General features: G+C 62.7%; 51 protein-coding genes and 1 riboswitch (1 of these 52 cut by a window edge). Of the genes, 19 read left to right on the top strand and 32 right to left on the bottom strand.

Annotation, left to right across the window (positions count from 1 at the left end; genetic code table 11):
• Positions 1-116: 116 nt before the first annotated feature.
• Genes MOD31_RS16605 through nudC form a run of 3 tightly spaced genes read right to left on the bottom strand, consistent with a single transcriptional unit; the run spans position 117 to position 3,861 of the window.
• On the bottom strand, positions 117-743 hold the full coding sequence (locus MOD31_RS16605) for a M48 family metallopeptidase (RefSeq protein ID WP_142938521.1): 627 nt from the start codon (positions 741-743) through the stop codon (positions 117-119).
• Entirely contained in the window at positions 743-2,875 is a 2,133-nt protein-coding gene (locus MOD31_RS16600; protein ID WP_166840092.1) for an ATP-dependent DNA helicase UvrD2, read from the bottom strand. Before MOD31_RS16600 ends, MOD31_RS16605 begins: the two co-directional genes overlap by 1 nt.
• The gene (nudC, locus tag MOD31_RS16595; protein ID WP_250821147.1) at positions 2,872-3,861 is read right to left on the bottom strand and encodes an NAD(+) diphosphatase; all 990 of its coding nucleotides are present in this window, start codon (positions 3,859-3,861) and stop codon (positions 2,872-2,874) included. Before nudC ends, MOD31_RS16600 begins: the two co-directional genes overlap by 4 nt.
• A gap of 193 nt (positions 3,862-4,054) precedes the next feature.
• On the opposite strand from nudC, the gene MOD31_RS16590 reads away from it, so the two are divergent.
• A complete protein-coding gene (locus MOD31_RS16590; RefSeq protein ID WP_250821146.1) occupies positions 4,055-5,200 on the top strand; it encodes a macrolide 2'-phosphotransferase in 1,146 nt (381 codons plus the stop codon).
• Between the two features lie 18 nt (positions 5,201-5,218).
• Here MOD31_RS16590 and MOD31_RS16585 read toward each other — a convergent pair whose 3' ends face one another.
• Genes MOD31_RS16585 through MOD31_RS16575 form a run of 3 tightly spaced genes read right to left on the bottom strand, consistent with a single transcriptional unit; the run spans position 5,219 to position 12,473 of the window.
• Positions 5,219-8,722: an ATP-dependent DNA helicase gene (locus MOD31_RS16585; protein ID WP_250821145.1), complete on the bottom strand. Its 3,504-nt coding sequence runs from the start codon at positions 8,720-8,722 to the stop codon at positions 5,219-5,221.
• On the bottom strand, positions 8,719-12,060 hold the full coding sequence (locus MOD31_RS16580) for an ATP-dependent DNA helicase (protein WP_142938516.1): 3,342 nt from the start codon (positions 12,058-12,060) through the stop codon (positions 8,719-8,721). Before MOD31_RS16580 ends, MOD31_RS16585 begins: the two co-directional genes overlap by 4 nt.
• Positions 12,057-12,473, bottom strand: coding sequence for an MGMT family protein (locus tag MOD31_RS16575; RefSeq protein ID WP_142938515.1), 417 nt, complete (start codon positions 12,471-12,473; stop codon positions 12,057-12,059). The genes MOD31_RS16580 and MOD31_RS16575 overlap by 4 nt, the downstream gene beginning before the upstream one ends.
• A gap of 66 nt (positions 12,474-12,539) precedes the next feature.
• Here MOD31_RS16575 and MOD31_RS16570 point away from each other — a divergent pair, with 66 nt between their 5' ends.
• The 4 genes from MOD31_RS16570 to MOD31_RS16555 all read left to right on the top strand — a co-directional run bounded on the left by MOD31_RS16570 (position 12,540) and on the right by MOD31_RS16555 (position 16,046).
• Complete coding sequence (locus tag MOD31_RS16570) at positions 12,540-13,250, top strand: 3'-5' exonuclease (protein WP_166840086.1); 711 nt, start codon at positions 12,540-12,542, stop codon at positions 13,248-13,250.
• 334 nt (positions 13,251-13,584) lie between these two features.
• Positions 13,585-14,535 carry an ABC transporter substrate-binding protein gene (locus MOD31_RS16565; protein WP_202979310.1) on the top strand — a complete coding sequence of 317 codons (951 nt, stop codon included), beginning with the start codon at positions 13,585-13,587 and terminating at the stop codon, positions 14,533-14,535.
• Between the two features lie 12 nt (positions 14,536-14,547).
• Entirely contained in the window at positions 14,548-15,312 is a 765-nt protein-coding gene (locus MOD31_RS16560; RefSeq protein ID WP_202979309.1) for an amino acid ABC transporter permease, read from the top strand.
• Positions 15,309-16,046, top strand: a complete 738-nt coding sequence (locus tag MOD31_RS16555) for an amino acid ABC transporter ATP-binding protein (RefSeq protein WP_024817418.1) — start codon at positions 15,309-15,311, stop codon at positions 16,044-16,046. The genes MOD31_RS16560 and MOD31_RS16555 overlap by 4 nt, the downstream gene beginning before the upstream one ends.
• 95 nt (positions 16,047-16,141) lie before the next feature.
• Here MOD31_RS16555 and MOD31_RS16550 read toward each other — a convergent pair whose 3' ends face one another.
• From MOD31_RS16550 to hemE, 10 genes are all read right to left on the bottom strand, one after another.
• On the bottom strand, positions 16,142-17,416 hold the full coding sequence (locus MOD31_RS16550) for a glycoside hydrolase family 3 N-terminal domain-containing protein (RefSeq protein ID WP_250821144.1): 1,275 nt from the start codon (positions 17,414-17,416) through the stop codon (positions 16,142-16,144).
• Positions 17,417-17,528: 112 nt separating this feature from the next.
• Entirely contained in the window at positions 17,529-18,848 is a 1,320-nt protein-coding gene (hemL, locus tag MOD31_RS16545) for a glutamate-1-semialdehyde 2,1-aminomutase (RefSeq protein ID WP_250821143.1), read from the bottom strand.
• A gap of 43 nt (positions 18,849-18,891) precedes the next feature.
• Positions 18,892-20,025, bottom strand: coding sequence for an LLM class flavin-dependent oxidoreductase (locus tag MOD31_RS16540; RefSeq protein WP_187697139.1), 1,134 nt, complete (start codon positions 20,023-20,025; stop codon positions 18,892-18,894).
• The gene (gene hemB / locus MOD31_RS16535) at positions 20,025-21,005 is read right to left on the bottom strand and encodes a porphobilinogen synthase (protein WP_250821142.1); all 981 of its coding nucleotides are present in this window, start codon (positions 21,003-21,005) and stop codon (positions 20,025-20,027) included. Before hemB ends, MOD31_RS16540 begins: the two co-directional genes overlap by 1 nt.
• On the bottom strand, positions 21,002-21,880 hold the full coding sequence (locus MOD31_RS16530) for a uroporphyrinogen-III synthase (protein ID WP_142938510.1): 879 nt from the start codon (positions 21,878-21,880) through the stop codon (positions 21,002-21,004). Before MOD31_RS16530 ends, hemB begins: the two co-directional genes overlap by 4 nt.
• On the bottom strand, positions 21,867-22,865 hold the full coding sequence (hemC, locus tag MOD31_RS16525) for a hydroxymethylbilane synthase (protein ID WP_142938509.1): 999 nt from the start codon (positions 22,863-22,865) through the stop codon (positions 21,867-21,869). Before hemC ends, MOD31_RS16530 begins: the two co-directional genes overlap by 14 nt.
• Positions 22,862-24,085, bottom strand: a complete 1,224-nt coding sequence (locus tag MOD31_RS16520) for a ferrochelatase (RefSeq protein WP_142938508.1) — start codon at positions 24,083-24,085, stop codon at positions 22,862-22,864. The genes hemC and MOD31_RS16520 overlap by 4 nt, the downstream gene beginning before the upstream one ends.
• Complete coding sequence (gene hemQ, locus MOD31_RS16515) at positions 24,082-24,783, bottom strand: hydrogen peroxide-dependent heme synthase (RefSeq protein WP_142938507.1); 702 nt, start codon at positions 24,781-24,783, stop codon at positions 24,082-24,084. The genes MOD31_RS16520 and hemQ overlap by 4 nt, the downstream gene beginning before the upstream one ends.
• 87 nt (positions 24,784-24,870) lie before the next feature.
• Entirely contained in the window at positions 24,871-26,358 is a 1,488-nt protein-coding gene (gene hemG / locus MOD31_RS16510; protein ID WP_166840074.1) for a protoporphyrinogen oxidase, read from the bottom strand.
• Positions 26,359-26,363: 5 nt separating this feature from the next.
• Positions 26,364-27,479, bottom strand: coding sequence for a uroporphyrinogen decarboxylase (gene hemE, locus MOD31_RS16505; protein WP_142938505.1), 1,116 nt, complete (start codon positions 27,477-27,479; stop codon positions 26,364-26,366).
• Between the two features lie 158 nt (positions 27,480-27,637).
• Here hemE and MOD31_RS16500 point away from each other — a divergent pair, with 158 nt between their 5' ends.
• On the top strand, positions 27,638-28,957 hold the full coding sequence (locus MOD31_RS16500; RefSeq protein ID WP_142938504.1) for a glutamyl-tRNA reductase: 1,320 nt from the start codon (positions 27,638-27,640) through the stop codon (positions 28,955-28,957).
• Positions 28,958-28,971: 14 nt separating this feature from the next.
• On the opposite strand, the gene MOD31_RS16495 is transcribed toward MOD31_RS16500, so the two are convergent.
• Entirely contained in the window at positions 28,972-29,961 is a 990-nt protein-coding gene (locus MOD31_RS16495) for an SDR family NAD(P)-dependent oxidoreductase (protein WP_250821141.1), read from the bottom strand.
• 38 nt (positions 29,962-29,999) lie between these two features.
• Positions 30,000-31,202, bottom strand: coding sequence for a molybdopterin-synthase adenylyltransferase MoeB (moeB, locus tag MOD31_RS16490; protein WP_142938502.1), 1,203 nt, complete (start codon positions 31,200-31,202; stop codon positions 30,000-30,002).
• 6 nt (positions 31,203-31,208) lie between these two features.
• On the opposite strand from moeB, the gene MOD31_RS16485 reads away from it, so the two are divergent.
• The 3 genes from MOD31_RS16485 to MOD31_RS16475 are packed head-to-tail and all read left to right on the top strand — an operon-like array spanning position 31,209 to position 32,558.
• Positions 31,209-31,943, top strand: a complete 735-nt coding sequence (locus MOD31_RS16485) for a TetR/AcrR family transcriptional regulator (RefSeq protein ID WP_142938501.1) — start codon at positions 31,209-31,211, stop codon at positions 31,941-31,943.
• A 50-nt stretch (positions 31,944-31,993) separates the two neighbouring features.
• Positions 31,994-32,218, top strand: a complete 225-nt coding sequence (locus tag MOD31_RS16480) for a DUF3107 domain-containing protein (RefSeq protein WP_142938500.1) — start codon at positions 31,994-31,996, stop codon at positions 32,216-32,218.
• A gap of 37 nt (positions 32,219-32,255) precedes the next feature.
• Positions 32,256-32,558, top strand: a complete 303-nt coding sequence (locus MOD31_RS16475; protein WP_011775413.1) for a hypothetical protein — start codon at positions 32,256-32,258, stop codon at positions 32,556-32,558.
• Positions 32,559-32,711: 153 nt separating this feature from the next.
• Here MOD31_RS16475 and MOD31_RS16470 read toward each other — a convergent pair whose 3' ends face one another.
• The 3 genes from MOD31_RS16470 to thiO all read right to left on the bottom strand — a co-directional run bounded on the left by MOD31_RS16470 (position 32,712) and on the right by thiO (position 35,017).
• A complete protein-coding gene (locus MOD31_RS16470) occupies positions 32,712-33,512 on the bottom strand; it encodes a thiazole synthase (protein ID WP_250821140.1) in 801 nt (266 codons plus the stop codon).
• A 3-nt stretch (positions 33,513-33,515) separates the two neighbouring features.
• Positions 33,516-33,752, bottom strand: coding sequence for a sulfur carrier protein ThiS (thiS, locus tag MOD31_RS16465; RefSeq protein WP_011775416.1), 237 nt, complete (start codon positions 33,750-33,752; stop codon positions 33,516-33,518).
• On the bottom strand, positions 33,749-35,017 hold the full coding sequence (gene thiO / locus MOD31_RS16460) for a glycine oxidase ThiO (RefSeq protein ID WP_250821139.1): 1,269 nt from the start codon (positions 35,015-35,017) through the stop codon (positions 33,749-33,751). The genes thiS and thiO overlap by 4 nt, the downstream gene beginning before the upstream one ends.
• Positions 35,010-35,128: riboswitch (TPP riboswitch) on the bottom strand. Its footprint overlaps the gene before it by 8 nt.
• A gap of 27 nt (positions 35,129-35,155) precedes the next feature.
• Here thiO and thiE point away from each other — a divergent pair.
• Positions 35,156-35,833 (top strand): thiamine phosphate synthase, encoded by a 678-nt coding sequence (gene thiE, locus MOD31_RS16455; RefSeq protein WP_223940573.1) that lies wholly within the window; start codon positions 35,156-35,158, stop codon positions 35,831-35,833.
• 22 nt (positions 35,834-35,855) lie between these two features.
• Here thiE and MOD31_RS16450 read toward each other — a convergent pair whose 3' ends face one another.
• Entirely contained in the window at positions 35,856-36,524 is a 669-nt protein-coding gene (locus tag MOD31_RS16450) for a ferritin-like fold-containing protein (protein WP_166840064.1), read from the bottom strand.
• Positions 36,525-36,680: 156 nt separating this feature from the next.
• Between MOD31_RS16450 and MOD31_RS16445 the strand changes: the two genes are divergently transcribed.
• The 4 genes from MOD31_RS16445 (at position 36,681) to MOD31_RS16430 (ending at position 42,153) form a co-directional block, all read left to right on the top strand.
• Positions 36,681-37,640 carry a TM2 domain-containing protein gene (locus tag MOD31_RS16445; protein ID WP_250821138.1) on the top strand — a complete coding sequence of 320 codons (960 nt, stop codon included), beginning with the start codon at positions 36,681-36,683 and terminating at the stop codon, positions 37,638-37,640.
• A gap of 115 nt (positions 37,641-37,755) precedes the next feature.
• Entirely contained in the window at positions 37,756-39,240 is a 1,485-nt protein-coding gene (locus MOD31_RS16440) for an RNB domain-containing ribonuclease (protein WP_142938494.1), read from the top strand.
• Positions 39,241-39,517: 277 nt separating this feature from the next.
• On the top strand, positions 39,518-41,230 hold the full coding sequence (locus MOD31_RS16435; RefSeq protein WP_142938493.1) for a DEAD/DEAH box helicase: 1,713 nt from the start codon (positions 39,518-39,520) through the stop codon (positions 41,228-41,230).
• An 8-nt stretch (positions 41,231-41,238) separates the two neighbouring features.
• The gene (locus MOD31_RS16430; RefSeq protein ID WP_250821137.1) at positions 41,239-42,153 is read left to right on the top strand and encodes a site-specific DNA-methyltransferase; all 915 of its coding nucleotides are present in this window, start codon (positions 41,239-41,241) and stop codon (positions 42,151-42,153) included.
• Here MOD31_RS16430 and MOD31_RS16425 read toward each other — a convergent pair.
• Positions 42,126-42,734 carry a MarC family protein gene (locus MOD31_RS16425; protein ID WP_142938491.1) on the bottom strand — a complete coding sequence of 203 codons (609 nt, stop codon included), beginning with the start codon at positions 42,732-42,734 and terminating at the stop codon, positions 42,126-42,128. The two genes, MOD31_RS16430 and MOD31_RS16425, sit on opposite strands and share 28 nt — an antisense overlap.
• Positions 42,735-42,765: 31 nt before the next feature.
• Entirely contained in the window at positions 42,766-43,611 is an 846-nt protein-coding gene (locus MOD31_RS16420; protein WP_250821136.1) for a PHP domain-containing protein, read from the bottom strand.
• 80 nt (positions 43,612-43,691) lie between these two features.
• On the opposite strand from MOD31_RS16420, the gene MOD31_RS16415 reads away from it, so the two are divergent.
• Positions 43,692-45,266 carry an aminopeptidase P family protein gene (locus MOD31_RS16415; RefSeq protein ID WP_250821135.1) on the top strand — a complete coding sequence of 525 codons (1,575 nt, stop codon included), beginning with the start codon at positions 43,692-43,694 and terminating at the stop codon, positions 45,264-45,266.
• Between the two features lie 124 nt (positions 45,267-45,390).
• Here MOD31_RS16415 and MOD31_RS16410 read toward each other — a convergent pair whose 3' ends face one another.
• Positions 45,391-46,227: a general stress protein gene (locus tag MOD31_RS16410; RefSeq protein WP_250821134.1), complete on the bottom strand. Its 837-nt coding sequence runs from the start codon at positions 46,225-46,227 to the stop codon at positions 45,391-45,393.
• A gap of 76 nt (positions 46,228-46,303) precedes the next feature.
• Between MOD31_RS16410 and MOD31_RS16405 the strand changes: the two genes are divergently transcribed.
• The 3 genes from MOD31_RS16405 to MOD31_RS16395 are packed head-to-tail and all read left to right on the top strand — an operon-like array spanning position 46,304 to position 49,431.
• Positions 46,304-47,587 carry a magnesium transporter MgtE N-terminal domain-containing protein gene (locus MOD31_RS16405; RefSeq protein WP_142938488.1) on the top strand — a complete coding sequence of 428 codons (1,284 nt, stop codon included), beginning with the start codon at positions 46,304-46,306 and terminating at the stop codon, positions 47,585-47,587.
• Positions 47,568-48,299: a DUF1003 domain-containing protein gene (locus MOD31_RS16400; RefSeq protein WP_142938487.1), complete on the top strand. Its 732-nt coding sequence runs from the start codon at positions 47,568-47,570 to the stop codon at positions 48,297-48,299. The genes MOD31_RS16405 and MOD31_RS16400 overlap by 20 nt, the downstream gene beginning before the upstream one ends.
• Before the next feature lie 4 nt (positions 48,300-48,303).
• Positions 48,304-49,431, top strand: a complete 1,128-nt coding sequence (locus MOD31_RS16395; RefSeq protein ID WP_223940578.1) for an Mrp/NBP35 family ATP-binding protein — start codon at positions 48,304-48,306, stop codon at positions 49,429-49,431.
• Between the two features lie 51 nt (positions 49,432-49,482).
• Here the strand turns inward: MOD31_RS16395 and MOD31_RS16390 are convergent, their stop codons facing one another.
• Genes MOD31_RS16390 through sigE form a run of 3 tightly spaced genes read right to left on the bottom strand, consistent with a single transcriptional unit; the run spans position 49,483 to position 51,446 of the window.
• Positions 49,483-49,863 (bottom strand): Sec-independent protein translocase TatB, encoded by a 381-nt coding sequence (locus tag MOD31_RS16390; protein WP_250821133.1) that lies wholly within the window; start codon positions 49,861-49,863, stop codon positions 49,483-49,485.
• A 10-nt stretch (positions 49,864-49,873) separates the two neighbouring features.
• Positions 49,874-50,815, bottom strand: a complete 942-nt coding sequence (locus MOD31_RS16385) for a hypothetical protein (RefSeq protein ID WP_250821132.1) — start codon at positions 50,813-50,815, stop codon at positions 49,874-49,876.
• Between the two features lie 7 nt (positions 50,816-50,822).
• Entirely contained in the window at positions 50,823-51,446 is a 624-nt protein-coding gene (gene sigE / locus MOD31_RS16380; RefSeq protein WP_142938484.1) for an RNA polymerase sigma factor SigE, read from the bottom strand.
• Positions 51,447-51,682: 236 nt separating this feature from the next.
• On the opposite strand from sigE, the gene MOD31_RS16375 reads away from it, so the two are divergent.
• Complete coding sequence (locus MOD31_RS16375; protein ID WP_142938483.1) at positions 51,683-52,315, top strand: O-methyltransferase; 633 nt, start codon at positions 51,683-51,685, stop codon at positions 52,313-52,315.
• Positions 52,316-52,401: 86 nt separating this feature from the next.
• Here MOD31_RS16375 and MOD31_RS16370 read toward each other — a convergent pair whose 3' ends face one another.
• The 4 genes from MOD31_RS16370 to MOD31_RS16355 all read right to left on the bottom strand — a co-directional run.
• Positions 52,402-52,569 carry a DUF3117 domain-containing protein gene (locus MOD31_RS16370; RefSeq protein ID WP_009357720.1) on the bottom strand — a complete coding sequence of 56 codons (168 nt, stop codon included), beginning with the start codon at positions 52,567-52,569 and terminating at the stop codon, positions 52,402-52,404.
• A gap of 226 nt (positions 52,570-52,795) precedes the next feature.
• Entirely contained in the window at positions 52,796-53,995 is a 1,200-nt protein-coding gene (locus MOD31_RS16365) for a hypothetical protein (RefSeq protein WP_250821131.1), read from the bottom strand.
• A 116-nt stretch (positions 53,996-54,111) separates the two neighbouring features.
• Entirely contained in the window at positions 54,112-54,444 is a 333-nt protein-coding gene (locus tag MOD31_RS16360; protein WP_166840055.1) for a DivIVA domain-containing protein, read from the bottom strand.
• Between the two features lie 26 nt (positions 54,445-54,470).
• Positions 54,471-54,947 carry the 3' portion of a TIGR00730 family Rossman fold protein gene (locus tag MOD31_RS16355; RefSeq protein ID WP_187697133.1) on the bottom strand. The gene runs 363 nt beyond the window's last position, so 477 of the gene's 840 nt are visible here — the last part of the coding sequence; its start codon lies beyond the right edge, outside the window; it ends in the stop codon at positions 54,471-54,473.

Here is a 54,947-nt window from a genome sequence, read left to right as displayed (position 1 = left end):
AGACACCCACCAAGTAGGCTCCACTCTTGGAAACAAAAAGTGCAACGGCCGCCATATCCATGGCGCCCGTTGCTCGGTTAAGGCACCGTCATCGGGTAAATTCAGTCACACGGCGCTTAGTCAGTCACGTCCCCAGCTGGTTCGTCGGAGTTTCCAGAGCCTGGCTCTTCCGGGAGTCCCCGGGATGTAGCAAAGGCAACGCCTTCCAGGAAGGCCTTTGCCCGATGAGTCTCAGGGTATGCCTCGACTAGTCTCCAAAACTCGGCGTTGTGGCCCGCCACCAGCAAGTGCGCGAGCTCATGGACCAGGACGTAGTCGATGACCCATTGCGGCATTCGCTGGAGCTTGTTCGACAACCTGATAGTGCCGTCCGCAGGAGTAGCCGAACCCCAACGGGAGTTCTGATTGGAGACCCAGCGAACCGACGTAGGAACCGCACGCCCGCCGAGGTACGTCCGAGAAAGGTGCCCCGCATGATTGGCGAGGGCTTGATCCGTGGCGGGACGGCGCCTGCCAGCACCTGTTTGCCGTTCTCCCTGCTTCTTTAGCTTGGCCAGCATACGCTGGACCCACTCATGTTCCTGGGACTTGGTGAAGCTGGCTGGGATTGCGATCACGGCGTTGCCGTCTTCCCAAAAGGCAGCAACAGTTCGACGGCGTCTGGCTGATCGACGCACGACCACCGGAGCGCCGTCGTCCGTGGTGCGCGAAACACCGGCACCGGGGGCGGGTGGACGCGTCATCAGAGTTCCGAACTCTCAGCAAGTACGGCCAGAACAGCTTCGCCGTAGCGTTCAAGCTTGGATGGGCCAATTCCAGCCAGGCCAGCCAGTTCCTCCAACGATGAAGGCTTGGCCTCCGCGATGGCCGTGAGTGTGGCGTCCGTGAAAACAACATATGCCGGAACGTCGGCCGTCTGGGCTTCGTCCCTGCGCCACTGCCTCAGCGCATCGAACGTTTGTTCCTCATATGTGGGCGGGCACTGGTTACATCGACCCACCTTGCGTTCGGCTCCACTTGCCAGCATGCTTCCGCATACCTTGCATGACGCCGGTGCGGCAGCTTTCCGTCGGGTGGGACCTGTTTTGCTGCGCGCGTTTGCGGAAGCCACGGAATTGGGGCGAAGTCCGTCGAGGAAACGGGACGGCTTGCGGTTGGCCCGACCGCCCGGTGTTCGGGCCGTGGACCATGAGAGATTCAGGTGCTCTCGCGCCCGGGTTATGCCGACATAGAGCAACCTTCGCTCTTCGTCCACATCCTCGGGGGCGTCGGCAAAGGAAATAGGCATGAGGCCTTCGCTGAGGCCCACCAGGAACACTGCATCCCATTCCAGGCCCTTGGCGGCGTGAAGGGAAGCCAGAGTTACACCTTGAACGGTCGGGGCGTGTTGCGCGACCGATCGCTCCTGGAGTTCGTTCACGAACTCACCCAGGGTGAAGGACTCTCCGCGGCTAACAGCTAGCTCATCAGCCAATGCGACCAAAGCTGCCAGGGATTCCCACCTTTCGCGCAGTGCTCCCCCGTTGTGTGGAGCGGCCTCTGTATACCCGAGTGACGCGACGATGTCACGAACGATTTGGCCTAGTGCTTCCTGGGGCCCTTCTGCCACGGCACGGGTTGCCGCCCGCAACTGGAGGATCGCATCACGGACTTCCTTCCGCGCAAAGAACCGTTCCCCTCCCCGGAGCTGGTAGCCGATACCAGCCGAGGCAAGTGCTTGCTCGTACGCTTCGGACTGGCCGTTGGTGCGGAACAGAATGGCAATCTCGCTGGCCTTGACCCCGGTGCTGAGCAGTTCCTGGATTCTGCCTGCGACTACCGCGGCCTCTGCCTCGTCATCCGGGCACTCCATGAAGCGTGGCTCCGGACCGGACGGCCGTTGGGCGACGAGCTTGAGGGGCGAGGCCCACGCGGCATCGGCAACGGGTCCGCCGCTACGGCGGGATCCCAGGAGATCGTTGGCCAACTTCACCACTTGCGGGGTCGAGCGATAATCGCGAATGAGCTTCACGACCGTTGCCTCGGGGAACTGCGATTTGAAACCCAGAAGGTGCTTGGGGGAAGCTCCGGTAAAGGAATAGATGGTCTGGCTGGCATCGCCCACCACACACAACTCGTTCCGACCACCGAGCCACAAATCCAGGAGCCGCTGTTGCAGCGGCGAAACGTCCTGGTACTCGTCCACTACGAAGTGGCGGTATTGTTCCCGGACTGTTGCCGCCACTTTGGGGTCCTCCTGAAGGATCCCCACGGTGATGAGCAGGACGTCTTCGAAGTCGATGACGTTTCGATCGGTTTTGATGTCCTCATAAGCTTGGAAAACCCTGGAGACCGCGGTGAGATCGAAGCCTCCCGGAGTTCCACGTCCTTGGGCATTCTCCAGATAGTTGGCCGGGGTAAGCATGGACACTTTGGCCCACTCGATCTCGGCCGCCAGATCCCTGATGGATGCCCGATCAGTGCTCAGGCGCAGCCTGCGGGAAGCTTCGGCAATCATGTTGGCTTTGTGGTCCAGCAGGCTGGGCAAAGTGCCACCGATTGCCTGCGGCCAAAAGAACTGCAACTGCCTCAGCGCGGCGGCGTGGAAGGTGCGGGCTTGCACGTTTGCAACGCCGAGATCGCGGAGCCTGCTGCGCATCTCGGCCGCGGCCCTGGCAGTAAATGTGACGGCCAAAAGCCTCTGCGGACTGTACACACCGGAGTGAACCCCGTAGGCAATTCGATGGGTAATGGCGCGAGTTTTACCCGTGCCTGCTCCTGCCAGGACGCACATGGGTCCCGTCAGCGTACTGGCTACTTCGCGCTGCTCGTCGTCCAAGCCGCCGAGGATGCGATCCTCAAGTGAGACACCGCCGTCAAAGATTCCTTCAGTCACGGCTGGAGGTCTTCGATGACGCCGCCATACCAATGCTCAATCAGTGAACGTGCTATGGACAAGCGCGTTGAGATGGTGATTTCACCGCTCAGCACGGCCTCCTGCATTTCCTCGCGGCTGAACCACCGGGCACGGGTGACCTCGACGCCATCGGGCCGCGCCACGGTGTCGTCCGTCGTGGCCGTGAACCCCAACATAAGGGAGGCAGGGAAAGGCCAGGACTGAGAACCGAGGTACTGGCAGGCGGTCACACGGACGCCGACTTCTTCCCCTATCTCTCTCACGACGGCTTGCTCAAGCGACTCGCCGGGCTCAACGAATCCAGCGAGCGTTGAGTAATTCCTGGCGTCAAGGGGCCCGCCTCCACCGAGAAGGAGCCGGCCATCGGGGCCCACCACCGTGACAATGATGGCCGGATCAGTCCGCGGATAGTGTTCTGAGTTGTCCTTGGGACACCGCCGAACCCAGCCGCCTGCCTCGATTTCCGTGGGCGTCCCGCACTGCGGGCAATGCGTGTGGGTTGCATGCCAGTTGGAGATTGCACTGGCCTCAATGAACAGAGCGGTGTCGTTCGCGTCCAGACGCGCCGCGACATCCCGGAAGCCTGCCCATTCCGTACCCAGCGGGACCGTAACGGTTCCCGGCGCTGGCGGTTCCGCAACAGTGAACAGCACAACCGACGTGCCTTCGGGCAATGAGGACGACGTCAAGGTGGTGCCCAGGTAGATGGCAGAAACAGCACCGCCGCCCGAGGCGGTGAGAGCGTTCCAGAGCGGCGCGGCGTCCCCGAACCAGAGACCGTCACCAGACACCAAAGCTTTGCGCTGCGAAATGACCATGGCCTTCGCCGAGCCGGAGGCAACAAGCTCCTCAACCATTCCCGGTTTCATACGGATGCCCGAGCCGCGATCCACCATGGCGGGGCGGATGGGAAGGACAGTCTCCATCAGGTGATTGGCAAGCGCCGGCGACTCCGTATAACTCATGTATCTACCGTACTGACTCACACCGACAAAAAACATTTGGAAGGCCCCCCGCTGTGGACACCTGTCTGTGATGTTGCCCGATGGGGTGTCAATACCGGGATTTGCTTCGTATTTGCTGCGCATTTCCTGCGGATCTGAAGACTCGCCGCACCACATCATGGCCACAGGCCGCACTCAATCTACCGTGGAGAACGTGAGAAGAACACCGCTCGAACTGGCCGCCATAGCAACCGCGGCGGTGCCCGGCCTGGCGCCGACGGCCGCAGCATACTCCCCCGACGATGACGCTGACTTCGACTCAGCGTTGCTGCTCGATGCGGAGGGTAAACGCTGGCGGGTTCGTTCACCGCGCCATCCGGAGGCAAGCACGCGGCTTGAAACCGAGTTCATGGTGCTGCGCGCCTTCGCGCCGGCAATCCGTGCCGAACTTCCCTTTCACGTGCCCACCATCGCCGGCACAGTCCGGCAAGGTGCCCTGACGACGTTCGTTTACACGCACTTGCAAGGCTCAATGCTCTCGATCGAAGAACTTTCAGCCGGCAGCCCCGCCCTGGCACGGGAAGTGGGCACAGCTCTGGCGGCTATTCACGACCTTCCATTGACTTTGGTCATCAACGCGGATCTTCCCAGCTACTCGGCAAATGAGTTCCGGCAACGAAAACTCAATGAGCTGGACCAGGCAGCAACCACCGGCAAGATACCGGCCACACTGTTGCGTCGGTGGGAGCATGCCCTTGAAGACGTCGCCCTTTGGCGATTCAATCCCTCAGTAGTCCATGGGGACCTTCACGAGGACAACCTCATGGTGCAGGACGACACCGTGACAGCGCTGACGGGGTGGACAGACCTGCGGATCGGTGATCCCGCGGATGATTTCGCCTGGCTGGTGGCGTCCAACGAAGCATCATTTGTTGAGGCGGTCCTGAAGGACTACACCCAGGCCCGACGGGACGTCCCTGACGCCCACCTTCTCCGCCGGGCGGCGCTGCTGGCCGAGTTTGCCCTCGCCCAGTATTTGGTCAAGGCCATGGCGGCTGGGCACCAGAGCATGACGGCCGAGGCAGAATCCATGCTGCAGACACTCGCCGACGACATTGATGAGCAGATGCGCCGCGATGAAGAAGCTGCGCTAGCCGCTGAGAATGAAGCCGCCATGCTGAGGGCTTCAGATTCCCCGGCGGGCGTTCCCGCTGTCAGTGTCGCGGCGATTCCGGATGCAGGCGAGTCCGAAAGCTCCCAGGACGGCGACGGCGGCACTACCCCAAGGTATGACGAGACCTCGACTGCCGCGATCAGCGTGGTCAGCGTAACGCCGCTTCGCGCGGCCGAACGTTCCTGAGTTCCGGGCTTCGGTCATTCAGCTGCCGCTCTTCAACGCCCTCGCGACAATCAGCTCCAACTCCTCGGCACTGCCAAGATCGTGTGGGCGTACGACGGCGTCATCCGCAACGTAGTAGAAGGCAGCGCTGACGTCCTCCAGGGGAACGTCCTTGAGTCGAGCCCATGCGAGCCGGTAAACAGCCAGCTGCACCGCGCGGGTTGCCAGTTGTATACCTGCCGGGCGTCGTCCGGTCTTCCAGTCAATGAGCTGCCAACGGCCATCGGCATCACGGAACACGGCATCGATGCGCCCGCGTACTACGACGTCGCCAATCCGGGTTTCCACAGGTACTTCGACGAAAGCGGGAGCCCTTTGGGCCCACTCGGACTTCTTGAACGCCGCCACCATGTCATCCAGCCCGTAGGCCTGATCAATATGGGAGTCCGAACCCGGCGCTTCATCAAGGTCCAACATGCCCGTTGTCCCGAAGTACTCCTCCACCCAGGCATGAAAGGCCGTACCTTTGCGGGCCGAAATGCCCGGTTCACGGGGCACCGGCCTGCGAAGCTGGTGCAAGACGGCCGCCGGGTCAGCCCCCAAATCTACGAAAAGTGAAGCGGAGATATGGCTGGGCAAGTGGACATCCTGAACGGTTTTCAGCTGGCGCTGGCGATCCAGCAGGAGTTCTGCCTCCTGTGCCCACCTCCCGGCCGCACCGGTTAGGTCGCCTGAAGGATCCTTGCCGGGTTCCTCCATGTATCGACGAACCATGGCCGCAGCCTGATCCATGGCCAGCCTTCTGCCTGGGGTAAGCCTCAGGCGGGCACCGGTCCGTGGGTCCGAAGGCCCCTCCAAGGGGTCATAGGGAAATTGGGCTACCTCGAGCACTGCGGTCAAGGGGCTTTCCTCGGGCAAGGCCTCCTCGGCTACCGATTGGGGATGGACCACAGCACTGCCCTGCGAATGAGTGACACTGGCGCCCTCTGCCGTTGCAGCCATTCCGGCAAGCGGTGCGAGTTCGGAAAGGAAGGAGGACATTCCGGCCATTCCCGATCGAGAGCCGTTCCAAGCAGCACTGGAGGCCCACAAGACAAATTTGGCACGGGTGTAGGCAACATACGCGAGCCTCCTCTCCTCTGCCTCGCCGTGATGCTGGACCTCGGATTTGAAGTCCTTCTCGGCGTCCAACCATCCTTTTTGGTCAGGCTGCTCCAGGTCCCATTGGGGAAGGTCAGCACGATCGCCCCGCAATGGCCACGGCAAGGCCGCGGCGCCGGTGCTCCACCTCGAATCCCTGCTGCTGGGAAAAGAACCAGCATTGAGTCCAGGGACAAAAACCACGTCCCATTCCAGGCCCTTGGAGGCATGGACAGTCAACAATTGCACCGCCTCCCGGTTGGTCTCAGCGGGGGCCACATCCAAGCCGCCTTCCTCTGAGGCCGCGGCTTCAAGCCACGACAAGAACGCCAGCAGATCAATACGCTGTGAAGTCTGCAGGAACCCTGCTGCTGCATCCTGGAATGCATCCAGGTTGCGGCGTGCTTGGTGAATACTGATTCCTGGTTTGGCGGCAACCTCAATGTCCAGCAGCATGGCACGTTCCACCTCTCCAAGGAGTGTGGTGAGGTCGTCTCCGATGTAGCTCCTGAGCGAGCGGAGCTCCGAGGCAAGGCTGGTCAGTCGATCCAGGGCGGCAGGGCTCAGGCTCCGCCCATGCCCTGAAGTCCAGTCCGGCCGGGGGAGGAAATCAAGGGCCTCCACGAGGCTTGCGGCATCGGTGATATCGCTTTCAACCACGACTGCTGCGGGTTCTTCGTTGTCTTCGAAAGTGTCATGGCGGGCTTCCGGGGTCGACCGGCGACGGGCCAGGAAGCGGGACCAGTCGCTGAACGCCATCAAATCTGCCGGACCAATCCGCCATCGTGCCCCGGCCAACAACCTCATCAGAGCATCGGAACGTCCCGGATCGGCGAGGACCCGCAACGTCGCCACCAGGTCCACGATCTCCGGTGTGTCCAGCAAGCCGCCAAGTCCAACGATCTCGTAGGGAATGCCCTGGAGTTCGAACTCCCGGCGGAGGCACTCCATCTGCGCCCGCCGGCGACACAGGACCGCCATGGTGGGCTTGACGGGGGTGCCGTCCTTCTCCTCCTCGAAAACAGTTCTTTGATAGCGACGGACATCGCGGGCTATGACGGCGGCCTCGTCCTCATCCGTGCCGAAGCGACCGATCACTACACTCCCATCCACCGCTGCAGGGCTGGGTACCAAAGCGGGGACTGAGACATTACCGGCTTTCTTCCTGTCCCCTGCCGGACCCTCCGATGCTGCCGCCCTGTTCAAGGGCGCTGCGATGGTGTTGGCGGCTTCGAGGATGTTTCTGCCGTTCCGCCAGGCAGTGGTCAGATAAGAGGTGGGTGCAATGGAGAAGGAACCATCGCTTCCGGAGGGGTCCAAGCGCTGCACGGGAAACTCCTGCACAAAGTGGAAGAGCTGCCCTGCAGAAGCGCCGCGGAACCCATAGATCGACTGGTTGGGGTCTCCCACCGCGGTAACTGCGTGACCCTGGCCGAAAAGGCGTGAAAAGAGGACAAGCTGTGCGTGGGAGGTGTCCTGGAACTCGTCCAGGAGCACCACCTTGTAGCGGGCACGTTCAGTGGTTGCAGCGAGCGGAATGTCACTGGCGATACGCGCTGCCAGCGCCACGAGGTCGCCGAAATCGAGGACCCCGCGTTGACGTTTGGCCTCCTGATAGCGAACCACCATGTCGGCAACGCTGGCTCGGGTCCGGAGCATAGCCGCGAGGTCTCCCGCGGCCTGGCTGGGATTCTTCTTGGCCCCGGCCACATAAGGAAGCTGCTCAAAGGTCTCAACGCGTTCCAGAACCCACTCGCGCACCTCCCCGGGGTCCTGAAGGTGCTCCGCGCACTCTCCGGCCAGCTGGATGACTGCATTTACGAGGGTGGACTTTGCGGCGGTGAAGTGTTCGTAGTCGCCGTCGTACGCCTCCACCACTTCGCTGGCCAATTGCCAGGACTGTGCACCGCCAAGCAAGACGACGTCCCGTTCGATGCCCAACCGCAGGCCGTAGTCCGACACAATGCCGCTTGCGTAGGAATGGTAAGTGGACACTTTGGGTTCGAGCTCGTCAGCACCGACGAGCCCCTCCGGGAAGCCAATGCTGCCGTCGTCCTCCGCCGCGATCCGCTGGAGTGTGGCCAGCTTGGACCGAATCCGGCTCGCCAGCTCGCCAGCAGCTTTCCGGGTGAACGTTACCCCCAGAACCTCTTCCGGACGCACCCAGCCGTTGGCCACCAGCCACACCACACGGTCGGCCATGGTGGCCGTCTTGCCGGAACCTGCTCCAGCGATCACCAGGCGGGGTGAGAGGGGCGAGGCAATAATCGCCGCTTGCTCGGGTGTCGGGTGGTTCTTCTCGCCAAGGATACCGGCCAGTTCGGAAGGCGAAAATCTGGGCGCGGGGACTGCCTCTACACCCAGGGGGCTGGAGGCGAAGCCGTCCAGGAGCTCGGTTGTCATTCGGTGACCTGCTTTCCTCGGGCGCACAACGGGCAAATGTCGGGCAGACGGCATCCATGGCCGCCATGCCCTGACTTGCCGGGGTCGTGCCGTGCATCGAACGTTGACCCTGCCATGAGCGTGGCCGCCTCGTTGACCAGGCTCTCTGCCCAGTTCTCTGCCGGATCCAATGGATCCTGCTGCTGCACTCCGGGGCTCTTTGTTTTGGTCCCAAGCTGGGCCAACACGGCGCCACCGGGAGCGAAGCCTGTTCCTGCCCCGGTATCAGTGAGCCCCTGTCCCGTTGCAGCGTCCTGGAAAGCACCTTTGAGGACCGCAGCCTGGTAGGCACCCAGCTGCGGGTGCCGGGCAACCTCGGCCTTGCCGGGTTGCCGTTTGCCGGTCTTGAGGTCCACAATCACAAGCCTGCCCTCCGAATCTATTTCGAGGCGATCCACCTGGCCGCGTAATACCGCATGACGTACGGCCACCTCTTCAAGAGCTTCAGGACCACTGACGCCAACGGCATCAACCGTGACATCAGGAAGCTGAACTTCAAAGTCGTGCTCTACTGCCAGCAAGCTTCGTCCGTCGTTGCGCATGATGAGCACATACTGGGCCAACTTCCGGACCATGAGTTCCGCCCGCTGGAAATCAAGTTTCCCCTCCCAGTTATCCTTCATGCCCAAGCTTGGCCAACGGCGGACGAGTTCGGCGACGTACTCGGCTCCCGAGGCCTCGGGAAGCTCCTGCGCAATGGCGTGGACCAACGTGCCCAGACTGCGTGCGAAGTCGGTGGCCGCTTCCCCGCCGGCTGCTTGGACAAACCAGTCCAACGGGGATTTGTGGACAGCTTCCACTTTGGACGGCGAGACGGAGACCGTACCGCCAGCCGGCACGACGGCTGCCTGGGAACTCAGTGGCGCCAAACCCCACCACGTGTCCGGGTGCGCCCCCGGAACCGGCGGGTCCGTAGTGGCGAGCCTGGCCAATATCCGTGCCGCCTCGTGCGCGGAACGGGATTCCCCGGGTGCTTCGTCTTCTGCCTGGGCATGCTGCCTCAGTTCCGCAACGAGTGCCCTTAAGGTCATGGGTCGATCAACAGCTGTATAACCGCGTTTGTACTCACCGGATGCGAGCGGGGCCACGTAGTCCAGGAAGGCAGAAGGCTGTTCGTCCTCGGAAGACACTGCAGTGCAAATCAACACTTCACGGGCTCGCGACACGGCTGTTGAGAAGCTCCTGAGTTCGTCGTAGCGGATATCCCGGAGCCTGCTGAGGGGTCCACGCCGGAGGGCGTAGTCCACTCCATGTTCCACGGCATCGGCATAGACTGTGCTGCCCAGCAGCTCTCCACGCAATCGGGTGTTGGGCCACACACCTTCCTGGAGACCCGCCACTATCACCACCGGCCATTCCCGCCCCGCCGCACTTGCGGGAGTCATGATCTCCACGCATGCCTCCAGCTGTGCCCGTGCGGCAAGGGTGTCCATGGGCAGTTCCTGGTTCAGCAGGTAGTCGAGGAATTGCTCTGGACCGGAACCGGGAAGCTGGTCGACAAAGCGCTCGGCTGTGTGGAACAGAGCCATCATGGCGTCAAGGTCCCGATCTGCGCGCGCCCCCGCGTTGCCCCCTTCAAGTGCCATCTCCGACCAACGCGATGACAACCCCGTTGCGTGCCATAAGGCCCACAGAACAGATTCCGCGTTGGCGCCCGGCTCGGCGGCAGCAGTGGTACCGGCCGCGATCATACGGGCGAGCCTGCGGGCAGAGCTGCCTTCAATTCCCAGCGATGCCAGTGCCCCCGGTTGGAGCAAGGCTTCGACCAACAGAGCGTCGCTGGAGCGGCCGCCGCCTCCTAAAAGCTCCTCGCGGCGTAGGGATTGCCGCAGCCTCCGCAATTCGATGGCAGTGGCGCCTCCGATCCGCGATGTCAGGAGGGATACTGCAGTTTCCGGTGTGAGTTTTGCCGGGTCCAGAACAACGGCAAAAGCCTCCAGCAGCGGGCGGACAGCGACTTCGTCACGGACAGCTGAGTCCGCTACGGGAACGCGCACTGGGATTCCTTGGCCGCTCAGATACCGCTGCAACTGAGAGATCTGTCCGCCGTTCCGCACGATCACTGCGATGTCGCTGAACTCCCGCGATTCCCGCAGTTGCGCTTCAAGGATGCGCTGCGCGACGTACCGGAGCTCGTGGACTGCGGACGGCAGCACGTGCCCTTCTACGCGACCATCGCCGACGGTCGCCTCACGTGGGCTTTCCGGATGTTGAGGTTGTTCCATCTGTCTGGCCAGCTGACCACCGGAACGCTGCGAGATGCGGGCCGCTACCCGCATCCACGCCTCGGCTACTTCCGGCGTATGCCGGTGGGTCGCCGATAAGGGTCGTTCCAGGACGGATTGCTGGGTGCCGCCCAGCAGCGATGGCAACTCTGAAACCAAGTCCGGGCGTGCGCCGCGGAAACCTTGCACTACCGTGTCCGGTGAGTAGGTGACCACCACATCCTTGCCTTCTCCAATGTCGGCAAGGAGTTCGAATACTGCCGGATTTGATTCCTGGGCGTCGTCCACGAGGATGAGTTGGAGGCGTTGCCTCTCGGCGGCGAGGAACTCCGGCGAGTCTTGGAAAATTTGCCGTGCCGTGGTGATGATCCCGGCGGGGTCAAACGCCTCCGGCATGCGGAGGTCCAGGACGTCCCGGTACTCGCTGTACAGCTGGGCCGCCGCCATCCAATCAGGGCGTCCGCACTCGTAGGCAAGCCCCACCAAGTCATCCGCGGTGCGCCCCGATTCGATGATGCGGTCGAATAGCTGCCTGATCTCGTGACGGAAGCCGCGGGTAGGAAGTGCTGCTGCGAGGTCCTCCGGCCAAGGCAGATGGAAGCCGGGACGGGAGTGGCCTTCCAGCAGTTCCTTGATGATGAGGTCCTGTTCAGGGCCTGACAGAAGCTTCGGTGGCCGCGACAGCGGCAGGATGCCTTCAGCCTTTGCCCGCCGGATGACGTCGAAAGCGTACGACGCCCAGGTGCGTGCCGGCGTCGTACTGAGGCTGCGGTCCAGGCGCCCTGTGAAGGTGTCGCGCAAGGCAGCGGCGGCGTGGCGCCCGGGAGCGAGAACGAGAATCTGTTCCGGGTCCAGGCCGTCTTCACGAACACGGCGGACTGCCGATTCCACCAGCACCGTTGACTTGCCCGTCCCAGGCCCGCCGGGCACCAGGACGGGGCCGCTCCCCTGCGGGAGGGAAACGACTGCACGTTGATCCGGGGACAAAACGGGTGCCGCGTAGTGGGTCTCACGCGGCGGGAGCAGGCGGAGGGCTGCCGGTGCTTGGCGGGTTTTGGCAGGAGTGGCGGTCACACAGTCATTTCATCATCGGGCACCGACAATTTATGGAGTTGACGCTCCAACTGGTCAGAGATCACATCAAGTTGATCGAAGTCGCCATCCGAAGGCGCCCAGCGTGCTGCTGTCAGGTCGACCCTCCAACGGCCTTCCCCCGTCCTCAGGAATGCCTCGTACGCGCCATGAAGCGGGGTCGATTCCTGCAGGTAATGTTTCAACGCGTCAACCTCGTGACCGGGAGGCGCCTCCCCGCTGGCCCTGAGCACGCGCCACCAGGCCACTGAGCTACCGTAATGGCTCATGACTGCGCCCACCTGCCGCGGTCCGCCAGCACCCAGGAGCTCCGCGACGTCACCATAGGAGACCGCCGAGCCTGACGGAACAAGGTCTACAACGGCCAGAACCGCCGTCACATACTCCATCCGCATGTGTTCAGCGTAACGGCAGGAGTGTCGTGCCCAAAGAGTGTCGGACCCAGCCGGTAGCTTGAAGGCATGAGTTCCTGGAATACCCTCTCCCGTGCCGCATTCGACCTCGAGACCACCGGGAAAAACTCGCGGTCAGCGCGGATCGTCACCGCTTCCATCACAGTAGTGGATGCTCACGGGGAGCTCATCGCAGAGCACGAGTGGTTGGCAGATCCAGGGGTGGAGATCCCGCTCGAAGCAAGTGAGGTGCACGGAATATCCACGGAGAAGGCCCGCGCCGAAGGCCGCCCGGCAGCAGAAGTCACACGCGAAGTCGCCGGGGTACTCCAAGGACTGTTCGACGACGGCACTCCCGTCATTGCTTTCAACGCCAGTTACGATTTCACCGTGTTGGCGGCAGAGTCTGCCCGCTACGGCGTTCCCCAACTGAGCCGTTTCCCCGTGCTGGATCCGTATGTCATGAACAAGCAAGTGGACCGCTACCGCAAGGGAAAGCGCACCCTCACCGCTTTGTGCGAGGAATACGGCGTGGACCTGACAAACGCCCATACCTCCGCGGCGGATGCGCTGGCTACCCTCCGCGTTTTGGATGCCATGGCCGGCAAGTTTCCCAAGCTGCAGATGCCGGCGTCCACACTGCATCAGCTGCAAGTAGACTGGGCGGCGTCCCAGGCTGCTGATTTCCAGCAATACTTGCGGCGGAGCAAGCCCACCGCCGTGATCGAGGGTGAGTGGCCGGTGCTGCCGCCTGAGGACGCCAGCCGGGGCGGCTTCTAGAACAGGAAGCACGCCAGGCATTACTTTTTGCGACGCATGTCACAGCGAATTCGGGAACCCAAAAGGTGGGACTGGCCGCGCGGAGATTCCAGGCGTGGCCTCGAACCCGGAATAGTCCAGAGTCCATCGGGCACCTGATGGGAACTTTGTTCGGTTAATTCGATTGCTGGCATTCACTTCTTCGATTCACCGCGGGCTAGTGGGCTGGTGACATAATTAAGTTTGGCGGGTTGAAGTCTGCTAGGGCAGCCAACCTTTGTTCTGCTGCTTTTCTGCTGCCGCATTCCCCGCCCACCGCGAAACGTCTCCGTTACCCGATGAAAGTGATTTCTTCATGAAATTCAAAGCCCCTAAGTGGCTGTCTGTTGCCCCCGTGGCCGCAGCCCTGGTGATTTCCCTGGCAGCATGCGGTGGAGGAACCTCCGAGCCCAGCGGCTCCCCCACCGATGCGCTGGCTGGCAGCGACCAGAAATCGCTCGATACCTTCACCACCGCCGATGTGACGCCTCTGGACAAGATCGACAAGACCAAGCTGGGCCTGATCACCGACGGCACCCTGCGCGTAGGCACCCTCTCAGACGCCCCGCCGAACATCTTCATCGATCCTTCCGGTAAGTTCACCGGCTACGACAATGAGCTCCTGCGGGCCATCGGCGACAAGCTGGGCCTTAAGGTGGAGTTTGCATCCACCGACTTCTCCGCGCTCCTGTCCCAGGTGGGCAACAAGCAGTTCGACGTCGGATCCTCCTCCATCTCCACCACGGACGCCCGCCGCAAGACGGTCGGCTTCACCAACGGCTACGACTTCGGCTACATGGCTATCGTGACCAAGAACGACTCCAAGGTCACCGGCTTCGCCGACGTCAAGGAAGGCCTGCGCATCGGCGTCGTCCAGGGCACCGTCCAGGACGACTACATGACGAACACGCTCAAGATTGAGCCAGTCCGTTTCCCTGACTACAACACGGTCTACGGCAACGTGAAAAACGGCCAGATCGACGCGTGGGTTGCTCCTTCCCAGCAGGCCGAAGGCCAGGTCAAGGAAGGCGATAACACCAAGATCGCCGAGAAGGTTGTCAACACCCAAAACTTCACTGCATACGCCGTGAACAAGGACAACCAGCCGCTGATCGACGCTTTGAACTCCGGCTTGGATGCTGTCATTGCCGACGGCACCTGGGCCAAGCTCACGGCCGAGTGGTACAAGGACCGTCCGACTGCTGCCGAGCAGACCCCCCAGGGCTGGAAGCCGGGCAGCAAGGCCGTCCAGCTCCCCGCCAAGTAACCAGGGCGTTCCATGGATATCCTCAATCAACTAGCCGAGACCTTCTTTGACTGGGAGGCAATGGGCGAAGTCATCCCCAAGATGTTCGCCGTCGGCCTTCCAAATACCATCGTCCTGGCTGTCGTCTCAGGCATCATCGGGACTGCTCTCGGGATGCTGCTCGCCCTGATGGGGATTTCCCGGAACGCAGCGGCACGGTGGATAGCCCGCATCTACACGGACATCCTCCGCGGGCTTCCACCGGTGCTGACCATCCTGGTGATCGGGTTCGGTTTCGGCCCCATCATTCGCGAACTCACGGGTTCAACCAGCCCGTACCCCATGGCCATCGCGGCACTGTCCTTGATGTCGGGCGCTTACATCGGTGAGATCTTCCGTTCAGGCATCCAGAGCGTGGACAAGGGACAACTCGAAGCAACCCGAGCCCTCGGGTTCAGCTACGGCTCGTCCATGCGCCTAGTGGTGGTGCCTCAGGGCATCCGCCGCGTTCTGCCCGCCCTGGTGAACCAGTTCATCGCACTGATCAAGGAATCCTCGCTGGTGTTCATGCTCGGTCTTCTGGCCACGGAGCGTGAAATCTTCCAGATCGGCAAGGACGCAGCCGCCAACAGCGGCAACCTGTCCCCTTACGTGGCCGCTGCCATCTTCTATCTGGCGCTGACCATTCCACTCACGCACTTTGTGAACTGGATAGACGCCCGCATGCGCTCCGGCCGGCCGGAGAAGAAGGAACCGGACGAGGCAGCAGCCGTGGTAGGAAAGGGAGCCCAGGCATGAGCGAATTTGCATCAGGCACACTGACAGCCAAGAACATCCATTTGTCCTTTGGCAGCAACCACGTACTGCGCGGCATTGACCTGCATGTTGAGAAGGGCACCACGGCCTCGGTGATCGGCCCGTCCGGCTCGGGCAAGTCCACGCTCCTGCGCGTCATGAACCGGCTGATCGAACCGGACCAAGGCGACATCCTCCTGGACGGACGTTCGGTCCTCAAGGACAATCCGGACGAATTGCGCCGCCGTATTGGCATGGTGTTCCAGCAGTTCAACCTGTTCCCCCACAAGACTGTGGCAGAGAACATCTCCCTGGCCCTGCGTAAGCTCCGTGGCATGTCCAAGGAGCAGGCACGCGACGAAGCCCTGGCCCAATTGGACCTGGTGGGTTTGAAGCACAAGGCTGACTCGCGTCCGGCAAACCTCTCCGGTGGCCAGCAGCAGCGCGTAGCCATAGCGCGCGCCTTGGCCATGAAGCCCGAGGTGATGTTCTTCGACGAAGCCACTTCCGCACTGGACCCGGAACTCGTCAAGGGCGTCCTTGCCCTCATGACGGACCTGGCCCAAGGAGGCATGACCATGGTGGTGGTGACCCACGAAATGGGCTTCTCCCGCAATGTCTCCGACGTGGTGACCTTCATGGACGCCGGTGTGGTGGTTGAATCCGGCCCTCCGGAGCAGCTGTTCACCAACCCGCAAACGGAACGCCTTCAGGGCTTCCTTTCGGACGTCCTCTAAGGACCTTTTCACAACAGGAAACGCACCACGTACAAAGAACCCCGCCTTCACATGGAAGGCGGGGTTCTTTGTTCCTGATCCCTGACGTGGAGCCGCTATTGACCGGCCTTGACTTGCAACACAGTAAGCGCGGCGGCGTCCACCTTGGCCCGGAAGGCAGGATCTGACGTGGCCTTTTGCACCACAGCTTGGTGCATCGCCGGGATGCTGGTGGGATCGGCACACACCAGCATGGTTCCGCCTGCGCCGAAAAAGTTCAGGGCCCGATCAGCATCTGACCAGGCTTCCAGTTGCTCAGCACTGCAGAGGTCGTCAGAAAGGACAATCCCTGTGAAACCTGCGTCAGCACGCAGCATGGCGTCCATGATCGTCGCTGAGAACGGTGCGATGTTTGCGGGGTCGATCTTGTCGTAGTAGGCGTTGGAGACCATGACCCACTTGGTACCCGATGCGATGGCGGTGTGGAACGGCTCCAGCGCGGGATCGTCCCTTGTGGTGGTGGTGTCACGGACATTTTTGCTGACGTCCGTATTGGGAACCACCCTGCCCAGGCCCGGGAAGTGTTTGACCACCGGAGCAACCCCGGCGTCTTTCATGCCGTCGGCAAAAGCGTTGCCCAGCAGCGAGACGTTGCCGGGGTCATAGCCGTACTCCCGCTGGAAATGGCCGATGGGGGCATTTGAGGGTGCAAATTCCGGGCTGGTCACTGTATCCAGGACCGGTGCGAGGTTCACGTTGACCCCTACGCTGCGAAGTTCCTTTCCCCACGTGGCGGCATCCGCCCGGAGCTTGGCCGCCCCGGAAGATGCTTGGACTAGGGCAGTAGGAATCGTGGAGAAGCCCGGGCCGGAGAGCACCTGAACGTATCCGCCTTCTTGGTCGGTAGCAACAAAAAGAGGCAGCCCGCCCGTTGTGGCAGCAGAGACAGTGCCCGTCAAGGCAGACACCACGGCAGCCGTCGGAGCAGTTCCGGCCTTGCTGCGCCCGCTGAGATAAACGTTTCCGGCATGGTACTTGGTCAGTGCTTCCATGGTTCCGGGTTCGGCGCCGGTGGCTTTAGAGGCCACCATGAACAGTTGTCCCACGCGCTGCTCAAGGCTGAGCGCGGCGAGTTGTTTCTCTACAGATGACGGGGTGCTAGGCGCCGCGGAGGGAGGCGGGGAAGTAACAGCAGACGGCGTGGTTGACGCCGGCGGGGATGAGGGTGCCGGTGTGGTTGTCGGCGAGGAAGGAGAAACAGACGGCGTCCCCTCCGCCGTGGCTTGGCCGGAGTTGGATGGGCCACTGGAACAACCCGAGGCCGTCGCCAGAAGTACACCGGCGGTGGCGATGCTGACACTAATCGATGCAATGGACGGGAACTTGCGCATGGTAAACCGTGAATTCGTTGGGGGTGGGTTTCCACCTACGAGCCTACCCCGGGACAAACAACGATGCCCCGGCCACATGCTTCGAGCATCTGGCCGGGGCATCACTAAAAAACTAAGCCGTAGCGCCCGCTGCAGCCTTTGCCGCCGCCGGAAGGGCGTCGATAATCCGGTTCATCGCTGCGTCGTCGTGAGCGGCGGAAAGGAACCAGGCTTCGAAGACCGACGGCGGAAGGTAGACGCCTGAGTCCAGCATGGAGTGGAAGAACGGGGCATAGCGGAAGCTTTCCTGCCGCTGCGCGTCGTCGTAGTTGTGTACGCCATGGGCGGAGGTCCCAAACGCCACGGAGAACAGATTGCCCGCCCGCTGGATCGAGTGGTCCACCCCTGCTGCATCAAGGGCAGAGGAAAGCGCTGCGGAGAGTTCCAGCGAGCGGCCATCAACGTAGGCGTAGACCTCAGGAGTTGCGTGGGTCAGAGTTGCCACTCCTGCAGCCATGGCCACGGGGTTTCCGGACAGGGTTCCGGCCTGGTACACGGGACCGACGGGAGCAAGGTAGTCCATCACGTCGGCACGGCCGCCGAGTGCCGCCGTCGGCATTCCACCACCAATGACCTTACCGAAGGTGAGCAGGTCCGGAGCCCAGCCTTCCTGGCGGCCGGTCAAGCCCCAGTAGCCGGCGTACCCGGTACGGAAGCCGGTGAGGACTTCGTCCACGATCAGGAGCGCACCGTGCTCCTTGGTGATGCGGGACAAGCCTGCGTTGAAGCCCTCACCCGGAGTGACGACGCCCATGTTGGCCGGTGCCGCTTCGGTGATGACGGCAGCAATGTTATTGCCGTGCGCAGCGAAGGCAGCCTCGACGGCGGCGAGATCGTTGTACGGCAGAACCAGGGTTTCAGCGGCAGTGGCCTCCGTAACGCCGGCAGAGCCGGGCAAAGCCAACGTTGCCACGCCGGATCCTGCCGCTGCCAACAGCCCGTCCAAGTGGCCGTGGTAGCACCCGGCAAACTTGATGATCAAGTTGCGGCCGGTGAAACCGCGGGCCAAACGAACGGCCGTCATGGTGGCTTCGGTTCCAGTGGATACCATCCGCAGGCGTTCAACAGCGGACACCCGGTCCTTGACGATCTCAGCGAGGTTGGCTTCGTCCGGTGTGGAAGCTCCGAAAGAAAGGCCACGATCCACGGCTGCGTGAACGGCATCAAGCACGGCGGGGTGGGCGTGTCCCAACAACGCAGGCCCCCAGGAGCAGACGAGGTCCACGTATTCCTTGCCGTCCGCGTCCGTCAGGTAGGCGCCCTTGGCCGAGACCATGAACTTCGGGGTACCGCCCACTGAACCGAAGGCCCGCACCGGCGAATTCACGCCGCCGGGCATCAGGGACCGGGCACGGTCGTACAGTTGATCGGACACGGGGGTATTTGAGGTCATGGTTCCTATTCTTTCAGTGATTTCAGCTTGGCCGGGCGCAGTCTTATGCGGCGTCGGCCAGCAGCTCGGTGACCCGCGGGGCCACCTCGGTGCCGTAGAGCTCAATGCAGCGCATCATTGACTGATGCGGCAACGTTCCATTGCTGTATTTGAGGTCGAATCGGTCCACACCGAGATTCCTCTTGAGAAGAGCGATCTTCTGCGCCACGGTTTCCGGGGAACCAACATAGAGGGCACCCTCAGGGCCGCACATGGCGTCGAACTCGCCACGGTTCCCTGGCCCCCACCCACGCTCGGCACCGATCCTGTTGCGCTGCTCCAGCCAATGCGGGAACAGCTCCTCGCGGGCGGCCTCGTCCGTGTCCGCGATGAATCCTGGTGAGTGCGTGGCAATCTGGCGCATGGGATGGCCGTACTTTGCCATCGCCTCACGGTACAGGTTGACCAGCGGTGCGAAGCGTCGGGGCTCTCCCCCAATAATGGCGAAAATGATGGGGTAGCCGTACTCGGCGCAGCGCAGCACGGACTCCGGTGTGCCACCCACACCAATCCAGGCCGGCAGGAGGTGATGCTGGAGTTGGGGGTATACCTGCAACCCATTGACGTTGGGCCGCGTGCGCCCCGCCCAATGAACGGGTTTCTGGGCGCGTACTTTGTCGAACAGCTCCAGTTTTTCTTCGAAGAGGACTTCGTAGTCTGCCAAGTCCAAGCCAAACAGCGGGAATGACTCCACGAACGAACCCCTGCCGAGCATGACCTCGGCCCTGCCATTGGACAAGGCATCAACCGTGGCGAAACGTTGGAAGACGCGGATGGGATCATCTGAGCTGAGCACGGTAACAGCGGACCCCAAGCGGATCCGTGATGTCACGGCGGCCGCCGCAGCAAGGAAAACCTCAGGCGCGGACACAGCGAAATCGCGGCGGTGGTGCTCCCCCACGCCAAAGGCATGGATTCCGACGGCGTCAGCCAGTTTCGCTTCCTGCAGCAGCTCCCGCAGGACAAGCGCATGCTCCTTCGGGTTTCCGTCAGCATCCACACCGGCGTCGCCGAAGGTGTTCAGGCCGAGCAGGATCTGGTTGGCCGCCACTGGCGCAGCGGGATCGGAAGGCACGGCGGTCCGGGACGGTGCCGTGGGATCCAGGGGAACAGCGGATTCTGCAGGGAGAGAAGACATCAGGACTCCTTCAACCAGCCTGCCAGTTCGGAGGCCCAGTAGGTCAATACGGTATCGGCTCCAGCACGCTTGATGCCGAGGACAGATTCAGTAATGGCGCCCCGCCTGTCGATCCAGCCGTTGGCGGCGGCCGCTTCGATCATGGCGTATTCGCCTGAGATTTGGTAGGCCGAAACAGGCACCGGACTCATTGCAGCCACATCAGCGAGAATGTCCAGGTAGCTCATGGCGGGCTTGACCATCACCATGTCGGCGCCTTCTTCGAGGTCGAGTTCCACCTCCAGGATGGCTTCCCGGCGGTTGGCTGCGTCCATCTGGTAAGTACGGCGATCACCCTTGAGTTGGGAATCCACGGCCTCACGGAACGGGCCGTAGAACGCTGAGGCGTATTTAGCTGCGTAGGCAAGGACTGCTGTGTTTTTGTGTCCGGATTCCTCCAGTGCTTGACGGATGACCGCGATCTGGCCGTCCATCATTCCCGAGGGCCCCAGCACGTGGGCGCCCGCGTCGGCCTGGGCAACTGCCATCTGACCGTAGATCTCCAGCGTGGCGTCGTTATCCACGTAGCCCTCGGAATCGAGGACGCCGCAGTGGCCGTGGTCGGTGAACTCGTCGAGGCAAACATCGCCCATGATCACCAGGTCATCGCCCACCTCGGCTTTGACGTCGCGGATGGCCTTGTTCAAGACGCCATCCGGGTCCAGTGCAGCGGTGCCTTGCGCATCGCGTTCGGCGGGCACACCGAACAGCATGATGCCTCCTACGCCCAACTCCACGGCTTCGGCTGCGGCCCGTTTGAGGGACTCTGTGGTGTGTTGGACGACTCCCGGCATGGAACTGATGGGACTCGGCTCGGTGAGGCCTTCCCGGATGAACGCCGGGAGGATCAGGTCCGCGGGCGCCAGGCGGTTTTCGGCGGTGAGCCTGCGCATGGCGGGAGTGGTGCGCAAGCGGCGGGGACGATGGTTCGGAAAGCTCATGACGATTTCCCTTCGTTGGCGAAAACAGATTCCAAGGCGGCCACAATGCCGTCCGGGGTTGGTTCTTTGGCGGTGGCTGCCACGGTGAGGCCTATCCGGGAGGCCTCTGCCGCCGTCGGCCGTCCAATGGCGATCAGCCGGCACCTGCCCAAGGGCATCAATGTTGCAGCGATACGGCGCGTCGCGCTGGGAGAAGCAGCCACCACAGCGTCCACGGTTCCGGCATCCAGTGCTGCCCGCGCGTCTTCCGGAACAAGTGTTGCCGGATCGTCAGTGAAGGACGTCCCGACGCCGGAGGGAAGTACCGCTGTCAGGCGGAGTTCGGCACGGGCAGGGTAGTCAACCGTGCGGTAGGCGACCACGGACGTCACGTCCGCACCGCTTGCCGCCAGGCCGTCGCGCAGGCTGGCCGCCGCAATATCGGCTTGGGGCAGGAACACGCGTACGCGGGACGCTTCCCACACAGCAAGGAGGCCGTCCGCCGATTGGACATCCTCAGGCGCCAAAGCAACGGCGAGGCCTACGGATTCGAGAACCTGATGGGACGAAGAGCCAATGGTGGCCACCTTTGTTCCCGATGGAACAAGATCCGCGAGTGCCATCCCGCGCTGGGCAGCCTTCTCCATGAGAACCCGGACGGTGGTGATACTGCTGATCACCAGCCAGTCAAAGTCACCGGCCGCCAACTTGTCCAAGGCCGCATCAAGGGAAGCCTGGTCCCCTGCCCTCTCAAAATCGATGAGCGGAAGCACCAAGGGCTCGGCCCCCAACTCACTCAGCAGCGCCGCCAAAGGGCGTGCACGGTCGGCGCTCCTGGTGATCAGGACACGCCGGCCGGTCAGCCCATTTACTTCATACGGCTCAGGACGCGGCAAGGTCCGCGATCTCCGCGGCGCCGGCAGCGAGCAAGAGCTCAGCCACTTCGATGCCGAGCAACGTGGCTCCGACTTCCGTTAGACCGTCCGTGGCTTTCTTTTCGCGGACTGTCTTGGTGCCGTCCACGGCGCAGACCACTGCTTCAAGGTGCAGCATGCTGCCCTTCCGGAAGGCGTAAGCCCCCACGGGGGCAGCACAACCGGCTTCGAGCCGGGCCAGAACGGCACGCTCGGCCGTAACGGCGAGGCGTGTGTCGTCGTCGTTCAAAGCGGCAAGGGCCTGGGCCAGCACCGAGTTTGATCCCTCGGTGGAACCGCCCAGTGGCGGAGCGTCATCCGTCCGGCATTCGATGGCCAACGCTCCCTGCCCGGGGGCCGGCAGCATGACGTCGGATTCGAAGAATTCGCTGACGGTGTCCAACCGATCCATGCGTTCCAAGCCCGCTGCGGCCAACACCACAGCGTCAAGATCGCAGGTCTTGCCGGGGACAACAACATCGGTCACATTTCCCGGCAAACCAGGGACACGGCCGAGGCGGGTATCCACGTTCCCACGGATGTCGAGCACCTCAATGTCCGGACGTGCAGCCCGGAGTTGCGCGGCCCGCCGTGGTGAGCCTGTACCGACTTTGGCGCCGCCCGGCAGTTCGGCGAGCGTCATGCCATCGCGGGCACAGAGTACGTCGCGGACATCCACCCGTTTGGGTGTTGCAGCGATGCTCAGGCCAAGTGCGGCGCCCGTGGGCAGGTCCTTGAGGGAGTGCACGGCAACGTCACAGGTCTCAGCGAGGAGTGCGTCCCGAAGGGCCGCGACGAACACGCCTGTGCCGCCCATCTGGGAAAGGGACCCGGTTTTGACGTCGCCCTCGGTCTTGATGTGCACGAGTTCCACAGGGAAGCCGCCAACGGCAGCCAACCGGTCCGCAGTTTGCTGCGTCTGCGTCAGGGCGAGCTTGCTCGCCCTGGTGCCGATGCGTACGGTCACTTGGCAGCCTCCGGAGCGGGGTACGCGTCGTGCCCGATGCCCACTGTGGTACCAACTTCCGAAATGACGGGCTTCGCTCCGCGGAAGTTTTCGCAGCAGTTGGGACGGCAGACGTCGTACCAAGCACCCAGGTCCGTCACGTGGGGGCGCTCGGCGATGTTGTTCTCCACCGTGCGTTCGCAGATCAGGTCTACCAGGCCGGACACGAAAGCTGCGTGCGTACCCGGGGTGGGGACACGGGTTGCTTCGATGCCGAGGTCCTTGCAGGTTTCCAGAGCCTCGGTGTCCAGGTCCCAGGCAACTTCCATGTGATCGCTGACGAAGCCGAGGGGAACAATGACGACGCCGCGGACCCCTTCAGGGGCGATTTCCTCGAGGTGGTCGTTGATGTCCGGCTCAAGCCACGGGATGTGAGGGGCGCCGGAACGGGACTGGTACACCAGGTCCCAGGCAACGTTGGGTGCCACAACATCCATGATGGCCTTGGCGTTGGCCAAGTGCTGGGCAGCATAAGCCGAGCCTTCCGCGAATTCGCGGGGCTCGTCCTCGGACCTTCCAGCGGCCTCGGCATCCCGGGTGGGGATCGAGTGCGTAGCAAACAGGACGCGGATCTTTGAGTCCGGGTCAGTCTCGCCGGCTGCGACGAGCTTGCCGCGGATCTCCTCCAAGCCCGCAGATGTACCCTCCAGGAAGGGCTGGACTACGCCGGGGTGGTCGAAGTACTGGCGGATCTTGTCCACCTGGAGCTTGCCATCCAACCCGGTTTCCGTCAGGGCAACGCCGATGTCCTCGCGGTACTGGCGGCAGCTTGAGTAACAGGAGTAGATGCTGGTGGTGAGCATCAGGAGCCTGCGGTGTCCGGCGTCGTAAGCGTCCTGAAGTACCGGGGCGATGTACGGGTCCCAGTTGCGGTTACCCCAGAGGACCGGCAGTTCGATGCCACGGCGGTCCAGCTCGGCCTCAATGGCAGCCTTCAGTTCACGGTTCTGCTGGTTGATGGGGCTAATGCCGCCAAAAGCGCGGTAGTGGTGGGAGACCTCTTCGAGACGTTCATCCGGAATGCCGCGACCGCGGGTGACATTGCGGAGGAAGGGAATGACGTCGTCCTGGCCTTCGGGCCCGCCGAAGGACGCGAGCAGCACGGCGTCGTAATTTTTGGGTTCCTGGCGGCCGCGCTCGGTGACTTCGTTGACGGCCGTGGAAACGACTGGAGTGCTCATGCAAGGACCTCGGCAATCTCGGCAGCGGACACGCGGCGGCCGGTGTAGAACGGGATTTCTTCACGGACGTGGTTGCGGGCCTCGCTGTCCCGCAGATGGCGCATCAGGTCCACAAGGTCCACCAGTTCCGGTGCCTCGAGTCCGAGGATCCATTCCCAGTCACCCAACGCGAACGAGGAGACGGTGTTGGAGATGACCTGCGGGAATTCCCTGCCCAGCAGACCGTGTTCGCGGAGCATGGCGCCGCGTTCCTCGGCCGGGAGGATATACCACTCGTAAGAGCGGACGAAGGGGTACACGCACAGCCAGGTGCTGGGCTCCACGCCACGAGCGTAGGCCGGAATGTGGCTCTTGGAGAACTCCGCTTCGCGGTGCACGCCCATGGCGGACCATACGATCTCGGTGCCGGCAAAGAGTTTGCTGCGCCGGATGGAGCGGACCGCGGACTGCAGGTCTTCGGGCTTGGCCCCATGGAGCCACACCATGATGTCGGCGTCGGAGCGCATAGCGGAGACGTCGTAGCTGCCGCGAACGGTGACTCCGCCTTCGGCAAGCTTCTCTACCAGGGCCTCGTACTCCTGGGCTGCGTCGCCGCTGCGCAGGACATCGGCCGAGCGCTTGAAGACAGTCCAGAGCGTGAAGAACTGCTCTTCGGTATCAGCAGTTTTAGTGACAGATTCGGCAGAAGTGTGGCTCATGGTTCAAGTTTGCCCCGTGCCAGCCGCTAAGTCGAAACGGATTAGTTCTACAAGGCGTAGAAGTGACGCAAATCACCATTCTGGTGATCAGCCTGCATGCACCCGGGCCACTTGCGCACGAGTGTCGGCCACTACTGCAGCAAGGCCGTTCCCGGCCAACCAGCCGCCCACCACGGTAAGGCGGTTGGCAGACGCGCACGCCTGACGAACCTCCGCCACGCGCTGTTTATGACCGACGGCGGCGAACGGCAGGGCGCCAGCCCAGCGCACCACATCCCAATCCACGATGTCCGCCTTGGATACCGGAACCGTCAGCAGCGCGGAAGCATCTGCCACGGCGGCGGTAAGGAGCGACTCATCGTCCATGACAACGTCCGCGCCGCCGCCTGCCACTTCACGCCGACCATAGGACAGGCGCAGGACGTGGGTGCCCGGACCGGCTTCGTCAGCCAACCAATCCCACTTCGCCGTTGCATGGGTGAGGGCCTTGGCCTTGATCCCCGGGGTTTCGGGTGCAACCAGAATTCCGGTCCCCCTGGGCCTGCCATCAAGTTGCGGCAGGTCCACCACCAAGGTCACCAGGCTTACCAGGGGTCCTGGAGCCGGACGGAGGCCGGACAGCACAGGCAAGGACTTCTCCAGCAACCTGACGGCGGCCGGGCCGTCAAGCGCAACCACCAGGCGGCCGGCGTCGTAGGTGGAACTTTCAGCGGTGACCCGCCAACCCTCTTCAGTTTTCACAACGTCCTCGGCACGCCGACCGGCGAGCAACTGAACCCCCCGCTCCTGCAGGTCAGCGACGAGGGCGTCCACCAGAGTGTTCATTCCACCCTTCAGGCCGGCCACGGCGGAACCCGCTTTTGCCGTTCCGGACGACGCCCCGGAGGATGAAGACGGGGCGTCCTTGGCCCCTTTGCGTTGAGCTGCGACAGCAGCAGCAAGTGAGCCATGAGAGCGGATTCCGGCGCGCAGGCCCGGGGCCACCATATCCACGTCCAAAAGGGCAGGGTCAGCGGAATGAACGCCGCCTACCACCGGCGAAACAAGCCGCTCCAGAACCCTTTTGCCCATACGGGTACCAACCAGAGCGGCAACACTGGTGACCTCCGCGGACGTACCGACAGATGCCGGGAGCCAGCGGTCAAACGAGGCTCTGATGGCTCCGAGGAGACCCAGGGATCGTCGAACCTCAGGGTCCCAGGGATTCGCGGGAATACCGAGTACTCCGGTTTTGGGAAGCTCCTGCGGGCCGTCCGGAAGCTGCACCCAGGCACCTCCGGGATGGGGAGCAACTATATGGTCCGCCAGGCCCAACTCACGCGCGAGGTCGGCGACGGCCGTGGACCGTGTGGCAAACGACTCCGCCCCGCTGTCCAGACGCAGCCCGGCAACAACATGGCTTCCCACGCAGCCTCCCCATGCGGTGGTCGCCTCGAGGACAGTAACCGCTGACCCGGCCGCGGCAAGCTCCCGCGCAGCGATCAGGCCTGAGATGCCGCCGCCAACTACCACGGCAGTTGGCCGTGCAGCTGCTGGTATCGGCTCCGACGTGGACGTCGCATGCCCCGCGCGCATAGCGCCTACTCCGCAGGGATGGAGTGGATGAGCTCCACAACGCGCGTCAGAACGGTGGGGTCTGTTTCGGGAGGAACTCCATGACCAAGGTTCAGCACATGGCCCGGGGCGTGGGAACCAGCAGCGATGACCTCCCGGACGTGGGCTTCAAGGACCTCCCACGGGGCGGACAGAAGAGCGGGGTCGATGTTGCCTTGAAGCGGCACAGTTCCACCCAGGCGTCGGTTGGCTTCGTCCAAGGGCAGCCGGTAGTCCACACCTACGACGTCTACGCCGACGTCGCGCATGGCAACCAGAAGCTCGGAAGTGCCGGTTCCAAAGTGGATCAACGGCGCCCCGAGTCCACGGACGTGGTCCAGCGCCCGGGTGGATGCCGGCGCCACGTACTTGGTGTAGTCAGCCAGGCCAAGGGATCCGGCCCAGGAATCGAAGAGCTGCGCCGCCGAAGCGCCTGCCTCAAGTTGGGCCTGAAGGAACATTCCGGAGGTATCGGCAGCCCAGTTGGCCAGCGCCGCCCACGTCTCGGGATCGGCGTGCATCATGGTTCGGGGCCCGAGGTGATCACGGGAGGGCTTCCCTTCAACCATGTAGGCGGCCAGGGTGAATGGCGCACCGGCGAAGCCGATCAGCGGGGTCTTTCCGAGTTCGGCAACCGTCAGGCGGACGGCTTCGCGGATCGGCTCGAGGGCTTCCCACGTCAGGGTGGGAAGGGCGGCCACATCAGCTGCCGTTCGCACCGGCTTGTCCAACACGGGTCCTACGCCGGGGACGATGTCCACTCCCACGCCGGCGAGCTTCAACGGAATAACGATGTCCGAGAAGAAGATGGCGGCGTCAACGTCGTGGCGGCGAACCGGCTGCAGGGTGATCTCGGCGGCCAGTTCAGGCCGCAGGCAAGAGTCCAGCATGGCAACGCCTTGGCGGACCTTCAGATACTCAGGCAGGGAACGACCCGCCTGGCGCATGAACCATACAGGCCTGCGGGACGGCGTGCCACCGCGGTAGGCAGTGATCAACGGCGAGTCCGAGGTACGGCCGTCGTTGAGTGGGTGGTTGGCGCCGAGGGTTCCCGCCGGGGCGTTGGAAGCCGTACTGTTGGATGCTGCCGCGCTAGAAGTCATGCCTTCGATTGTGCCGAAAATCCGGGGCAAAAGATAACGACAAGCTGTCACGTCGCGCCCGGCCCGGGCCGTTGTGTCGGGGATCACTGGCCTTCGTGGGGATCACCACGGTGCTGCATTGTTCTACCGGGCTACGAAAAAGCTATGATTGGGGTGCTGTGGTTCTTTTCTCATTGGTGGCTACACACGCCGACATCGACCTCGAAACTGTCGCTCAGTTGAGCAACGGTTCCTCTGAGCTTGCCTCGGCAGCCCTGACAGACTCCTCCCTGGTTTCCGGAGCCGTTGTCTTGGCCACGTGCAACCGCTACGAAATTTACGGAGAAACAGCCAACGGAGCTGACCTTGAGGCGGCTCGTTCGGCCCTTGTCTCCCAGATCAGCGAACTCAGTGGCCTCAACGAGCAACTCGTCTCACGCTCCTTCGCCACAAACACCGGTCCGGACGTCACACGGCACCTGTTTGCTGTGAGCGCCGGCCTGGATTCAGCCGTGGTAGGTGAGCGCGAGATCGCAGGCCAGGTCCGCCGGGCACTGATCACCGCCCAGCAGGAAGGCACCGCCAGCTCGGGCCTCGTGCGGCTCTTCCAGGCGGCCTCCAAAACGGCAAAGGACGTGGGCGCACAGACAGCCCTCGGCTCCCGTGGGCTTTCAATCGTTTCCGTCGCCTTGGACCTCGCCACCGACCTCGCCGAGAACGACGATTGGTCCACCAAGAAAGTGGTGGTCTTCGGAACAGGGGCCTATGCCGGCGCCACCATGTCGCTCCTGCGTGAGCGCGGCTGCACAGATGTTTCCGTTTATTCCTCCTCCGGCCGCGCCGAGGGCTTCGTAGCCACCCGCGGCGGAACCGCCCTCGACGCCGACACTCTTCCCGCTGCTGTTGCCGCAGCTGACGTCATGATTGGCTGCAGCGGCTCTGACAACAGAGTGGAGGCCGCCGATCTTGCCCGCGTCCGGGCCCACTCGGGCAAACCCTTGATCGCTATCGACCTCGCCCTCACCCACGACTTCGACCCCGCAGTGGGCGAACTCGATGGCGTTGAGCTCCTGACGCTTGAATCCGTACGGCTGGCTGCGCCTCAGGAGCAGGCAGAGTCACTTTCCCAGGCCAGCGCAATAGTCAACGGCGCCGCCACCTCCTTCGAGTCCGAACGCGAAGCCCGCTCCGTGGACACTGCCATTGTGGCGCTGCGCCGCCACACCATGAACGTCCTTGACGCGGAAATGGAAAAAGTCCGGGCACGGCATGGTTGCACCGCCGCCGCCGAAGAGGTTGAGTTCGCCCTCCGCCGGATGGTGAAGCAGCTCCTGCACATTCCTACGGTCAGGGCACGCGAACTGGCAGCCAACGGCCAACAGGAAGAGTATGTTGCCGCTCTGGAAGCCCTCTACGGCATCGAGGTGGAGAAGCCCCAAGCCGCCCCGGCCGCGGAGTGCCCGGTGGATCACGGGCAACTCCGCTCCGAAAGCGCCTGAGGCCACCTCGCCACTTACGCGAAAGCGTTGATACCTGTCAGCTCGGCGGACAGGTCCCACAGTTTCCCTGCTTCTGCTTTGTCGATAGCGTGCGCGTCCACACCTTGGTAGCGGGCGAGGGGTGAATCTTTGTCGGTGGGATTGGCGATGTCGCAGTCCTCGCAGTAAACCCCGCCTTTGCCTGCCAAAGCCGGTGACGTCGCCGCCCAAACCGAGGTTGCTGCGCCCTGTTCCGGCGTCTTGAATCCTTCCCGGAGATTTCCCTCGCCGTCCATCCAGCCTGCGGCCACCATCTCTTCCTTGGGCAAATGCCGTTGCAGCTCAGTCATGATGCCCCCTGGATGCACCGCGAAAGACCGCACGCCGAATTCCCGTCCCCGCCGGTCAAGTTCCACGGCAAAAAGTGAATTGGCCGTCTTGGCCTGACCATAGGCCCGCCATTTGTCGTAGCCGGTAGCGAAATTGATGTCCTCGAACCGGATCGGGGACAGCTTGTGGCCGGTGGAGGATAAGGAAACTACGCGGGCGTTGCCGGATGCCGACAGGGCAGGCCAGAGGGCGTTGACCAGAGTGAAGTGCCCCAGGTGGTTGGTGGCGAACTGGGCTTCCCAGCCCGGTCCCACGTGTCGTTCCGGGCTTGCCATGATGGCCGCGTTGTTGATGAGGATCTCCAACGAACCGTGCCCGGCCATGTATCGCTGGGCGAATGCTCTAACGCTGTCCTGGTCTGCCAGGTCCATCTCTTCCACCGTGACCGTGTCACCGAGACCGGCGCCAGCCAGCACTTCCTTCGCGTGTTCGGTCCTGCGAGCCGGGACTGTGACTTCCGCGCCGGCTGAAACCAGCGCCCGAACTGTCTCCAGGCCGAGCCCGGAGTATCCGCCGGTAACGATAGCCGCCTTTCCGGCGAGGTCGATTCCATCGATGACCTCCCGGGCGGTGGAACCGTGCCCAAAACCGGAACCAAGAGGGTGTTGCAGGGTCTCTGCCAGATCTTCGCTCATGGTTGAGCTTTACAGACAAAGGCCTGAACGGGCAACGATCAGTAAATGGGCTTCTCCGGTTCCACATCGCGCACCCAGGCGAGAATACCGCCGTCGAGATGGCTGACGCGCGTGTAGCCGGCCTTTTGCGCCGCTTCGAGGACAGCAGCCGATCGAGTCCCGGCCTTGCAGTGGAACACGATGTCCCTGTCCTGCGGCAGCTCCACCCACGCTTCGCCGGAGAGTATGCGGCCCTGCGGAATCAGGATAGAGCCGTCGATGCTCACGATGCTGTGCTCGCCCGACTCGCGGACATCCACGAGTTCGAAGTCCCGCTCCCCCAACTCCCGTTCGGCAAGCATTGCGGCCAGGTCTTTGGCGGAAACAGTGTGCTCCTGGTCCGTGGCCGCCGGCGGCGTTACTCCACAGAAGGCCTCGTAGTCGGTCAATTCCGTAATGGGTTCGGCTTCCGGATCCTTTGAGACCTTGATCTCGCGCCAGTTTCCGCCCAAAGCATCAAAAAGTGCCACCCGGCCCAGCAATGAACGCCCGACGCCGGTAATCAGCTTCACGGCCTCGGTGACCATGAGCGATCCAACCGCTGCGCAGAGCATGCCGAACACGCCACCCTCGCCACAGGACGGCACCGAGCCGGCGGGAGGCGCTTCCGGGTAGAGATCCCTGTACGTGGGCCCGTGGTCGGCCCAGAAGACGCTCACCTGGCCGTCAAAGCGGAAGATGGATCCCCAGACATAGGGCTTGCCGAGGATGGCAGCGGCGTCGTTCACCAGATACCGCGTTGCAAAGTTGTCAGCGCCGTCCAGGATGAGGTCATACTGCGCAAACAGATCCAGCGCATTGGAAGCGTCAAGGCGGACATTGTGCAGGACAACGTTGACCAAGGGGTTGAGTTCTGCGATGGCGTCACGTGCGGATTCGACCTTGGGCGTACCCACGTCCTTCACACCATGGATGACCTGCCGCTGCAGGTTGCTAAGGTCCACCGCGTCATCGTCCAGTATGCCCAGGGTGCCCACTCCGGCAGCGGCCAGGTACAGCAGTGCGGGGGAACCAAGGCCACCGGCGCCTATGACCAGGACTTTGGCATTCTTGAGCCTGCGTTGGCCCAGGGCGCCAATTTCAGGAATGATGAGATGCCGGGAATACCGTTCCACCTCGGCCGGCGTAAGTTCGGCGGCCGGTTCAACGAGGGGCGGGAGGACAGCGGGCGCAGTAGCGTGGGCAGCAACAATTGAGGCCATACCCCAATCTATGCCTGCAGATGCCGCCCGGTCATATTACCCCCCGGTAGAGTAGTCATAACTGCGAAGGAAAGGCGGCAGACTGTGGCTGACGGCACACGGGCAAACGATGGGGCACCGGCCAGGCAGGAACGGGCAGGTACAACGCGTTCACCAAGGTTGCCGCGGGACGAGCGCCGCGCACAGTTGCTGACCGCGGCGCTGGAAGTATTCGTTGCCAACGGCTTCCACGGGGCAGCCATGGACGAAATCGCGGAGGCCGCCCACGTGAGCAAACCAGTGCTCTATCAGCACTTTCCCTCCAAGCGCGAGCTTTACATGGCGCTCCTGGACAGCCACCTTGCAACCCTGACGCAGCTGATGCTCAACGCCTTGAACTCCACCACGGATAACAAGGAACGCGTCAAGGCCGTCATGCGCGCTTACTACAGGTTCATTGCCGATGACGACCAAGCCCATCGCCTGGTGTTCGAATCGGACCTGATCAATGATGCCGATGTCAGTTCGCGTTTGGAGACTTTCAACAAAACGTTCGCGGACGCCGTGGCCCGTGTCATTGCCGAGGACACCAAACTGCCCCCTCTGGAAGCGCAGCTTCTTGGCCGTGGTTTGGCCGGAATGGCTCAGGTCAGCGCCAGATATTGGCTCGAAACGGACGGAAACCTGGACCTCGATGTGGCCAGCGATCTGATCTATCGTTTAGCTTGGCGCGGAATCAGTCGATTCCCCAAAGAGTCCTAGGCTACAAATAGAGGACTGACTTAACACTTGATTGGCTTGGAGGCCTTGCTGTGGAAGTAAAGATCGGCATTCAGAACGTTGGCCGTGAGATCGTGCTCGAATCCTCCCTGGATGCCGACGCCGTCGCCAAGATTGTGGCTGAGGCCGTGACCAAAGGCTCCGAGCTTCGCCTCACTGATGACAAGGGCCGACAGGTCATTGTTCCCGGCAACGTGCTGGGCTACGTGGAAATCGGCGCCGAGGAAACCCGGCGCGTCGGCTTCGGCGCTCTCTAGGGTCTTCCTACGTCTCGTCGTCCGCTAAGGAGTTTTCATGCTTTCTCTCGTCGTGGTGGTTCTGGCCACCATTGCCACCGGTTTCATTGTGTGGGCCAACGACAAGCGGCACGGCAAGTACGGGATCGCGTTGCCGGCCGGTGTCTCAGCAGCTGTGGGCACCCTGAGTTGGATCGCGTTCATCAGCGCCGGATTGGGCTACCAGCCTGGCGCAACGTGGATTCCGTGGGTCCTGCCTATTGTGCTCGGCACTGCCGCGGCGGTTGCCGTGGTGCTCTTTCTCGGCCGGACCAGGACCCAGCACGATACTGCGGCCCTCACCAAGGCGCTGCGGCTTTAGAACCTTAGACAGTAGTGACCGTCACCCCATGGTGGCGGTCACTACTGTTTAAGCCCCGGCACGACTTAAGCCCCGCACGACGCCGCGTGTGCGCCGAGGTTGTCGTTCTGAAATGAGTCGCCGAGCCCGGCTGCCACATTCCGAGGGTTCGGATCAGAGGAACTCTGCCCGGCCTTCCATCGCCGAGGACGCGAGCGCGTGCTCCCGCCGGGGAATCCGGCCTGCCTGCCGCGCAAGCCTACCGGCGATGACAGCGTGCTTGAAGGCCTCCCCCATCTGCACCGGGTTCTGGGCCCGGGTTACAGCGGTGGCCAACAGCACGGCGTCACAGCCCAGCTCCATGGCCAACGCGGCATCGGAGGCGGTTCCGATTCCCGCGTCGAGGACCACGGGTACGGAGGCCCGGGACACGATGAGTTCAATGTTGTGTGGGTTCAGGATGCCGAGGCCGGTTCCAATGGGTGATCCCAAGGGCATGACGGCGGTGGCACCCAGGTTCTCGAGCCTGAGCGCGAGCACGGGATCGTCATTTGTGTAGGCGAAAACCTTGAAGCCCCGGTTCACCAGTTGTTCCGTTGCATCCACCAGTTCCACGGCGTCGGGCAGGAGCGTGTGTTCGTCGGCGATGACTTCCAACTTCACCCAATCTGTCTCCAGCGCTTCGCGGGCCAGTTCAGCGGTCATCACGGCGTCCTTGGCAGTAAAGCAGCCCGCAGTGTTGGGAAGTACCCGGATGTTGTGGTCCACCAGGAGCTGGAACAGCGATCCCGTTTCGGCGGGTGAGTAGCGCCGCATGGCTACGGTGGTGAGCTCGGTCCCCGAAGCCAGGAGCGCTGATCCCAGGCCATCAAGGCTCGGCGCGCCTCCGGTGCCCATGATGAGTCGGGAACCGAATTCCACGCCGTCGATCGCCAGCACATCAGTGGTTCGAACGTCAATGTTTGCTGTTGTCATGGTTCAGCCTCCTTGGACTGCTGTTACGAGTTCGAGTTCGTCTCCGTCGGCCAGCGCCGTCACGGCCCATTGGCTGCGGGGAACCACCTCGGAGTTACGTGCGACCGCGACTCCCAGCTTGCCGCCGTCGGCCGCTTGACCGCGAGGGTCCAAGGCGCGGCCCGTGATCGCTGTGACCAGAGTGCTGACGGATGCGTCATCGGAGACTGCGTGATCGGTTCCGTTGAGTTTGATGTTCATGCTGTTTCCTTGGTGGGAGCGTGTGCTGCTGGTGTGAGTACTTGGGGAACTGAAGCGTTGCCCGCGAAGCGATCAGGCAGGAACGGAGCCCATCGAGGGTCCTTGGATCCGTTGATGAGTTCGCCCACGATCCTGGCGGCTACGGGAGTCAGGAGTACACCGTGGCGGAAGAATCCTGTAGCGATCACCAAGCCGTCAACGTCGCCGTGGGGACCGCTGACCCGTCCAAGCAGGGGGGCGTTGTCCGGAGTGCCGGGGCGGGCGCGGGCAGTTGCTTCAAGGAGTTCCAGTTCCGCCACTGCGGGGACCAGAGTTTGGGCATCCCTCAGCAGTTGATAGACGCCGCCGGCCGAGACTGCGTTGGAAGTCGCTGACAACCGGTCTTCGCGTTGCGTCGCTCCGATCACCACGGTTCCGTCGTCCCGGGGAACGATGTAAACCGGAACGCCTCGAACCATCCCCCGAACAGTGGACGTCACCAAGGGCCGGAGCTTTTCGGGGACGCGAAGCCGGAGGATGTCGCCATAGACCGGCCGCACTGGAAGGGTCAGTCCTTCAGGGAGCCCCGACACGTGGGATGCCCCCAGCCCGTTGGCCACCACAGTCTCCGCGGCAAGGACCACGACTCCGGATTCGAGTTCCACTCCGGTGACCCGCCCGCCATCCCGCAGCACACCGCGCGCCGGGGAAAGAACGGCGAATCCGTCATCGGCCCCGGGCACCCAGGAGGCGTCGTCAGGCGAATGGTTAGCCAATCCAGCCAGGATGCAGGCGGCGAGCTTTCGCGGATCCACTTGGTGGTCGGCGGGAATGTCGAAAGCGCAGGAAATCTGCGGGCTAAGGAGCGGCTCGCGGTTCCTCGCGTCCCGCAGGGCAAGAGGTTCGACTCCCAAGCCAGCTGCGAGCTGTACGTTCCTGAGGTCTGCGAGCGCCCTGCGGTCGGCTGCGTCGGCACCCACGGCGAGGGTGGGCGTCGTGCGGTATCCGCTGCCCGCTCCCCCCAAGTGCAGTCTGTCCACGAAGGAGGGCCACAGCCGGGAAGACTCAATCATCAATTCCAGGAGGTCTTCCTCCTGGTAATGCAGTTCGCTGACGGGTGCAAGCATTCCGGCGGCGGCGAACGTTGCGCCCGAGGCCGGGGCGGGGTCGATCAGCACCACTGAACGGCCAAGTCGCCGGGCTTCATGAGCGATGCCCAGGCCTATGATGCCGCCGCCAATGACGGCCACGTCTGCCTGGATGGGGGTATGGCGGGGATCTGCCATTGGTTTCCTTCCCTACGCCGGTACTAGCCGGATCAGGTCAAGCGGTCGGCGCTGAAGCCCTCTCAGCCGGACAGTCATATGACGAATGTCGCGGCTCCCGCAGCACGTGCCCAGTTTAGAGGAACTACTCTGGTTTCCATGACCCAGCCTGACGCCCTCGCCTCTGCCCGCCTCTATTTGTGCACTGATGCCCGTCAACGGCAGGGCGATTTTGAAGACTTTGTGGACGCCGCTTTCGCCGGTGGTGTGGACATCATCCAGCTCCGCGACAAGACGCTGGAAGCTGCCGAGGAGCTTGAAATGCTGGCCGTTTTGCGGAGCGTCGCACAACGGCACGGACGGCTGTGGGCTGTCAACGACCGGGCCGATGTTGCCAGTATTTCCGGGGCTCCCGTGTTCCACATCGGTCAGAAGGACCTGCCTCTGACGGCCGCCCGCACACTCCTGCCGAATGTCACCGGCATCGGTCTTTCCACCCACACACCGGAACAAATCGACGCGGCAATTGCTACCGCCCAAGGCCCCTTGGGACTGGACTACTTCTGTGTGGGTCCGGTCTGGGCAACGCCCACCAAACCCGGGCGCGCGGCTGTGGGTCCGGGTTTGGTCACATATGCCGCAGAGGCACAGAAACGTGCAGGCGACGTGACGACACTTCCGTGGTTCGCCATTGGCGGCATCGACCACAGCAACGTTGAACAGGTAGTCGCCGCGGGGGCCAGCCGCATCGTCGTCGTGCGCGCTATCACGGAGGCAACAGACCCGACGGCGGCAGCGAAGTCGCTGCTGCAGGCGTTGGACACCGTTGAGCCCTAGCCGGTCCTGAGCTGGCCGGCGTCTACGCTGTCAGGCCAAGGCCCGTCATCCGGCGGGAATGCTTCCCGGCGAGTTCCGTCGTCAGCCGTTTCACTTCAGCACGCGAGTCCCCTCCGCTTCTCAGCGTTGGGCCCAGCCGCGGGTGCTCCATGCCGACGCGTTGCGCCTGCGTCAAGGCCTCTCCCACCAGGCGGCGGCCCCACAGTGCAAGGCGCGATGCCAGGCGTGGGTCATCACTCAGGGCCCTCCTCAGCAGAACCCGAAGGACTTCAGTGGCTTGATCGGGGGAAGCCACCCGTTCAACAAAATGCTGCGTTTGTGGGTCAAGGAACATCGCGACAGCCCTGTAGAAGTCCGACGACACAGTGTCGATCACATAGGCCTTCATGACGGATTCGAACCAGTCTCCCGGTTTGGTGCGCTCGTGGAAATGGTCGAAGGAACGCTGGAACGGCAGCATCGCATGTTCGGGGTCGACCCCCATCTCCACCAATCGATCGCTGAGGAGCGCGAAGTTGCCGTAGGCACCCACAGCGATCTTCGCCAGCACTGACCTGTCATGAAGGGTGGGAGCATAACGGGAGTCCAGCGAGAGCCGTCCGAAAGCAGACAGCTCGCCATAGGCCATGGCTCCAAGCAACTCCGCTGAGAGTTCCCTGGCAGAGGCTGCGGCGTCCGGGGATATGCCCATGAACCCAGCCTATCCCTGGCCGGGCATGAGATTCCCGGGGTTTGCGTTCTGCTTCCGGCCTCGTTCCTACTAGGCTGGCTCGACGTGAGTTGACTGCCATGTGCCCTGCATACCGCCCGTCCTCCTCCTCGCACCCACTTCACTGAAGGAATTTCCATGAGTCACCCGAGTTACCCGCCCGCGCCCCAAAACGATGCCGGATCAGGAGTTCCGCAGGTCCCGGCCGCGCCTTATGCTTACGGCGGCCAGTTCCAAGGTGGAGCACAGCCTGGCTACCAACCCGGACCGGCTTCAGGCCCTTATGGAACTACGGGCGGGGCGGTTCCGGCCAAGTCCTTCATGACCACCTGGATTTTGGCGCTGCTTCTGGGTGGCTTGGGTGTGGACCGCTTCTATCTGGGCAAGATTGGTACCGGAATCGCGAAGCTGCTCACTGCCGGCGGCTTCGGCATCTGGTCCATTGTGGACCTCATCATCACCTTGACAGGAAACGCCCGGGACAAAGAGGGCAGGCCGCTGGCAGGCTACCTGGAGAACAAGAAGAAGGCGTGGATCATCACCATCGTCGTCTGGTTCGCTGGTGTGATCGTGGGAATTGTGTCCACTGTGCTGTCTTTCACCCTCTTCGCCGCTGCAGTCCAGCAGGGACGAACCACACCTGCTGCACCGCTCCCTTCCGCCAGTCAAGGGCCCCTGGTGCCCTCGCCTGGCACTGCCAACGAGGCGAACTCCTTCACCGTGGATGTTGATGACAGCACCAAGGTAAAGGTGGGCGTGGTCGATTCTCTTTACACCAACGAAATCCCCTCGATGTCGTACATGAAACCCGCCAACGGGGGGTTCCTCGTGGTGGAGGTGTCCTGGGAGACGCTGACGGGGACAAGCTTCGCTTCCTCAACGAACTTCCAGGCCTTCGACGCTGACGGAAAAGAAGGTGAGTTGCTGTTCCTCACTGAGGACCTGGGCAGCCTGCCGATGGGGAGCGTCGCCACGGGGGAGGTCAAACAGGGAGTGATCGCGTTCGACATCAAGAACGGCCCCACCAAGATCGTGGTCACTGATGTCTATGGCGATGAGGCCGCAACCTTCACGCTGACACCTCCGGCCGGTCAATAACCCACCCGGACAGGCTTACGCGCTCAAAGAAGGAACCCGCCGTCCCTCATGGACGGCGGGTTCCTTCGCTAGCGCGTCCAAGACTATCGGCCCATTTCGGGCTAACCTGAATTTCGTGTCACATCATCGGATAGCACCCAACGTCGACGACTCATCGGACCAGCTCGCCGCGGCCCTTGCCGCTCTCAGGACAGAGCTGGAACTCCCCGGTGAATACCCTGCAGACGCTGTGGAAGAAGCACAGCAGGCCGTAGACGCCCTCGAGCTTCCGGAACAGGACCTGCGGGACATAGCGTTTGTGACTATCGATCCGGCGACATCCACCGACCTGGACCAGGCCCTGTTCATCGACCGCACCGGTAACGGTTACACGGTCCTCTACGCAATCGCCGATGTTCCGTCTTTCGTGGCTCCGGGTGGGGCGTTGGACGCAGAAACGCGTCAACGCGGACAAACCTTCTACGCTCCTGACGGGCGGATCCCGTTGCATCCGGAAGTTATCAGCGAGAACGCCGGCAGCCTGCTTGCCAATCAGGATTGCAGTGCTTTCGTGTGGCGTTTTGACTTGGATGCCAAAGCCGAAGTTCAGACGGTCACCGTTGCCCGGGCTGCCGTGCGCAGCAGGGCCAAACTGAGCTACAAGGGCGCTCAACAGCAACTCGACGACGGTACAGCCCCACCCGTTCTTCAGCTCCTCAAAGAAGTAGGGCTCAAACGCGTTGAGCTGGAGCGGCAACGCGGGGGCGCAAGCCTGAACATGCCGGAACAGGAAATAGTTCAAGCCACCGACGGCGGCGGGTACAGGATCGTTGCTGCGCCGTCGCTGCCGGTTGAGGACTGGAACGCGCAGATATCCCTCATGACCGGCATGGCCGCAGCTCAGATGATGCTTGATGGCAAAGTGGGGATACTGCGCACCATGCCGGCACCTGACGATCGGTCGCTGCTCCATTTCAAGCGCCAGACTTCTGCACTCGGAAAGCCCTGGGACGGCCAAGTATCCTATGGCGAATATTTGCGGACCTTGGACGCGTCCGATCCCAAACAGTTGGCCATCCTGCACTCTGCCGGCATGTTGTTCAGGGGCGCCGGTTACACACCCTTTGACGGTGAGGTGCCCGCGGAGGTCATCCAAGCAGCCATCGGGGCTCCGTATGCGCACACCACCGCACCCCTGCGGCGGCTCATCGATCGCTTTGTCTTGGTGATCTGCGAAGCACTCAGCAACAACCACGACATCCCGCAATGGGCCCGGGAAGCACTCCCCTCGCTGCCGGAGATCATGGCCTCCTCAGACCAATTGGCCGGACGCCTTGAGCGCGCCGCACTGGACACCGTGGAAGCAGCCTTGGTGGCCAATCACATCGGCCAGGAATTCGACGCCGTCGTCATTTCCGGATCCAAACCCTCCAACGGATCCAGCTCAAAGAACGGCAACGGCAGCAGCAACGGCAACGGGCCCTTCGGCGTCATACAGATAGCAGACCCCGCGGTTACCGCCCGGTGTGACGGAGAAATGGAGTCCGGAACCACAGTCCGGGTGCGGTTGCTCAAGGCCGACATTGCCAGCCGGGAAATCAGGTTCGAGCTGCTGCCCTGACCGGCGTTCATGCGGCGATCCGGGCTTTCCGGCCCTCAGAGGATAGACTGGGCGTGTAGTAATGGATGCCCGGTCGTTGATTCAGTTAATTTTTGAACTCAACAAGCCCGCCCCTACGCGATCTTGAGATGTACCAACTGGTCACCAGTGCCAGTACTTAGATAGCCCGCGATCGGCTTCCACTGGATTTGCTTGCGCGCCCGTTCGTGCTCCGGTACGGCTCTACCGCCCCGTTGAGCATGCAGCGCCAATGCCTAAATGAATAAGGAAACTCCCTGTGAGTGAATTGCATACCCACGAAGTCCTGACGGACTCCACCGGAACCGAATCCATCGAACCCGAGGAAACGATCATCTCGGATGAGACGCCCCACGAGATCGAAGAGAAGTCGTTCGCTGATTTCAACGTCCGCGCCGACATCGTTGAGTCTTTGGCCGACGCCGGAATCACACACCCGTTCCCGATCCAGGCCATGACCCTGCCGGTCGCCTTGAGCGGCCACGACATCATCGGCCAAGCCAAAACCGGTACCGGAAAAACGCTGGGCTTCGGCATCCCCGCCCTCCAGCGCGTCGCCGGGAGGGATGATGCAGGATACGCCAAGCTCGCTGTCCCGGGCGCACCGCAGGCCCTGGTCATCGTCCCCACGCGTGAGCTTGCCGTGCAGGTAGCCAACGACCTCCAGGCCGCGTCACGCAAGCGCAACGCCCGCATCGCCACCATCTACGGCGGCCGTGCCTACGAACCCCAGATTGATGCCCTGCAGAAGGGCGTGGAAATCGTTGTCGGCACCCCCGGCCGGTTGATCGACCTTTACAAGCAAAAGCACCTCAGCCTCAAGAACGTCAAAATGGTCATCCTTGACGAGGCCGACGAAATGCTGGACCTTGGCTTCCTCCCGGACGTGGAAACCCTGATTGCCGGCACCCCCGCAGTCCGCCAGACCCTCCTCTTCTCGGCAACCATGCCCGGCCCCGTGATCGCGATGGCTCGCCGTTACATGACGCAGCCCACCCATATCCGGGCAGCCGACCCCAATGATGAAGGCCTGACCAAGCGCGACATCCGCCAGCTCATCTACCGCGCGCACAGCATGGACAAGACCGAGGTTGTGGCCCGCATCCTGCAGGCCCGCGGACGTGGCCGAACCATCATCTTCACCAAGACCAAGCGCACCGCCGCAAAGGTTGCCGAGGAACTCGTGGACCGCGGCTTCGCGGCTGCAGCCATTCACGGCGACCTCGGCCAAGGCGCCCGTGAACAGGCCCTCCGCGCGTTCCGCAACAACAAGGTTGACGTCCTGGTGGCCACCGACGTCGCAGCCCGCGGCATCGACGTCGATGACGTTACCCACGTCATCAACTACCAGTGCGTGGAGGACGAAAAGATCTACCTGCACCGCGTTGGACGTACGGGCCGCGCCGGCAACAAGGGCACCGCCGTCACGTTTGTTGACTGGGACGACATGCCTCGCTGGGGCCTGATCAACAAAGCCCTGGGACTCAGTGTCCCCGAGCCCGTTGAAACCTACTCCTCATCGCCGCACCTGTACACGGATCTGGACATTCCCGAGGGCACCAAGGGTCGTCTGCCGCGCAACAAGCGCGTCCTCGCCGGCGTTGACGCCGAAGTCCTCGAGGACCTCGGCGAAACCGGCAAGAAGAATGCACGCTCCGGCGGCTCAGGCCGCGATGGCGGACGTGACGGCAAGCGCGACGGCGGTCGTGATGGCGGTCGTGGACGCTCCGGTAGGTCCGGCGACGCCGAGTCCAGCGGATCCAAGGGCGAGGGTGGCCGCAACCGTACGCGCCGCCGTCGTACCTCTGATGGTGAGACAGCCCCCGCTGCCGGTGCATCGGAAACCCGCACTGCCACCGCAGACAACGCAGAAAAGCCGGCCCGCACGCGCCGGACCCGCACGCGCCGCCGCAACGGCGAAGTGGTTTCCGGTGAGACCGCAGCTGCCCAGTCCGGTAGCACCGAGGCCTAAAAACCTCAATGACTGAATCTGTTTGGGCGCCGGACGGCGGCAACTTGGTGGTGCACGCGGACAACGCGGAATTCCTCCCTACGCTGCCGGACGGCGCCTTCACACTCATCTACGTGGACCCGCCCTTCAACACGGGCCGGGTCCAACGCCGCCAGGAAACCCGCATGGTCCGCAACGCGGACGGCGACGGCGACCGCGTCGGCTTCAAAGGCCGCTCTTACGACACCATCAAGGGCGCCCTGCACAGCTACGACGACGCCTTCAGCGACTACTGGTCCTTCCTGGAGCCCAAGCTCGTGGAGGCTTGGCGGCTGCTGGCCGACGACGGCACCCTGTATCTGCATTTGGATTACCGGGAAGTCCACTACGCCAAGGTGATGCTGGACTCCATCTTCGGCCGGGAATGCTTCCTTAACGAGATCATCTGGGCCTACGATTACGGCGCCCGCGCCAAAAACCGCTGGCCCACCAAGCACGACAACATTCTGGTGTACGTCAAGAACCCCACCAAGTATCACTTCGACAACGCCGAAGTGGACCGGGAACCGTACATGGCACCTGGCCTGGTCACCCCCGCCAAACGTGAGCTCGGCAAGCTGCCCACGGATGTCTGGTGGCACACCATCGTCTCGCCTACCGGCCGCGAGAAGACCGGTTACCCCACCCAAAAGCCCGAGGGCCTGGTACGCAGGATTGTCTCCGCATCAAGCCGTGAGGGCGATTGGTGCCTCGATTTCTTCGCTGGTTCAGGGACCCTCGGAGCTGTGGCAGCCAAGTTGGGCCGCAACTTTGTGTGCGTCGACCAGAACGAGCAAGCCATCGACGTCATGCGGAAAAGGCTGGGCAACAAGGCAGAGTTCCGCCGGAGCGGTTCCTTGCCGGACACCAGCCAGGATCAGGCAGCACCTTTCACGAAAGCCTGAACGGCGTCCGCGATCATCTGCACGGCAATGGCTGAGAGCAGCAGGCCGGCGATCCGCGTCACCAGCTCCACACCGTTTTCACCGAGGACCCGCTGAACGACGCCCGCGAAGCGCATCGCCAGGTACAACGAGCCAAGCACCACAGCGATGCCCAGACCCACCGCCAGATACTCCGCGAGCTGGCTGGACTGCTGCACGAACACCATGACGGCAACAATCGCGCCCGGCCCGGCCATGAGCGGTGTGCCCAGCGGCACGAACGCCACGTTCTTGTACTTGGCGGCGTTTTCCTCGCCGCTGGTGGAGCCTGTGAGCAGCTGCAGCGCGATCAGCACCAGGAGCAGGCCACCGGCACCCTGCAACGCCGCCAGCGAGATGTGCATGTAGTTGAGAATCGACTGGCCGAAGATCGCGAACACCACGATCACACCTGTGGCCACCAAGAGGGCTTGGAACGCGGAACGATTCCGGTCCTTGGCGGACATTTGGGCCGTCAAGGACATGAATATCGGGACTGTACCCGGCGGATCCATGATCACGAACAACGTGATGATCACGGAGGCCAGCAGCTGCAGGTCCATCAGCGGACTCCTCTCACGGAATGCCCGTGCATCACCGGATGACCGTGCTGCCCGTTGCCAGCTCCTCGATCCTGGACAAGACATCGGGCGGGGTGGTGTTCTCGCCCAAGAGATTGGGTTTTCCTGCCCCGTGATAGTCGGAAGATCCTGTCATGAGCAAGCCGTGTTCGACCGCCAGGCCACGGAGGAAAGCGCGGCCCTCCTCCGGGTTGTCCCGGTGTTCAACCTCAAGTCCCAACAGTCCGGCATCAATCATGTCCCGGTAAGTACGCTCCCCCACGATCCGTCCTCTCGATGAAGCCACCGGATGGGCGAAGACAGGCACGCCGCCAGCCGCGCGGACAAGCTCGACGGCGAAAGCCGGGTTGGGCGCATAGTGCTGCACGAAATACCGCGAGTGGGAGGTGAGGATGGAAGTGAACGCTTCCGTTCGATCCGCCACCACGCCGGCGGCCACCAAAGCATCGGCAATGTGGGGGCGGCCCACCGTGGCACCGGGTGCAACATGGTGGATCACGTCGTCCCAGGTCAATGGATAATCCTCGGACAGCAAAGTGACCATATGCTCGGCACGGGTGAGCCGGGCATCCTTGGACTTGGTAATTTCCTCCAGCAGGCCGGCATGGGCGGGGTCGTGGAGGTAACTGAGCAAGTGGACGCTGATTCCCTGCTCCGTACGGCAGGAGATCTCCATCCCGGGTACGAATGCAATGCCATGCTCCCGTGCGGCGGCAGCGGCAGGCTCCCAGCCATCTGTGGAATCGTGGTCTGTCAGGGCCACGGCATCCAGACCGGCCGAGACGGCGGAAATGATCACCCCGGCCGGTGTCTCGGTTCCATCGGAAACATTCGAGTGCGCATGCAGGTCTATCCTCACTTTCCCAGCCTATGGGATGCGGGCCCGCTTGGCGGGTTGCGCCGTTGGCCTCCTCACCTAACTGGTGGGACGATGTAACGGTGAACGATGCCGAAAACACCCAGAACTCGTCCTCCCAGCCACTGCAGGAGCGTGTCAACAACCGCTCGCAAAGGCCCACGTCAGATGCCTTCAAGGCATTCATGGCCAGCAATTGGGCGCCCGCCCCGCAGGTGACCCCTGCGCGTGACGCCGTTGCAGACCACGCCGCACGCCGGCGTCGTACTATTTCCGAACAGTTCAAAGGCGAACGTCTAGTCATCCCGGCCGGTCCGCTGAAGGTCCGATCCAACGACTGCGACTACCGCTTCCGCCCCCACTCCGGGTTCGCCCACCTCACGGGGCTGGGGCTGGACCACGAGCCCGACGCCGTACTGATCCTCGAGCCCGTAGCCGAAGGAAAGGGCGACGACGGCGGTCACCACACTGCCACGCTCTACTTCCGCCCGTTGGCCGGCCGGGATACCGAACAGTTCTACGCTGACTCGCGCGCCGGCGAGTTCTGGATAGGTGCGCGCCCCACACTGGCCGAATTCGAAGCCCGTCTCGGCCTTCCCACGGCCCACATCTCCGAGCTCGAAATGGCGATCACCAAGAATGTTGGCGCCCCGGAAATCGGCGGCATCTCCATTCGGCTGGTCCGCAAAACAGACGAGAACATTGACGCCCTAGTGGACACCGCCCGCTACAACACGGCCAAGGACCCCGAGAACCTTGACCTCGGCGAACTGGACGCCTTGGATGAGAAGCTCAGCGAAGCACTGTCCGAACTGCGCCTGATCAAGGACGAGTGGGAAATCGAGCAGATGAAGATTGCCGTGGCTGCAACGGTGGAAGGCTTCGCTGACGTAGTCCGCGCACTCCCCCGCGCGTTGACCCATCAGCGCGGCGAGCGGGTAGTCGAAGGCGCCTTCTTTGCCCGAGCCCGCGAGGAAGGCAACGAACTCGGCTACGACACCATTGCAGCGTCAGGCAACAACGCCACGGTGCTGCACTGGAACCGCAACTCCGGTACCGTCAACGCCGGCGAACTCCTGCTCCTCGATGCCGGAGTGGAAGCGGACTCCCTCTACACAGCTGACATCACCCGCACGCTTCCGGCCACCGGCACCTTCACCGACGTCCAGCGGAAGGTGTATGAAGCTGTACTCGACGCCGCAGACGCCGGCTTCGCGGCCGCACAACCGGGCGTGAAGTTCCGGGACATCCACACGGCGGCAACTACGGTCCTGGCCGAACGCCTGGCTGAATGGGGCCTGCTGCCCGTCTCCGTCGAGGAAGCAATCTCCCCCGAGGGCCAACAGCATCGTCGCTGGATGCCTCACGGCACCAGCCACCACCTGGGACTCGACGTCCACGACTGTGCGCAGGCAAAACGTGAGCTCTACCTTGATGGCATCCTCACCGAGGGCATGGTCTTCACGATCGAACCTGGCCTGTACTTCAAGAACGAAGACCTCGCCATCCCCGAGGAGTACCGCGGGATCGGCGTCCGCATCGAGGACGACATCCTCATGACCTCCGACGGACCCGTCAACCTCAGCGCCGCGCTGCCGCGCAAGGCCGACGACGTCGAGTCCTGGATGGCAGGCATCTACCAGGAAGCCCAGGGCTAACCAGGCCCCTGGAATAACCCAGGGACTCAACAGAACAAAAGGGAAGGCCACCGGGGATCCGGTGGCCTTCCCTTTTTCGTGAGGAAAATCTGTACTGAGGAAAATTATTGTCCTGCGGAGGCGTCTACTGCTTGGAAGAATCCTCGGAGCTGGACTGCTGTGAATCTTCCTGCGGCGCGTTTTGTTCATGATTCCGTGCAGGAGCCTGTCCGTCGCTTACCCGAACACCGTATTGCGGACGTCCGTCCGGGAGGTCGGGGTACCGAACAGCTGCCGGCGCGGGGGATGGTGCCGGCTGGTTCGCCGGGGCTGCGTTCTGTCCCTCCGGGGCACTTGAGCCACTGGGCTCGGGGGCGCGCTGGCCATAGGGATCATTCCACGTGGTGGGCCGCTCAGGCGCCTGACCGGGCTGCTGGAAGGGCGCGCTTGGCTGGTTGTAGCCGCTGGCCTGCGGCGTAGCAGCCTGGGACGGGTTCATCGGCAGCTGATGGAGCAGTCGGCGGGCCTCCTGGGCTGCCTCCACTGCAACAATGACGTCGTAATTAGTGGCCACCACCTGGCTGGTGGAGGTGAAGTCACGCTTTCCGCGTTGCGTGGCATAAGTGACGATGCCGAACAGCATGAAGAAAGCCGCACCCATCAGAACTGAGGTGATGATAGAGAACGGACCCCCGGCCGGAGTGAAGAAGGACAGCATGACGCCGACGAACAGGCCGAACCACATGCCGCTGAGGGCACCGGACAGTGCCACCCTCGGGTAACTCAGGCGGCCGGTCACCCGCTCCACCATTTTGAGGTCATTGCCCACGATCGACACCAGCTGAACAGGGAACTGCTGATCCGCCAAGTAGTCCACCGCCTTCTGGGCGTCCAAATACGAGGTGTACGAGCCTACGGTGTCCCCTTGGGGGACGCTGCGGGACTCCTCAACGGCTTTGGGACCACCAAAAATGTTTGACATAGCCCCATTGTGTCTCATGGACATGTGTAGCGGCTGGAATTCAGCTAAAAGAGAGCAGACTCGGTAGCCTGTAAATATGAGCACACATCCCTCACGCGTCTTTGTCGCGCGCTTGCTCGGCTTGGACGTCTTCGACCCCCTGGGCGATCGTCTTGGCCGGTTGCGCGACGTCGTGGTGCTCTCCCGCGGCACCCGTGGCGCTCCCCATGTGGTGGGCATCGTGGTTGAAGTTCCGGGCAAGAAGCGGGTCTTCGTTCCCATGACGCGGATTACGTCCATCGACCAGACGCAAATTATCTGCACCGGACTGGTGAACTTGCGGCGCTTCGAGCAGCGCGGTGCCGAAACTCTGGTGGTGGCTGAGATGTTCGACCGCCGCGTGACGCTGGCCGATGGCAGTGGAGACGCAACGATCGAGGACATCGCCATGGACCAGCACAGGTCCAAGGACTGGTTTGTCAGCAAGCTGTTCGTCCGTCGTGGCCATTCTCTCTCGCCCTTCGGCAGGCTCCGCCGCAACGAGACACTGATCATCGACTGGGCCGACGCCCAGACCGGCGGCCACAACGAGCCACAGGCCGCAACGCAGTTCGTTGCCACCCACGAAGACCTCAAACCTGCCGACTTCGCTGAAGCACTGCAGGAAATGAGCGACAAACGGCGTTTTGAAGTGGCCAGTGAGCTTCAGGATGAACGCCTGGCAGATGTCCTCCAGGAACTCCCGGAAGATGACCAGGTGGAGATCCTCTCCGCCCTGGATGTCGAACGCGCCGCTGACGTCCTCGAAGAGATGGATCCTGACGACGCTGCCGACCTCCTGGCCGAGCTTCCCTCCGCCCAGGCGGAAGAGCTGCTTCAGCTCATGGAACCCCAGGAGGCCGAGGACGTCCGCCGCCTCCTCGAATACGACGAAGACACCGCCGGTGGTCTCATGACGCCTGTCCCGGTCATCCTTCCGCCGGAAGCCACTGTCGCTGAAGCCCTTGCCCACGTCCGACGCGAGGAACTCTCGCCTGCGCTGGCCTCCTCCATCTTCATCGCTCGTCCCCCTTTGGAGACCCCCACTGGTCGTTTCCTGGGCGTGGTGCATATACAGCAGCTCCTGCGTTTCCCTCCGCCGGAACCGCTGGGCAACCTGGTCGATAAAAACCTGGAGCCGCTCTCGGACCAAGCCCACATCTCCGAAGTGGCCCGGACCCTGGCGACGTACAACCTGAATTCACTTCCAGTCGTGGACGACGACGGCCGCCTTGTGGGGGCGGTGACTGTTGATGACGTGCTGGATCACCTGTTGCCGGATGACTGGCGCGCCCACGAGGACGACGCCCCTATAAGGAAACTTGGAGGCCGCATTGGCTGATAACAACGCCACCCGATCCACCAAGTCCACGGGACGCTCAAGCAGCAGCCTCGACACGCCCCTGAGCGGACGTCAACGCATCCTGCCCAAGTTCTCGCCGAACCCGGACGCTTTTGGAAACGCTACGGAGGGTTTCGCCCGGTTCATGGGCACGCCTACGTTCCTGGTTTACATGACGGTTTTCTGTGTGTTCTGGCTTGCGTGGAACTCCTTCGCTCCCACGGACTGGCAGTTCGACCGCATGGAGCTGGGCTTCACCCTGCTGACGCTGATGCTTTCGCTGCAGGCCTCCTACGCCGCGCCGCTCCTGCTGCTGGCCCAAAACCGGCAGGACGACCGCGACCGCGTCTCGCTCCAGCAGGACCGCCAGCGGGCCGAACGCAATCTCTCCGACACCGAGTACCTGACACGGGAATTGGCCTCGCTCCGCATTGCCTTGCGTGAAGTGGCCACCCGTGACTATGTCCGGACCGAACTCCGAAGCCTGCTTGAAGACATCATTGATGCCCAAGAGGAACTTCGCGAGGGCGATGCCGCCGCTGACGGCACTGAATCACCCGGCGAGAGGGTCAAGGAGAAGCTGAAGGACAAGCGGGACAAATCGCGCGGGCCCCGCACCCAGCAGATTCCCCGAGTCCGCGCCCCTCGGGCCGCAGGTCCGCAGCATTCAACCACCAAACCATCGCCTGAAAACCCTGAAAGCCGAGCCTGACCATATGAGCATCGCATCGGTCGAGGCACTGAATGCTGCCTTGGCAACCGTCATTGATCCCGAGCTACGGCGCCCCATTACCGAACTTGGCATGGTGGAATCGGTATCGGCCAATGATGACGGCACCGTGCATGTGGCTGTTCTGCTGACCATCGCCGGGTGCCCCCTGCGGGAAACAATTACCAAGGACGCTACAGACGCCCTCCTCCACGTGGAAGGCGTCACCGGTGTAGACGTGGAGCTGAAGGTCATGACGCCGGCACAGCGTGAAGCCCTCAAGGAACAGCTCCGCGGACCAGCCGGACAACGCGGCATACCCTTCACTAAACCCGGTTCCCTGACCAAGGTGTACGCCGTGGCCAGCGGAAAAGGCGGTGTAGGCAAATCCTCTGTCACTGTTAATCTGGCCTGCGCACTGGCCGCCCAAGGCCTCCGTGTGGGCATCGTGGACGCCGACGTGCACGGCTTTTCCGTGCCCGGGCTGATGGGGATCACCCAAAAACCCACGCAGGTGGACGACATGATCCTTCCGCCCGTGGCCTACGGCGTCAAGGTCATTTCCATTGGCATGTTCGTTGACGGCAACCAGCCAGTGGCATGGCGCGGCCCCATGCTGCACAGGGCCCTTGAACAATTCCTGACCGATGTCTACTTCGGCGACCTCGATGCCCTCTTCCTGGATCTGCCTCCCGGCACGGGGGACATCGCGATCTCGGTGGCGCAGCTTCTACCCAACGCAGAGATTCTGGTAGTGACCACCCCGCAGGCAGCTGCCGCTGATGTGGCCGAACGAGCCGGCACCATCGCCACCCAGACCGGACAGAAGGTGGCAGGCATTATCGAGAACATGTCCTACCTGGAAATGCCCGACGGCGAACGCATGGAATTGTTCGGAAGCGGCGGGGGCGCCATCCTGGCTGAGCGGTTGAGCTCTGCCGTGGGCGCCAGCGTTCCGCTCCTCGGCCAGATTCCGCTGGACATCCGATTGCGGGAGGGTGGCGACGCCGGGAAGCCTGTGGTTCTGGCAGCACCAGAGACGGCTGCCGCGAAAGCGCTGGAGGGTATTGCTGCCTCTTTGGCCACGCGGCCCCGCGGGCTGTCCGGCATGCCGTTGGGGATCCAGCCCCGCTAAGTCACGAGGCCTGGGCCGACGGACCTCGGCAGAGCTTGCTTCTAGTTCGGCTCAGGTCGCTTCGGAATCGAAGGGGGCGGCTTCGCCCTCGGCCAGCCGCTCAATGACCCGCACCGGGGTCTTGGGTTTAACGTCTACGGCAGCGGCAGCAACGGGCGCTCCGGCACTGACAGGTTTCTCGTCATCAAGAAGCGCATCCTTGATGATGCGCCGGGGATCGTACTGACGAGGATCGTACTTCTTCCAATCGACCTCATCGATGTCGATGCCGACTTCCTCTTTGATCTGCTCGCGGGCGCCGGATGCCATCCGACGCACTTCCTTAACCAGGTTGGCCAGCTTTTGAGTGTATTCGGGCAAACGGCTGGGACCGATGACGAGTACGCCGATAATCAGAAGAAGTATGAACTCCGGGCCATTGATTCCAAGCACGTAACGAAGATTACCTTGTCTCTGGTGCCGCTCCTAAACCGGCAGGACGGAGTAGGGTTTGCACGCCTCGCAGCACCCTTTTGTACCACGGCTCCTGATCTTCCGGTGCAGGAGCCATGGACATGGACTCCCCCGCGCGGACGATTTCAGGGACAGCATCGTCCGCAGTGTCCGCCGGAAGGTCGGAGGCGTAACTGATAACGGCTGCAGGCATGGTGTAGACAGCTTTCCATGGGGTTCCCTGCGTGAGTGAGAGCTGCGCGGATGTAGATTGCCCCGGTTCTCGGTTCGCAGGCAAGTGTTCCTCCACGATGGTGGCAAAGTGACCGTTGTTTTCCAGCCGGATCTCTACAGCAGGGTTGCCGTTGTGCTTGGTTGCTTGGGCGGATACAACGTGGAAGCCCATTGCTGACAGCTCAGGGCACGCCCAACCTTCTGCCCGAAGTGAATCCAACTGGTCAGGGCTCAAACTGACGGTGCTCCCGGCTCGGAACGCAGGTCCCACCATGGCATCGCCGGGGCTGCCCGTCCAGGCACCGGCAAACCCGCTGGCGCTGCTTGTTAGGACTTGCGGCTCGGCATCGCCGGCGATCACGTAGGCAGACACAGCCAGTGCACCCGCACTGACCATCAGGGTGCTCGCAGCAATGCCTGCCATACGAAGGCCCGGGAAACGACGGTACGAATTTCGCAGCGGTGGGAAGTGCGGCGTCGAGCCAGCCGGTCCAGGATCGTTCGCCAGGCGTTCCGTGTGCTGGATCAGTCGCGCGGCAAGGTCCTGGCTGGCTTCAGGTACGGCCGCGCCACGAAGGCGCTCAATGTACTGCCGTTCGCGGCGGAGGGCCATGCGGCATTCAGCGCAGTGCTGCAGGTGTTCCGTGCTGCGAGTATGGCGCAGCGAAGCCAAGGTGCGCCGGGGCGGGGCTCCCGGACGAAGGGGACGTCGAAGCATCGACAACCTAAAGAATGCTGGCGATGCGGGGCATCTTCAACCGCGGCTTGCGCGCCTCTGCCGGGCGGGGATCGCGGTGGGCCAGTTTCTCCCGGAGCATGGTCCGCCCGCGGTGGATTCGGGACCTGACAGTTCCCAGTTTCACACCGAGCGCCTCGGCGACTTCATCATAGGAAAGACCTTCAAGATCACACAGCACCACGGCGGCGCGGAAGTCCGGCGGGAGTTCTTCCAAAGCGCGCTGGACGTCGAGGTCAAGGTTATTGTGCTCGAAGCTCTGCTCAGGTCCGGGTTCACGGCCCGGCAAACGGGATTCGGCATCTTCGGCGAGCGCATCGAAGCGGATCCTGCTCCTGCGCCGTGCCCCGTCCAGGAACAGGTTGGTGGTGATGCGGTGCAACCAGCCATCCAAGGTTCCGGGTTTGAAGTTTTCCAGGGAACGGAACACCCTGACAAAAACTTCCTGGGTGAGGTCTTCGGCGTCGTACTTGTTGCCGGTCAGGCGATAGGCGAGGCGATATACCTTGGCGGAGTGGTTTGACACCACTTCCTCCCAGCTGGGCATGACCCAGTCAGTAACGGCCTCCAGGCTTTCCGCTGTTTGGACTGGCGCAGCATGCGATGCCGGCATCGTCCACTCCCCTCAAACTGTGGTTCACCGAACTTTCGGTGCCGCCCACCTCATGGATGACCGGAGCATTATCATCCCAAGTTTGTCTGGGAATTTCCTGACTGGACGGCGATTTCTCCGCAAGGCTGAAAACGGCCATGGACACAGCCCCAGGGAGCATCCCTTCAGCGGGTTTACCCGTGCGGACACAGTAGTCTTGGTACAAACACCCCTTCCCGCGGAAAGCGAACCCCTTCATGAGTGCCGACAAGTCAAGCAGCTGGTCCTACGCAGAAGATCTGCCGGCTGAGGATGACGTGTTGTTGCGCGCCCGTGAGCGGTCCTTTGAGCTGGGTGTTACCCCCATCAGCCCCGGTGTGGGTGCGGTGCTGACAGTGCTTGCCGCGGCGTCCAAAGCGCAGACAGTGGTGGAAGTTGGCTCCGGGGCAGGAGTGTCCGGGGTTTGCCTGCTGCGTGGCCTCAGCCCCCATGCCGTGCTGACCACCATCGATGTGGACGTCGAGCATTTGAAGGCCGCCAGGGAAGCATTCCTTGAGTCCGGTAGCCCTGCCAACCGTACCCGCACCATTTCAGGCCGCGCGGCGGATGTGTTGCCACGACTGACCGACTCCGCGTACGACCTCGTGTTCATCGATGCCGACAAGCCCAACTTCCCCAAATACGTGGAACAGGCAATCCGCCTCCTGAAATCAGGTGGCACCCTGGTGATCAACGATGCTTTGGACAAGGACCGCGTCGCCAACCCGGCAGCGCGTGAGGCAACCACGGTGGTTCTGCGTCAGATTGTGAAGGCCATCCGCGACGACGACCGGTTGGCGTCGGCGATGCTGCCGACGGGCGACGGCCTTCTGGTGGCCGTCAAGAAGTAGGGTGCCTGCCAGCATCAGGGAAAGCAGGTTAAACAAAAGCAGGGCCCCGGTTTTCCGGGCCCTGCTTTGTAAATCTATCCAAATGCCTATTCAGTAACGCCTACGAGGCATTCCTTGAGGTTGGCCGCTTCCGCAGCGTTGAGTTCGACAACGAGTCGTCCTCCGCCTTCGAGCGGCACACGCATGATCAAGCTGCGTCCCTCTTTGGTAACTTCCATAGGGCCGTCGCCGGTACGTGGTTTCATAGCCGCCATTAGGAAAATCCCCTCCATTTGTCCCAAGTCACGCCAACCCGGCCGGGCTGGTTCCGCGTCGCAATTGCAGCCGGCGGCACCGCTTGGGAGGCCGCCTTGGCCGGGCACTTTTCGGTGCTTTGTCCTTGCTCTTGGTCCATTATCCCGTAATTACCTGTCCGTAGCTAATCAAACGCGCATTTGTCCGGACTTTGTACATACTCCGCCGGCGCGGCAAACGTCCACGTCAGGGCGGATAGTCCCCGCCGCCGGGGAGCGGAGCCCACGCCCACAGCCACACCACCCAGACGATCTGGAGGAGGACGAACATCACCACGACCGTCCCCCGGTACGCTTTGGATTTGGAGAGCAACGCCACCGCCAAGGCCAGGGGAAAAAGCGGCAGCAGCATTCTGAAGGTACTGGTCTGGGGGTGAAGGAAGACCAGCAGGTAGCCCATGTAACAAGCGCACCAAAGCCGCAACACGGTTCCCAGCGCCCTGACCGGCCTGGATATCATGACCAGCACGAAAAGCGCCGTGAAGACGAACGGGGCCATCACGCCCAACACAGGACCGAACAGCATCCGACCCGTGTCGAACCACGGCTTGAAAGGCACAAGATCGTGCCCCCGCCACGCTGTTTCCGTGCGTGTGTAGGCAGTGAGTTCACCGGTGGTTGCCCAGGCAATGGCTGGCCACGCGAGAGCTCCAATGCCCGCCGCAAGCACCATCGCCCCCAGCGAGAGCAAGCTGCGCACCGACGTCGCGTCGTCACCGCCTGACGCGGGGGCTGACAGCGTCCCCGAAGGCCTGAAGCGCTGCCACAGACGCCAGAGCAACAGCAATCCCACCATGGCGGCAAACGGGACTCCCGTGGGCCTGGAAAGACACATGAGAAGCACTACCGGAATTGCCGCCAGATATCGGCCGCGGACCACCAGCAACAACGCACCGGACAACAGCAGCAGGTTTAAGGACTCGGCATACGGGACCTGAAGGATCGGGGACACCGGAAAAGTGGAAACGAAGACGACACCCCACAGCGCCGCGCGCTTACCTGCGAACTCGCGGAAGAGCTTGTAAATCACCAAAGCGGCGCCCACACCCGCCACCATGGCGATGATGGTGAGCGCCGGGAGGGTTCCTATCCCGGTGGCTGCCACGAGACCCCGGGCCAGAAAGGGAAAGAGTGCATAGAACGCCCATGCGTTTTGCTGAACGACGCCGTTCGCGTCCACGGGCAGGACCGAGGGATAGCCCTTATCAGCCGCTTCCTGATACCAGCGTCCATCCCAGATAGTGATGAAGTTCCAGTAATCCGGAGCGGGCGGGAACCACGGGTTGGTTCCTTGGTGAATGGCTGCCGCCATGAAAATGCAGGCACTGACCAGCCGGGCCACCACAAATATCAAGGTAACCTGCAGCCACCAAGGCCATCCGGCCATTCCGGCGACGGCAGCTGATAGACCCAAGGACAGCCGGTCCGCGGGTCCCCGCGCCCCTTGCGTCTTTGAGTCAGGGGGCTGCGAGGCGGGGGGCTGCGAGGCTGGAGTCCGCGAGCTCACTGCCGGGTCCGGCCGGTTTCGCCGTCCTCGCCACGACGCTGAACCAGCGCGCCCAACCGTTGGATCTCGCGATCCTTGGCCTGCAACTGGTCCCTGAGCTCGTCGAGGACCTGGTCCACCTGATCCATCCGATAGCCACGGAGGCCAAGCGCAAAACGGAGGGAATCGACGTCGACGGGCTTGGCGTCCTCCGGCAGCAGGACAGCGGGCAGGTTGGGAACGGGTTGCTCCAGTCCCGATCCAAGAGAGCGCCCCTTGACGATTCCGGCACCGAGATACAACGCAGCGCCGACGAGGACTATCGCGAGAAACACCAGGAAAAAGCTCACAGGTCCATCGTGCCAGAAACGAAGGTCTACTCCGGGCGCTGGTCTCCGTTGGGAGTCGGAGGCAACGGCGCGCCATGTAGGACGCGGTGCACGGCGTCGGCGGGGTCATCCACCAACTGGATCAGGTCAAGGTCCTTCTCCGAAACCATGCCCTCTGCCACCAAGGTCTCCCGGATCCACTCGATCATGGGACCCCAGAACCGCACTCCCAGAAGAACAATGGGGAAGGAGGTGACCTTACGTGTTTGCACCAGCACCATGGCTTCGAACAATTCATCGAGAGTCCCTAGTCCTCCGGGAAGCACCACGAAGCCTTGCGCGTACTTGACGAACATGGTTTTGCGGGCGAAGAAGTAGCGGAAATTGATGCCCAAATCCACCCATTGGTTGAGCCCTTGCTCGAAGGGAAGTTCGATGCCCAGGCCAACGGAAACCCCATTGCCCTCCACAGCGCCCTTATTGGCAGCTTCCATGGATCCCGGGCCACCGCCGGTAATCACGGC

Origin of the sequence: Paenarthrobacter sp. TYUT067 (assembly GCF_023656375.1) — a bacterium.
Lineage (GTDB): Bacteria > Actinomycetota > Actinomycetes > Actinomycetales > Micrococcaceae > Arthrobacter.
The sequence above is the reverse complement of the archived record's forward strand: the minus strand, read 5'-3'. Positions and strand labels throughout refer to the sequence as shown.

Coding starts and splice junctions, on each gene's coding strand:
- MOD31_RS16605 (WP_142938521.1), bottom strand. CDS start 743: ATGACGCGTCCACCCGCCCCCGGTGCCGGTGTTTCGCGCACCACGGAC.
- nudC (WP_250821147.1), bottom strand. CDS start 3,861: ATGAGTTATACGGAGTCGCCGGCGCTTGCCAATCACCTGATGGAGACT.
- MOD31_RS16585 (WP_250821145.1), bottom strand. CDS start 8,722: ATGACAACCGAGCTCCTGGACGGCTTCGCCTCCAGCCCCCTGGGTGTA.
- MOD31_RS16575 (WP_142938515.1), bottom strand. CDS start 12,473: ATGCGGATGGAGTATGTGACGGCGGTTCTGGCCGTTGTAGACCTTGTT.
- MOD31_RS16570 (WP_166840086.1), top strand. CDS start 12,540: ATGAGTTCCTGGAATACCCTCTCCCGTGCCGCATTCGACCTCGAGACC.
- MOD31_RS16565 (WP_202979310.1), top strand. CDS start 13,585: ATGAAATTCAAAGCCCCTAAGTGGCTGTCTGTTGCCCCCGTGGCCGCA.
- MOD31_RS16560 (WP_202979309.1), top strand. CDS start 14,548: ATGGATATCCTCAATCAACTAGCCGAGACCTTCTTTGACTGGGAGGCA.
- MOD31_RS16555 (WP_024817418.1), top strand. CDS start 15,309: ATGAGCGAATTTGCATCAGGCACACTGACAGCCAAGAACATCCATTTG.
- MOD31_RS16550 (WP_250821144.1), bottom strand. CDS start 17,416: ATGCGCAAGTTCCCGTCCATTGCATCGATTAGTGTCAGCATCGCCACC.
- hemL (WP_250821143.1), bottom strand. CDS start 18,848: ATGACCTCAAATACCCCCGTGTCCGATCAACTGTACGACCGTGCCCGG.
- MOD31_RS16540 (WP_187697139.1), bottom strand. CDS start 20,025: ATGTCTTCTCTCCCTGCAGAATCCGCTGTTCCCCTGGATCCCACGGCA.
- hemB (WP_250821142.1), bottom strand. CDS start 21,005: ATGAGCTTTCCGAACCATCGTCCCCGCCGCTTGCGCACCACTCCCGCC.
- MOD31_RS16520 (WP_142938508.1), bottom strand. CDS start 24,085: ATGAGCACTCCAGTCGTTTCCACGGCCGTCAACGAAGTCACCGAGCGC.
- hemQ (WP_142938507.1), bottom strand. CDS start 24,783: ATGAGCCACACTTCTGCCGAATCTGTCACTAAAACTGCTGATACCGAA.
- hemG (WP_166840074.1), bottom strand. CDS start 26,358: ATGCGCGCGGGGCATGCGACGTCCACGTCGGAGCCGATACCAGCAGCT.
- hemE (WP_142938505.1), bottom strand. CDS start 27,479: ATGACTTCTAGCGCGGCAGCATCCAACAGTACGGCTTCCAACGCCCCG.
- MOD31_RS16495 (WP_250821141.1), bottom strand. CDS start 29,961: ATGAGCGAAGATCTGGCAGAGACCCTGCAACACCCTCTTGGTTCCGGT.
- moeB (WP_142938502.1), bottom strand. CDS start 31,202: ATGGCCTCAATTGTTGCTGCCCACGCTACTGCGCCCGCTGTCCTCCCG.
- MOD31_RS16475 (WP_011775413.1), top strand. CDS start 32,256: ATGCTTTCTCTCGTCGTGGTGGTTCTGGCCACCATTGCCACCGGTTTC.
- MOD31_RS16470 (WP_250821140.1), bottom strand. CDS start 33,512: ATGACAACAGCAAACATTGACGTTCGAACCACTGATGTGCTGGCGATC.
- thiS (WP_011775416.1), bottom strand. CDS start 33,752: ATGAACATCAAACTCAACGGAACCGATCACGCAGTCTCCGATGACGCA.
- thiO (WP_250821139.1), bottom strand. CDS start 35,017: ATGGCAGATCCCCGCCATACCCCCATCCAGGCAGACGTGGCCGTCATT.
- thiE (WP_223940573.1), top strand. CDS start 35,156: ATGACCCAGCCTGACGCCCTCGCCTCTGCCCGCCTCTATTTGTGCACT.
- MOD31_RS16450 (WP_166840064.1), bottom strand. CDS start 36,524: ATGGGCATATCCCCGGACGCCGCAGCCTCTGCCAGGGAACTCTCAGCG.
- MOD31_RS16445 (WP_250821138.1), top strand. CDS start 36,681: ATGAGTCACCCGAGTTACCCGCCCGCGCCCCAAAACGATGCCGGATCA.
- MOD31_RS16430 (WP_250821137.1), top strand. CDS start 41,239: ATGACTGAATCTGTTTGGGCGCCGGACGGCGGCAACTTGGTGGTGCAC.
- MOD31_RS16425 (WP_142938491.1), bottom strand. CDS start 42,734: ATGGACCTGCAGCTGCTGGCCTCCGTGATCATCACGTTGTTCGTGATC.
- MOD31_RS16410 (WP_250821134.1), bottom strand. CDS start 46,227: ATGTCAAACATTTTTGGTGGTCCCAAAGCCGTTGAGGAGTCCCGCAGC.
- MOD31_RS16405 (WP_142938488.1), top strand. CDS start 46,304: ATGAGCACACATCCCTCACGCGTCTTTGTCGCGCGCTTGCTCGGCTTG.
- MOD31_RS16395 (WP_223940578.1), top strand. CDS start 48,304: ATGAGCATCGCATCGGTCGAGGCACTGAATGCTGCCTTGGCAACCGTC.
- MOD31_RS16385 (WP_250821132.1), bottom strand. CDS start 50,815: ATGCTTCGACGTCCCCTTCGTCCGGGAGCCCCGCCCCGGCGCACCTTG.
- sigE (WP_142938484.1), bottom strand. CDS start 51,446: ATGCCGGCATCGCATGCTGCGCCAGTCCAAACAGCGGAAAGCCTGGAG.
- MOD31_RS16375 (WP_142938483.1), top strand. CDS start 51,683: ATGAGTGCCGACAAGTCAAGCAGCTGGTCCTACGCAGAAGATCTGCCG.
- MOD31_RS16370 (WP_009357720.1), bottom strand. CDS start 52,569: ATGGCGGCTATGAAACCACGTACCGGCGACGGCCCTATGGAAGTTACC.
- MOD31_RS16365 (WP_250821131.1), bottom strand. CDS start 53,995: ATGGCCGGATGGCCTTGGTGGCTGCAGGTTACCTTGATATTTGTGGTG.